Origin of the sequence: [Clostridium] polysaccharolyticum (assembly GCF_900111595.1) — a bacterium.
GTDB classification, from domain to species: Bacteria; Bacillota; Clostridia; order Lachnospirales; family Lachnospiraceae; genus Clostridium_AI; species Clostridium_AI polysaccharolyticum.
Window position 1 is genome coordinate 57,672 of record NZ_FOHN01000005.1, and the last position, 57,671, is coordinate 115,342.

The window sequence follows — 57,671 nt, forward strand, 5'->3', positions numbered from 1 at the left end:
CTAGAAGATCCGTCATGGCATAAGTTGCAAACTGAATATCTGCTTTACTTCCATTCACATTGAATCCAAGTCCATAAAGCTTTCTTTTTAACTGGATTGGAGCAGAATCCGAAAGTGATGACACACCTATTGTTTTCCCTTTCAGATCTTCCAAGCTTTTCGTTTCCGAACCGTTTTTTGTGTAAAATTTCGTACATCCCCTATGTAACCCTGTAACAAAAGAGATTCCAAGACCATTCGCAATAGGCTGCATTAATGTACCTGTCAGACCATAACCAGCATTAATTTCTCCGCTTGAAATCTGTTCTGTAATGGTATCTATGTTGGAAACCACTATTTCATATTTCTGGCCGATTGCTTTAAATTCTTCATCAAAGTAGCCATTTATAATTGCTATATGTACTGGTGCTAAACATAGGCTCTCCTTATTATTCAGTATTTTTACCACATTTTCATCTGTACTTGTTTTAGCACAACCTGTCATTATGGAAAATACAGCTATTATACTTATAACGAAACCTGCTATTTTCTTCTTCCACATTTCTTCTCTCTCCTTATTTATAGGTAATATTCTAATTCCTTCTTTTCACCTGCATAATTTAGTATTTCTAATATCTGTGTACGATATTTCAAAAAATCAGGATTGCCTCTTGCTCTAGGCCGCCCCAATTCAATATCAATAATCTGTTCAATCTTGGCTGGCCTAGGTGTCATTATCACAACCTGATCGGAAAAATAGACGGCTTCATCTACATCATGGGTAACCATTATCATGGTCATTTTATGCTCTTTCCAGATTCGCAGGATTTCATCCTGCATATTCATTCTGGTAAATGCATCTAAGGCACCTAAGGGTTCATCCAGCAAAAGCACTTTGGGATGCCCTACCAATGCTCTTGCCAAAGATGCCCTTTGATTCATTCCACCTGACAGCTGATGGGGATATGCACTTTCAAATCCTTTTAAACCAACCATTTCTATATATTTTTTTACTTCTTCTTTATTGGATTTATAAATCCCTCTTGCTTTTAACCCAAATGCAATATTCTTTTCTATGGAAAGCCAGGGATATAAATTCGCTTGCTGAAAAGCAAATCCTCTATCATGTCCAGGCTTAGTTACTGGTTTATTATCCAAAAAAATGGTTCCTTCATCTGCAAGATTAAGCCCCGCAATTGCTCTGAGTAATGTGGTCTTGCCACATCCAGACGGACCAATTAGGGAAATAAATGATCCTGGTTTTACATTCAAATTCACATTTTGTAATGCTGTCAATACAGATCCATCTGCATTTTCAAAATGTTTCCCTACATTTTGTATTCTTAACTCTCCTACCATTTAATCACTCCCTTTTGCCAGATCAAAATACTATCTTTTAACCAAAATAAAATCTTAATAATCAAGTTACATAAAACTGCTAGTATTATAAGTCCTGCGTAAACATTTGCATAAAGCATCATACTTTTTTGCCAGTTCAGATACCATCCAATTCCTGATTTACAGCCAAACATTTCTGCTGTAACCAAAGTTACAAAAGACCCTGTTGTTGCATAGAAAAATCCCAGAAATATACTTGGCATAGCCGCTGGAACACCAACACGAAATACTTTATACAACCGGCCAGAACCCAGAGTATCTGCCACTTCAAAATACGTCTGCTGCACATTCTGTATTCCACTGCTTGTCATAACGGTTATAGGAAACCATACAGATAACGCAATCATAAAAACTGCCGCCTGATAAGACGTACTAAACAGGGATAATACCAGTGGAGACCATGATGTTGCAGGTATTGGACCAATAATTTTCGTTACAGGATTGATCCAGTACGCTGCCTTTTTGTGGAACCCTAATAACAGTCCAGTAGCAAATCCCAATAATGCACCTATTGCATATCCAATTATCAGCAATTTACCCGAAGATAAGATACATTCCAGAATAAGAACCCGATCATTTACAAAAACACCAAATACTCTATCTAAAGAGGGAAAGAATAAAATAGGCAATAATGCGAGCTTACTGCACACAATATTTATACCGTTAAGAATCAGAACTCCACCCGCTATTAATGGTCCATCTTCCTCCAGTTTTTTTGAAATTGTTTTTTGAAATAAAGATGCAATATAAAGTGCAAAATATATTCCCAAAAATAGGTATAAGAAAAATACAAAATAAGATGCATCCGCTTTTGGCTGACTGGCCGAATCAGGAATGATGCGATCTACTAAAACAGCTGCTACTCCAGAAACTATACAGCTCAATTTCTTAACTTGCTTCTTTATCATAGAATTATTACCTCCTAACAAATGTCACTACTGATCAGTGACCTAATCTTAACACACCAGTTCTGCCCTGTGAACTATAACAAAGTGATTAACGGCAATCAAAATCTGTTATTAATTTCTCTTACTAATCACAGGCAATTAATTTATCTTATAACAAAATGCACCGAATTTGCTATGCTCCATTTCTTATAACGCAAAAATGGAACCGCTTACGGTTCCACTTCCTTGTACTTATTTAATTCCTCAATATAACGCTCCCCTATTTCACTTAAATTGTGATTTTTCCGAACGATATACCCTATTGTTAATGGATCTTCTTCTTTTAGTTTGACACAGACAAATCCATCCGTTAAAGCTACACTGTCCGTCATAATTCCTGTACCAATCGAATATCCATTTAATCCTGCCATTATTTCTGCTGATGTTGCCCTGTCATTTGACTTTATCAGTTTTTGAAAATCATAATCGCCTAATGCTTCCTCTGATAAATAAAACTCATTCTGGCTGTTCTGATCAAAAGAAACACAAGGATACTCTGATAATTCTTCTAATGAAACCTCCTTAAGGTGTGCCAACGGATGTTCTTTCCATACATATGCATATGTATCCTTTTTCATTAATGGATAAAACTGAAGCTGATACTCCCTGAATAACTTTTTAAGCACCTTCTCATTATTTCCCGAATACGAAATAATACCAATTTCACTTTTCAAATCACGGACATTTCCTAACACTTCATCTGTTTTTGTTTCATGAACTGCGTAGGTATATTTGGAATAAGGGAACTTCTTCAAGGTCTCTATAAATGCATGCACTGCAAATACATAATGCTGCATGGAAACCGAAAAATGTTTTCTCTCCCTGTCTAAGCCAATATACCGGTCCTCAATAATAACATATTGACTTACTGCCTGTTTCGCATAAGCCAGAAATTCCATTCCATCCTGTGTTAATTTGATTCCTTTATTCGTTCGCTGGAATATCTGAATTCCTAGTTCTTCCTCCAGTTCCCGTACAGTAGTCGAAAGCGCAGGCTGTGAAACGTACAATTTGCTGGCTGCCTCTCTCATAGATGAAGAACTTGCAATAGCAATTACGTATTTTAGCTGTAATATTGTCACTAATATCCTCCTTATTCTGCAATTCTATCTGTTATGTGAACTCGTATTCTATCCAATGCTTCTTTTACTATGCTTCGTGGACAGGCAACATTTATTCTCTGAAATCCTTTTCCTGCATCCCCAAAAATCCTGCCACTGTCAAGCCACACTTTTGCATCATATATAATCTTTCTATCTAATATATTAGCATCCAGTCCTGCTTCTCGAAAATCTAACCAGACTAGATAGGTTCCTTCTGTCTCAATCATTTTTACATTTCTTAAATACCTGTCTACATAATCTTTTACGAAATCTATGTTAGATTTAATGTATGAAATCATTGCTTGATACCATACTTCACCATCCTGATATGCCGCCTCGCAAGCCACTAATCCAAGAGCACTAAGCTGACTGATTCCTGCTGCATCCACTTGCTTACGGAATTTTCGTTTTAAATTCCAATTAGGAATAAAAATATTTGAAATTAACATACTTGCAAGATTAAATGTTTTACTTGGGGATGTACAAATAATCGAAATATCTTCATATTCCTTTTTTAAAGAAGCAAATACATAATGTTCTCTATTATACACAAAATCATTATGTATTTCATCACTCACAACAATTACACCATATTTTAAGCATATGTCACCAATTCGAATAAGTTCTTCTTTAGACCATACTCTTCCAACAGGGTTATGAGGACTGCACAAAAGGAATAGTTTAATCTGATTTTCTCGAATTTTATTTTCGAAATCATCAAAGTCCATATGATATCGATTATCCTCTCCTAGATATAAATCATTGCTGATAATGACCCTTCCATTATCTTCAATCACTTCAGAAAACGGATAATATACAGGCTGCTGAATTAATACCTTGTCTCCTTCTTTCGTGTACGCCTTTACAGCCATTGCAAGTGCAAAAACTACACCAGGTGTTTTTATCAGCCAGCTTTCTTGTGTATCCCAATTGTGATGTTTTTTCATCCAGTCTGCTACGATTTCATAATAATCTGTCTGCACTTCACTATATCCAAATATTCCATCTTTGGAACGTTTCACTAAGGCATCCTCGATATAGGACGATGTTTTAAAATCCATATCTGCAACCCATAAAGGCAATACATCTTCTGGCATTCCTCTTCTCAATGTAAAATCATATTTCAAGGAATCTGTGTTTCGTCTTTCTATTATTTCATCAAAATCCAGATTTCTCTCCGCCATAAAATCCCCCTTTTCTTTATTAAAATACTTCATTCACCTGAGCGAATATAGATTTCAGCTCTGCAATCAAATCCCCACTATCTTCAATACCAATGGACAGTCTTAAAGTCGAATTCGTTATACCATTTCGAATCCTTACTTCCTCTGGAACATCTGCATGTGTCTGTGTTGCAGGATATGTAATTAACGTTTCCACTCCTCCTAAGCTTTCTGCATACTTAATCATTCTTACTTTTTCCAGTATTGCTAATGCGTGCTCCTCTGTATCCACATGAATGGTAACCATAGAACCAAAGCCCCTGGCCTGCTTTTTCATAATTTCATGGCCTGGATGTTCTTTTAACCCAGGATAAATCACATCCTTAATGATACTCTGTTCTTTTAACCATTCCACAATTTCCATTGCATTTTTCTGTGACTGTTCCATTCGAATTCCCAGTGTTTTTACGCCTCTTAGAATAAGCCAGCTGTCAAATGGAGAAAGCCCTGCTCCTGTAGTTTTTAACAGAAATCTCAATCGATCACGTATATCTTCTCTGTTTGTAATAATAAAACCAGCTAATGTATCATTATGGCCACCTAAATACTTTGTGCCACTATGGATTACAATATCCGCTCCTAGTTTCAGCGGATTCTGAAAATACGGAGACATAAATGTATTATCCACTATTAATAGCAGATCCTTGCTTTTTGCTATCTTTGCTATTTTTTCAATATCCAGTACATTCATCATCGGATTAGTTGGAGTCTCAACAAAGACAGCTCTTGTATTTTCCTTTATATATTTTTGAATATCATTTTGCAAACAGTTCACATAGGTAAAATCAATCCCATTTTTCTTAGAAACATGATCGAAAAGACGAATACTCCCTCCATATAGATCTGCTTCTACTATCAAATGGTCTCCTGGCTGAAACAGCTCCATAAAAAGAGTGATTGCAGCCATTCCAGAAGAAAATGCAAGTGCATCAATTCCACCTTCCAGACTCGCTATCACTTTTTCCAGATGCTCTCGTGTAGGATTCTGCAATCTGCTATAATCATAACCAGTGCTCTTTCCAGCTCCTGGATGTGCATAGGTAGCTGTCTGATATATTGGGTAGCTTACTGCACCATAATGTTCTGTTTTTCCTTCTGCACTCTCTAAGTGTAGACATCGTGTGTTAATCCCACGCTCCATCAGCGAATCCTCCTTATTAAAAATTATATTTCCTGTAATTATATCAGATATCACTTCAACCGGATAATACAAGATATCTTTAACACGTTATAATCCAGAATTATAATGGGCGTCTTATAATAACAGAAAAAAGATACGATAATGCCTTACAACTGATTACACACCTAAAAACAGATACATTAAAAACACTTTATAACTATAGTACATCTGGTCTTATCAATTACAAAAGCGAAAGCATGAACCTTCCACACTTTCGCTTTTCTTACTGCTTAATCTACTCTCCTATTCCCTATATCTGAATCACAGTAAGTTCTGGTTTGTTAAATACTCGAAATTTTATATTATGGACACCAAGTCCCTTGGACAAAATCATATTTGCATTCTTACCTCGGAATAATCCAAAATCGTACTTGGGAAACAGGTGCAAATCAGGTGAAAGTACACCACCTGCTATTGGAAGAATCATAATTCCACCATGAACATGACCTGACAATACCAGATCTACATCAAGACCGTCATATTGAGGAAAATATTTTGGATTATGAGCCAATAGCACTCGGTATGATTCCTTTGATTTTCTTTCTGGTACCATTTTCTTTAATTCATCAGCCTCAAGGGCTGGCTTCTGCCAAAATTTCTTATAGAAGAAAAGTTCCAAATCCAGACCTATAATCTCTATCTCTCTGTCCTTTAAGAACAGGCTGCTGGACTGATTTATTAAATACGTAACCCCTAGCCTATTAAGTTCTTCCCGATATTTAGAAAATGCTTCTTTACTTTCTTCCCAGTAATCCATTACTTTCTTTTCATGATTCCCGTTGGCATAGTAAACAGGAGAAATCCTTACTAGCTCCTTGATCAGAGAAAGCGAAACGGACATGTCTGGATTGGGAGCTTTCACAAACATATCCCCACCAATCAGGATTAAATCTGGCTTCTGTTTTTTTATAGCTTCTAACAAGGAGGAATTATCCTTTCCATATAGCCTGCTATGAAGATCTGTTAAAAATACAATCTTCACTGGAGGATTTTTTTTTCCTGTTCTCATATCGTAAGAAATGATTTGAAATCTTTTGTTACAATAAATCGAATCCAAAATAACCAAAAAAAGCAATCCTGTACATATGAAAATGCCAATCAGAATGATTCTCATACTTTTCCTTTTTTTCCTTTCTTTACCTGATTCTTTTTTATTCCAAGCCATTTATTTCATGCTATATATCCAATTTCAACTGGACTTCTTCCTCAGCCTCCTGCTTAAAATCAGCCATTTTTTCTGTATTTACCATTGGAAGGTCTTCTATAGACTGTATTCCAAAATTTCTTAAAAATTCTTCCGTAGTACCAAATAAAATAGGTCTTCCTGGTGCATCCAGCCTTCCTGCTTCACACACTAAATTATATTCTACAAGCTTATTTACTGCATGATCACTCTTTACTCCACGTATAGATTCAATCTCTATCTTTGTGATTGGCTGCTTATATGCGATAATAGACAATGTTTCTAACAGCACATCTGTAAGCAGATGTTTCTTAGGAACATGTGTTACTTTAATGATCGTATCATACATTTCCGGTTTGGTACAAAGCTGAAAGGATCCATCTAATTCAATAATCTGAATTCCCCGGTCTTCCCTATCATACATATCCATCATATTGTGAATGATTTTCCGGACAGTTTCCGTATCATGTCCTACTGCCTTAGCGATCCGTTCACATTCTACCGAATGGCCAAGAGAAAATAAAATTGCTTCTATTTTGGCTTCTAACTGCTTAATTTCCACTTTCCTGACTCCTATCCACGTATGTAATTTGTATATCATCAAATAATTCTTCTTGTAAAATACGCAAACTACCTACTTTAATTAACTCTAATACGCCTAAAAAAGTCACGATCATTTCCATCTTCGTATTCTGTGCTTCTAACAGGCTACGGAAACTGAAAGTACGGTGTGCTTTTCCATACGCATCGATCACTTTCATTTTATCTTCTAAACTGAATTCTTCTTTTTTAATATCACCAAATCTGCTGCGGATGGGATCGAGCTTATCTACCGAACGCTTCATAATGGAATCAAAAACCGTATGAAGTTTTGCTAATGTCAAATCAGCCAAAAGCTGTCCTAAATCCACTTCATCTTTTACATTTTCACATTCTTTTGGAATAGTCGGCTTCTTATACACCACTCTTGCCGCATCCAGTTCCTTGTCCTTTAACTCAATGGACATATATTTGTAAAGCTTATACTCTAATAGCCGTTCCACCAGTTCCTTACGAGGATCTTCCTCTTCTGCTTCTTCTTTTTCCGGATCCTTTGGCAATAGCATGCGGGATTTAATATTCAACAAAGTTGCTGCCATCACTAAAAACTCGCTCATGACATCTAGATCACGCTGATTCATGGCATCAATATACTCCATATATTGTTCCGTTATGGTTATGATAGGTATATCGTATATATTAACCTTGTTCTTGTCTATCAGATGCAGCAATAAGTCTAACGGTCCCTCAAAGGCCTCTAACTTCACTGGTATCCCCATAGTCTTATAAACCTCGATTTCCTTTCTTTGGATTTCATAAAATACTTATTGTTTTCATACAATTGTTTTCATACAAACGCATTACTACTTATTTTACTAATTTTTAATGGATAAGGCAAGTTCTTATTTTAGAGAACACGGCTTTGAATTAACATATAAGCCACCGTTATACCTGCTCTGTGATCTCTCCTCACGATAGAATCGGAATTAATACAATGTCCAACTCTTGACATGGATTGTATCATTTCATGGTCTTTCAGTTTCTTTCGGAAAACCTTACTTATATATTGAAAACCTCTATCACTGTAAAAAATTAGTTTTCCATCTGAATTAGCTGCAATAAATTCACTGGTATAATTTGCATTTCTGGGACCACAACATAAAAAATCCCCCTTAAGTAGATTTTGGTTATTTGCCTTGTCTGCTTAAAGGGAATCATATCACAATGTGCTTTCCAATTTCAAGATCTGCCTACTGGTATTTGAATAATTTACGATCAGGTCATGGGCTATCTTTTCAAGCATTTTAGTTTTAAAAGCTTCATCACATGGAGCAACATTATAATGACCTGTTATTTTTCGATTCTTAATCCTGCATCCTGCACAACAGTAATGCTTAATATCGCAATCCGAACATTTTTCCATTTTATCTACTGTGTGGTCGTAAAAATACTTTTTCCAAGTCTCTAGCAGACCCTTCTGGAAAGATTCATCAAAGAAATTACCCATATTAATATCGCTTTTCTTAATAGCACATGGGTAAATATCGCCGTTTGAATCAAGTGCGAGAGTTTGCCCAAAACTACAAGTTTTTGAAACTCTTCTTTGAAAGCCTTTGTTAAAACAGAAATGATTTCGCAACACTTGTTCTTGGTATCTTTCCCATATTCGTCTTCCAGAAAAATTAATTTTTCTCTGAAGATAAACTATTTTTTTGAAATTCTCATTATTTTTTTCATATTGCATGTTTTGAGTGCCACGGCCCTCTTCTTCAATATTAGAAAATCGAATGCTTTTAATTCTTTTCTCTGGATCAATTGTTTCTAGCAGATCACATAAGTTATCATGTAAATCATCAATATTGAATTTAAATAAGCAGATGGATATTGCTAATTCTTCGATTTTTTTATCTGTGTGCACTAAATATTTCAGGCCACGTATAATTCTGGCAAAAGCATTATCTCCACGCACTCTGTTTACTATTTCAGCACTAGCCCCATCTATACTAATCTGCACTTCACTAAACAGTTCACTTATATGGTTGGCAACTTCCTGAGACTGTATTAGTGTTCCATTACTATAAAGGGTTAATGTTTTGTCTGGATACGTTGATTTTATGTAATCGGCTAATTGAAAAAAGCAAGGAGAAGCCATTGGTTCACCGCCACTAAAACTATAGTTTATTACGTGGGGAGCAAAGAAATCTACCACTTTTTTCAACTGTTCATAGCTTATTTCGTCGTATCTTTGATTATCTGCATCATTGTAACAATGAATACAACGGAGATTACATGTTTTTGTTAAGTAAATATGCAATCCCTTTTCAATATTTTCAAAAGAAGGACTATAAATCTGTGTCTTAGGGGAAAACTGTTCGATATTCATCTGACCAATTAATCTTACAAAGGATTTATACACTTCTTCCTTAGAATGTTTTCCTTCAAAATATTCCGAAGCTTTAAAAAACGCATGGTCTACATTACTATCCTGCATTAATATCTGCATAATATAATCACTTATTTCATCTGTTAATACAATGGAACTGATTTCTTTCGCCACATATAAAGTTCCATTGGCTGTTTCATACCTGTTTACACTTTCGGGCAAATCTATGTTATCTGGAATATCAATTGTCGTTTTTACTTTGTTTTCTTCCATTTTTAACTCATACACCTCATTTCTTCTTGAGCAAAGCTATGTTTTTTAATAAGCAACGGCAGGGTTACGTTTTAACATAGCCCCGCCGCCAGAAACTAGCAATAACACAAGAACCATTTACCTGCTCTTACATCATCTTGGCAAAAATTGCTAAGCCAGTCTTTCATTTCAACTCTTTCTTCGCAATTCCCGCTAAATACTTCATCGACTGAAATCTTGCTTTGAAATTCTTTCATACTTTTTACCTCCATCATTTACACAAAGCTTTCATACACTTTTACATTATTTGTACAACAAATAAATAATGATCTTTATTTATGTACATACATATTATACCATATTAGATTTATTTTTCAATATTAGGAAATAAAATCCATTTAAAAATTTGTAATAAATTCATTTTCGTTCTTATAGCTTATGAATCACCCAAAACAGCACTGGCAAAAAAATTGGCATGTAAATCTCTGCATCACGGAACTGGCTGCAAATTCCAGCTCACATTCTCGCTGCTGTACTACAATCACATTCATGGAACCTTTAATTACAGCAAAAAAGCTATTGCAACCAGCTCGAAGCCAGTTTTGCAATAGCCTGCAATTCTTTTCTCCCCTACGTTTTTAATAAGCAAACCGGTAAATATCATCTATTCGTTTCTCATCAATCGTGTATATATCTTTTTCATCATAAGCAGAAACCCCACATTTAATGAGGCAGCCATTCCCTACCATATCCTGAAAGAGCTGTTCCTGTTCTTCATTTAGTAATTCTGGTTTCTTGCAGGAACTGCACTTCATCTTCCATGTAACCATAAATATTTTATCTAACTTGCACATAAAAACCCCTCCTTTTTAGTAAATTTTATCACTAGTGTACAATGGTGTCAATTTTATTTTCCTTATCTTGTTGTATATTTTCTAATATATCCATGTATTTAAATAAGTATTACTTTTAATTCTAATTTTTTTGTCTGTTTACTTTGTTGAAAAAAGCTGCCGTAGTCCAATCAGGACAACACGGCAGCATCTACACGTTTAATACTTAATCTCTTCCCGTCTCAATTTCTGCAGTATAACTTCTGAACCTTCTCCATAGCAATCCGAAACCACACTGTATACTTCTTAGGATTTACCTTCATGTCTCTTTCCAGTTCATCCAAAGGCACCCACTTATAGTCACAGACTTCCTCTGGATTTGGGGTTGCAGCTCCCTCATAGCACCCCATAATCACATGGTCAAACTCATGTTCCACCAGGCCGTCCTCAAATTCTGTCTGATAAAGGAAAGAAAAACTCTCTTTCAGATTACAGTCAAATCCCATTTCTGCAATCAGTCTTTTATGTGCCGACTCTAACAGTTCTTCTCCTGGCTGTGGGTGACTACAGCAGGTATTGGTCCATAAACCACCCGAATGATATTTTTCCAATGCTCTCTGATGAATCATAAGCTCCTCCTTCTGATTCCATACAAAGATTGAAAATGCACGGTGAAGAATTCCCTTTTCATGTGCTTCCATCTTTTCCATCACACCTAGTCCATTGTCTTGTTCATCCACACAGATTACAAGTTTATTCATTGATAACCTCCTCATACAGAAATGAAACTGTTTCGCTCCCCTTACAACTTTTTTTGTAAAACAGTTCCATTTTTTTAACATAAATACAAGATTATTGTACCATAGGAAATGCTATATTACAATAAAATTACTCTGTATAAAGAAAGAACTTCTTTGCTGCCTTCTCTAAAAAATCAATGAATTTTGCCTCTTTAATGTCTTCTGCTGCTACAATTGGAACACTTCCAATTTTCTCGCCTTCATAATAGTAAATCATTTCACCAATCTGGTTTCCCTTCTTTACAGGTGCACAGATTGACTTGGAGAGTTTCGCTTTCTTCGTAATCTTATCTCCTGTTCTTCCTTTCAGAAGCAGGTAATTAAACGGTGACATTACTGCAGGCTGAATTTTATCTTTCTTTCCACGAACAACTTTAACAGGTTTTATCACCACACCTTTGTTATCGTCTTTATACCTGCTGCAGTTAGCAAAACCATAATCCAGCATAGCCGCTGCTTCTGCAAAACGCTGTTTTGGTTCTGGTGCTGCCATAACAACTGCAATCAGATCCATCTCATTCCGTTTGGCTGATGCAGACAGGCAATATTTTGCTTTACTGGTAGAACCAGTTTTCAAGCCCGTGATTCCAGTGTATGTACGAACCAGTTTATTGGTATTGGTAAGACCAAATTCCGTTTTTCCTTTCTTGGTCACATGAATAATAGAATCCATCCATGTGGTAGAATACTTGGAAATATCTGGATGTTTCATAATCAGTTCACGAGACATGAGAGCTATGTCATAAGCACTTGAATAATGAGATCCTTCTGCAATGTTGTCATCAAGACCACAGCAATTCATAAACTTAGTATTTTTCATGTTAAGTTCTGCAGCTTTCTGATTCATCATATTGACGAACTCTGCTTCAGAACCAGCAATATATTCTGCCATGGCAACACAGGCATCATTGGCACTGGCAATAGAAATACACTTAATCATGTCATCCACTGTCTGGGTTTCGTCTGGTTCTAGGTAAACCTGAGAACCACCCATTGATGCAGCATGCTCACTAACTGAAACCTTATCCTCTAACGTAATTTTACCTGAGTCTAAAGCCTCGAAAATCAATATAAGTGTCATGATTTTCGTAATACTGGCTGGAAACCTCTGCTCATCCTTATTCTTTTCATACAAAATAGAACCAGTGGAGCCTTCTATCAAAACTGCCGAGGCGGAGCCGATATTTAAATCTGGATTGGTTTTAGAATCACCACTTGCATCATTTGCAGAATCCTGTGTGTCTTTTGATTTTGCTTTCGTATCGGCTGCATCCTCTGAAGGTGCAGAAGTCGTACTCTGTGCAAACAGCGTCCCGTACGCCGTGTCACTGAAAAACAGGACAATACACAAGAGTAAGGCAAATAGTTTCTTCATAGCTTTCACCAAGCATTTTATTAGTACTATTTTAGTATGGCATCCTAAAAAATATGCTCGTTTTTTCTTGTTTTCTTGATTATCTCACAAAAACTTTACAGCGAACTTTTATGCCGCCAACAGATGCTACAACATAGGCTTTTCCTTTTTCCTTCCCTTTTACCCAGCCATACCGGCTGACAGTAACCACTTTCCGATTGGTACTTTTCCAGCGGACTCCAGACTGCCTGCCCTTTAGCCTCAGTTTCCGAATACTTCCATTCCGTAAGATCAGCTTCTTTTTATTCAATTTCACAACATATATCCGGTACTTATATATTTCCTGATTCTGTTTTATGGAAATTATGGTTTTACCTGGCCGAAATGCAGTAATAACACCCATATCCATCACATCTGCAACTTTCATATCTGAACTTTCATATCTGGCACTTTTGTTTATTTTGAATAAATGAATCTGATATCGTTCCCCTGGCATCATATAAACAGTTTTGGTATTGGCCCGTTTCGTGTATGGGTCAAATATTCTCCAGCTATAAAATATGGCTGTATGAGGTAAAATCAATGTAGTGATTAATAAAAACAATGCCAAGTAGTACAGCACATTCACCACAACAAGACACCCATTTTTTTTCATGGCAGCCTCATATTTTATTCTCATTCTATTCTATGTTGAAAGACCATGATCCATCACAATTTTATCCTGCACTTTCAATAGATACTGCATATTTTTTTAATTATATAACATAAACCGCCAGAAGTTTTCGTTTCTGGCGGTCTTTTATCAAACTATTATTTATCTTTTCTTGATACATACGTACTTGCTAACGATATGGCAACAAGTAAAAACAGTCCTGCTTTTACTGGAATTGCACTAACAGCCATAAGGCCTAATACTACCAGTGCGGCTCCAAATAAAACAGATGTAATAAGAATCCGTCTCTTATATTTTTTCTGTTTTTCTCGATCTTTTTCCGAAATTTTTAGGTAGGCTTCCCTTTTTGCCTCCTTTTTATCCTCTTTTATCTGCTTTTTTTCCTCTTTTGACATTTTTACAAGAGTTAATTCTTCCTTTTCCATTCCCACTTACGCTTGTACCTCCTAGTTTATTTCTTTTCTATGCCTTGCAATAAAATGTTTTCTTTGTCTTATCCAGCCAGATTCATATCCAATAAACACCATTTCTGCCATCAGCGGTAGCACGCCTATATAAACGCCTTTTAAACCAATCTCTTTCCATGCAAAATAGGAAAGAGCAACTCCTACATGATAAAAAAGAAGCACACCCGCATAAAATCTGCCTCTTTTGGCATCTTCACTGGTTCCCCCAAACAAATATTTTGTAAATGAAATCGTCATTTGTCTCGTATTATTGGTTGAAAATATTGTAGAACTGACATATCCACAAATATCAGCAAACACATTCCATTGAAACGCCATTGCAAAAAAGACTGGATACAGTGCTATAACAGAATTCATATGCTCTGGCAAAACTGCAAGAATGCAAACTGCCAGAAAATCCACTAGAACACTAACAAACTTTATATTCCATTTTGTGTACATTGGGATAAGCACTGTAAACATCGTGCCACATAGATAAAGTCCCATAGCAATCAGCCTTAATAAAATCTGCCTTGTATCTCTTCCTAATATATCCAAAGTCAGATGAATCAGGTTCGATGTCTGTGCATTTCCTAAAAAGTCACTCCTGTTCAAAACTGCATACGCTCCCAAAAATCCACCAAAAGCAGACATTGTATAATGCATGCATTGATAAATTTTTCTGTTATCCTCCATGTAAAGCCCTCCTAATTTCGAGTTAATCATACCACAGAAATCTTAATTAAGAAATAGACATTCCATAATCTTAGAAATTTTTTTATTTCGCACATCAGCACTTTAATCCTTTGAAGCATTAAATTTTTTTTTGATATATTGCAAATCTTATTGACTATTGTTGAAAAAAAGTTTAGAATGTGAAAAAATAAAGAACAAAGGAGAGAAAAACATGAGTTTACATTACCTAAAAGCGGCAATGACTCCAGAAGAGATAATAAAGAAGTACCCATTGCCAACTGAACATGCGAAACTAAAACTGGAAAGAGATAAGGAGATCGCTGACGTCTTTACAGGTAAATCTGATAAATTCCTTATGATAATCGGTCCTTGCTCGGCTGATAACGAAGACTCCGTTTGTGACTACATAAATCGACTTGCCAAAGTCCAAGAAAAAATCAAAGACAAAGTTATCATTATTCCAAGAATTTATACAAACAAGCCAAGAACTACTGGTGAAGGATATAAAGGAATGGTACATCAGCCAGATCCTGAAAAGGCACCTGATATCTGTGAAGGTGTTATTGCAATCCGTAAAATGCATTTACGTGCTATCAGCGAAACCCATTTATTTGCAGCTGACGAAATGCTGTATCCTTCCAACTGGTCTTATTTATCCGATATTTTATCCTATGTTGCCGTTGGTGCACGTTCTGTAGAGAACCAGCTTCATCGTCTTGTAGCCAGTGGCATTGAAATTCCATGTGGAATGAAAAATCCAACCAGCGGGGATTTCTCTGTTATGATGAATTCCTGTATTGCTGCCCAAGGAAGCCATACATTCTTATATCGTAACTGGGAAGTAAAATCCGACGGAAACCCTCTTACACATACTATTTTAAGAGGCGCAGTTGATAAGCATGGCGTAAACCTTTCCAATTACCACTATGAAGATTTAATAAAACTGCTTCAAATGTATGATAAGTTAGATTTAAAAAATCCTGCTTGTATCATTGATTCTAACCATTCTAATTCGGGTAAAAAATATGAGCAGCAGCCTCGTATCATCGAAGAAGTTATGCATAACAGAAGTATCAGCAAAGATATTCATAATCTTGTAAAAGGTTTCATGGTAGAAAGTTATATTGAACCAGGCAGCCAGAAAATTTCCGACCATATTTACGGAAAATCCATTACAGACCCATGTCTTGGATGGAATGAAACAGAAAAATTATTATACCGTGTAGCGGAATTAGCATAATGCAATTGATTGCCAAAACAGCCCTAAGGCTTATACAAGCTTTAGGGCTGTTTTTAACCATGCAAGAAATACTGGATTTAAAAAACTCTCCATAAAACAGCCAATAACCGTTAAAGAAAGCAATACAAAAAACGCTGGCAACTGTTTTACAAATAATCGGTAACGCTTTGTATAAACTCCGTTACTGCTTGTTTCATGCATTTTATAAGACAAGATAACTGTTTGTACAAATACCACAAGATAGATCAGCATATGAGGCATTCCAAGACCTAAACCACATAATGTTCCCTTCCACCCATACAATACGGAAAGTGCGCATACCACAAATCCTGCAGTGAAACCTCTATACCACAGAAACAGTGTATTATAAGGAATCGCCAGTACTGTTATGCTAAACAGCCAGATAAGCAAGTAGTCTTTTATCCGTGACTGCATGACAAATAGCAAAAGCTGGAATCTATTAACTTCTCTTAAATCCAGATACACTAAAATATCTATGTATTGTGAATTAGAACTGTATGTAGCCTTTGTAAGGTTTGCAATGACAATTCCAAGCAAGAAAGATGCTATAATCTCAAGCATTATTTTTTGAAGTAATCCTATTTTATTTTTTGCTTTATTCCAAAAAAACATGACGGCCTCCCACATTGTTACTTTATAACATATGTGTCAGCCGTCACGTTTATGAAACAAACTTATCCAGCTTATAGACTTATAATCCCATTTTATTCTTATAAGCCAATATACCCGCTACTGTCTTGCTGTCTTCTATCTTCCCCTGCTCTATCATCTTAACAAGTTCTTCTATTGCATAACGTTCTACGTGGACAAACTCATCCTCGTCCAGATTCTGCCTGGATGACACCAGAGAATCCGTATAATAGATATATATTTTTTCATTACAGAAACCAACAGAAGTATAAACATCCAGCAAATGATGGGCTTCTAAAGGACGGTATCCTGTTTCTTCCTCTAACTCTCTCATAGCACAGGTTTTCGTATCCTCGCCTGGATTAATACCACCTGCTGGAAGTTCCAGAGATTCCTTCTGAATCGCAGTACGATACTGCCTTACCATTAAAACTTTCCCATTTTCATCAAGGGCGACCATGGAAGAAGCTCCTTTATGCTCTACTATATCATAAGTTACAGTATCACCTGCTGGCGTAAGAATATCATCCTGATAAACATCAATAATTCTTCCTTTGTGTACCAAATTGCGTTTTACTCGTTTCATTTCTTCCATGAATCCTACCTCTTCTTTATTTCTTAAATCCTGCTGTTTTTTCATAACAAGCATCTGTTGCTTTCATAATGGCGTTACGGAATCCGTATTCTTCCAGAGCCTCTACTGCTGCAATAGTAGTGCCTCCTGGGGAACATACATTATCTTTCAATTTTCCTGGATGTTCTCCAGTTTCAAGCACCATCTTTGCAGATCCCAAAACAGTCTGGGCCGCAAATGCATATGCTTTGTCTCTTGGAATGCCATATTTCACAGCACTATCTGCCAAAGCTTCAATAAACATATATACATAAGCTGGTGAACTTCCACTTGCACATACTACCGCATTCATAAGCTTTTCATCAATTACTTCACATTTACCAAAAGAACCAAAGAACTCTATTACCGTATTCTTTTCTTCTTCAGACATTGTTTCACTGCCAAAACATAATCCTGCCATTCCTTCATTTACTAGGGCTGGCGTATTAGGCATTGCACGGCTTACTTTCACGTTTCCACCAAGCTGCTCTGCCACATCCCCTGTAGTAATGCCAGGTGCAATAGAAATCATAACATGATCCTTTGTAATATAATCTTTGATTTCCTTTAATACCAAAGGATACACTTGTGGTTTAATTGCCAAAACCACGTATTTACAGCTTTTTACCAGCTCAATATTGCCTGCGATACAGGATACTCCTGTCTCAGCAGCAACCTGCTGATTACGAGCTTCATCCACACTTGTAAAAGCCAGCTCTTCTTTTGTATATTTTGTTAAGGCACCTTTCATCATTGCATATCCCATATTACCGATGCCAATAAAACCTAATACTGCCATATGATTACTTCCCTTCTACTTTCATTCCTCTCGATTACTGTAACTTTGTTAAAAAGTCTTCAATACGGTTTAAACCTTTTTCAATCTGTTCAATTGAAATTGCATATGACAAACGAATGTATTCTGGTGCACCGAAATCAGGGCAAGGAATTACAGCAACATTAAACTCTTCAATTAGGATTTTTGCCATATTTGTGCTTGTAGCTACCTTCTCACCATTATATTCTTTTTCTAGTACATCCCTTACATCGATAAATACGTAAAATGCTCCTTTTGGCTCTAATGCACTTACATGTGGCATTTTGCTTACACGTTCATACATGTATTTACGTCTCTTATCAAATTCTACACACATTGCCTTCATTGCATCCTGAGGACCTGTTAAAGCTTCTAATGCAGCTTTCTGTGCAATACTGTTCGCATTGGAAGTCTGATGGCTTTGTACACTGCTCATTAATTTTGCAATCTCAGCACTTGAGCCAGTATAACCAATTCTCCATCCAGTCATTGCATAACTCTTGGATACACCACTGCATGTAATTGTTCTCTTATAGATTTCATCATTTAATGACGCAATACTAATATGTTCTGCCCCGTCATAAGTTAAGTACTCATACATTTCATCTGCAATCACGTAAATATCTTTTTTCACTACGACATCAGCAATTGCTTCTAATTCTTTGCGAGTATAAAGCATACCTGTTGGATTACTTGGGCTGTTTAATACAATTGCCTTTGTTTTTTCTGTGCAGGCAGCTTCGATCTGTTCTGCTGTTACTTTATACTGCTGTTCCTTTGTTGCTTTTACAAATACAGGAACACCATCTGCCAATTTTACGATCTCAGGATAGCTTAACCAAAATGGTACAGGAATAATCACTTCATCACCAGGATTTAGAATTACACTAAATATATTAGTTAAAGAATGTTTTCCTCCATTGCTGATTACAATCTGGTTTGGCTCATATTTTAAATGATTAAATTTTGCAAATTTATCACAAACAGCCTGTTTCAGCTCTACAATACCTGGAACAGGTGTATATTTTGTAAATCCAGTCTGAATTGCATCACATGCAACATCACAAATATTTTTTGGAGTATTAAAATCAGGTTCCCCTGCACCAAACCCTACTACATCAATCCCCTTTGCCTTTAGTTCTTTTGCTTTAGCTGTAATCTCAAGTGTAGATGAAGGTTTCACCGCTTGAGCTTTTCTTGATAACGTTAAAGCCATTCTTAGCACCACCTTAATTATTTTATCTGTCTATATTAATTTTATTGATATTTTAATATATATAATATTATATTGCAAGAAATAATTTAAGTTCTTTCGTATTTTTCAATTTTTTTTTCGTTTTTAGCAAGAAAACCGTCATTTTCAAAGCTAATTTCTTGTTAAAATGAAAGTTTTCCATTCAAATCCATCATTTTATATGTATAGAAAATGAGTCGTGGCGGAAATTTACAACACATAGTTCTATTGTAATACCACCAAAAACATTTCCTTCTTATAGAATATGAAATCTTTTGAAATATTCTCCTAAAGATTCCATGCAAAAAATATTTCCTCCCACTGAAAAAGCAGCACAAATGCCTGTCAAAAATAAAACTTTATATATTTTTTTCAAAAACATAATATTGATAAATGGGGTTATTATAGAATATATATAGAATATAAAAACCCAGTAATTCCTACTCAGAAAGAATAGGAATTAACCGAGTTATAACTTTATTTCATACAAGTTATTTAGCGTAATCAATTACTCTAGACTCACGAATAACATTCACTTTAATTTGTCCTGGATATTCTAACTCTGCTTCAATCTGCTTAGAAACGTCACGCGCAAGCAAAATCATTTCTTCGTCATTTACCTGTTCTGGCACAACCATCACGCGCACTTCACGGCCTGCTTGAATAGCAAATGATTTATCCACCCCTTTAAAGCCATTAGTGATATCTTCCAACTGTTTTAATCTGTTAGTATAAGTTTCAAGTGTTTCTCGCCTTGCACCAGGCCTTGCTGCAGAAATAGTATCTGCTGCCTGGACAATACAAGCAATTAATGTTTCTGGTTCCACATCACCATGATGAGATTCTACTGCATTAATAATAATTGGTGACTCTTTGTATTTCCTGCATAAGTCAACACCAATCTGAATATGAGAACCTTCCATATCATGATCCACTGATTTACCAATATCATGTAACAAACCAGCTCTCTTAGCTAATCTTACATCAACACCAATTTCACCTGCTATAAGTCCGGATAAATGGGCAACTTCAATGGAATGCTTTAATGCGTTCTGTCCATAGCTTGTCCTGAATTTCATTCTTCCAAGTAATTTAATAAGCTCTGGATGAATGCCATGCACACCAACTTCCAGTGTAGCTGCTTCACCTTCTTCACGAATCATGACATCCACTTCTTTTTGAGCTTTTTCTACCATTTCCTCAATACGAGCTGGATGAATACGACCATCGACAATAAGTTTCTCTAAAGCAATACGAGCAACTTCCCTTCTGATTGGGTCAAATGCTGACAAAATGACTGCTTCTGGGGTATCATCTATGATTAAATCGACACCTGTCAAGGTCTCAAGAGTCCTTATGTTACGCCCCTCTCTACCAATGATTCTACCTTTCATTTCATCGTTCGGAAGTTGAACTACTGATATTGTAGTCTCAGCCACATGATCTGCTGCACATTTCTGAATAGCAGTAACCACATACTCCTTAGCTTTCTTATCCGCTTCTTCTTTGGCTCTGTTTTCTAATTCTTTAATCAACATCGCCGTTTCATGCTTTACTTCGTCTTCAACAGTTTTTAAAAGATAATCTTTTGCTTGTTCGGAGGTAAGTCCAGATATTTTTTCTAACTCCTGTAATCGTTTTGTGTGTAATTCTTCAACTTCTGAACGAACTCTGTCAACTTCTGCTTCCTTAGAAGATAATTTGTACTCTTTCTTCTCTAATGCATCTGTCTTACGATCTAAAGTCTCTTCCTTAGTCATTACACGCTTTTCGTAACGCTGTAATTCTGCTCTTCGTTCCTTAATCTCTTTGTCCAGCTCATTTTTGGTTCGAAGGGACTCTTCCTTCGCTTCCAGCAAAGCTTCACGCTTCTTAGTTTCAGCTGTTTTCAGGGCTTCATCTATAATCTCCCTAGCTTTTTCTTCCGCACTGCCAACCTTGCTCTCCACAAACTTGATCCGGTAAGAGATTGCTGCTTTCCATGTAATAAAGACAGCTATTACAATAAGAACTAGCGCAATTACAACTACTTTTAGTGTATCATCCACAGGAGCACCTCCTTATTAAGTTTTCATTGTACATAAATACAACATATAAATTTTATACTTTTTTGTTTGTATTGTCAAGCATTGATACCGTACATTTATGCAAAACGTCAATATAATTGCCAATATATGGATTCCAATTACTGTTCCTATAAGTTTTCTGACTAAATTTATTCTGGGTAATGGAATATTTCTTTTCGAATATCTGATTGGGAGAACCCCTTCCGGTAAAGCTGCATACAAAGCTTTTCTATCTCTTTTGGGCTCATTTTTCCAATATCGGCTCCTTTTTTCTTAATAAGATATCGAAGTTCTTCCTTTTCATCATGGTATTCCTCTAGATAATAGCCAATCTTTTCCCTGTCAAACCCTTTTCTTTTCAATTCCTGTTTTAAATAAATACGGCTTTTTCCTTTTCCATGATATCGAATATACGTTTCTAAGTGATTATCCTCATTTATATAATGATAAGAATGTAAAAATGCCATAGTTTCATCAATAATAAACTCCGGAAAACATTCTCTTTTCAGCTTATCCCGTAATTCTTTTTCCGTCTTGTCTGAGCGTATGAGAAGTTCCATAGCTTTCTTCTTCGCCCGTTTTCCAACATAGTCTTTCATAAGTTCCAAATAAGCATCCTCGGTTATCTCCTTGTCCGCCTCTAAATCAAACTTTCGAATCTCCGGACGGCAGCAGATGCATTCAATTCCATTGTCAAATAAAATCCTGCTTTTCTTTGTATTGATTATTTCTGTACGGATAATATACATATTTACCTCTAAAAACGGCCGACTAAAAGCCTTTGCTGCATTATTCAGACTGCCAGCACATATAAAACCATGAACCTGCTGACACCTCTTAAAATCCAAACAAAAGACTTTACGTCGGCTTCTTTATTTTCCTGCTTCCATTTATAACAGACTATTTTCCTTCTTTGCTGTCTTCAGCTTCCTCCTCTTGTGGAAGTTCTCCAGAACCAGGAGCTAAATTATACTTTTCACGCACTTTCTGCTCTACTTCTAAGAACACCAATGGATTCTCTTTCAGATATTGTTTGGCATTTTCACGTCCCTGGCCAATCTTAGCATCGTTATATGCATACCATGCACCGCTTTTAATAATAATGTTTTCATTGGCTGCCAGATCCAGAATATCTCCTTCTCTGGAAATGCCTTTGCCAAACATAATATCAAATTCTGCTTCCCTAAATGGAGGAGCCACTTTATTCTTAACTACTTTAACTCTAGTACGGTTGCCAACAACTTCTCCACCTTGTTTTAATGCTTCAATTCTTCTTACATCCATACGGATTGAGGAATAGAATTTAAGTGCACGGCCACCAGTTGTTGTCTCTGGGTTACCGAACATGACACCAACCTTTTCACGTAACTGGTTAATGAAAATAACAATACAGTTAGACTTGCTTACAATAGCCGTCAGTTTTCTAAGAGCCTGTGACATCAGACGTGCCTGAAGGCCTACATGGGAGTCTCCCATGTCACCATCAATTTCGGCCTTAGGAACAAGAGCTGCAACAGAGTCTACAATAATAATGTCTACGGCACCGGAACGTACCATCATTTCTGTAATCTCAAGAGCCTGTTCCCCATTATCTGGCTGGGAAATATATAAATTATCAATATCGACTCCAATGTTCTTTGCATATGCAGGATCCAAGGCATGTTCCGCATCAATAAATCCAGCAATGCCGCCATTCTTCTGTGTCTCTGCAACCATATGAAGCGCTACAGTAGTTTTCCCGCTTGATTCAGGTCCATAAATCTCTACGATACGTCCCTTTGGCACTCCGCCAAGGCCTAATGCAATATCCAGGCTGATAGAGCCAGTTGGAATAGTCTCTATGTTCATATGTGCACTTGTGTCGCCTAATTTCATAACGGAACCTTTTCCGTATTGTTTCTCTATCTGTGACAAAGCGGATTCTAGCGCTTTAACCTTATTCTCGTCCTTAATCATAATCTTCTCCTTCATATCCGAACTAATGTTCTTGTTAGTAATAATAGTAATATACTTTCCTTTGCTTGTCAACTGGTTTTTCTTTCTTAAAACAAAGGAAATACTGGCTGATTTTCATGCTTAAATTCCACATAAACTGGCAGATTTGTGGCTTACATGCATAATTGCAGTCTTTTATGGTGGGAAATAAATGAAAAAATGAATTGTTTTAGATTTAATAGATATGTACAGTCGTAGTATAGCACGCATATCTACATTTGTAAACGAAAGTTCTTTTCCTTTTTCTTCTCTTTTTCGACATCTCTTTTTCATTCAAAACCAGATCAGCAAACCCCAGATTTCAACTATCTGGGGTTTTTTAATACGTTATCTGCTAATATAAATCTGTTGGAGCTGTCAGCTTAGGCTCATATCCCTTTCCTTTCAAAGCTTCCACAATTTCTTTCTTATGCTCATGTCCGAATGCTTCCATCGTAATTTTCAGTTCCACTGCCGCATTACGGTTAATGCTGACAAACTGATTATGTTCTAAACGGATTACATTTCCTTTGTGTTCTGCGATGATATTAGCCACATTTACAAGTTCCCCTGGCCTGTCCGGCAATAGAACAGACATGGTAAAAATACGTCCTCTTTCAATCAATCCATGCTGTACTACAGAAGAAATCGTGATAACATCCATATTTCCACCACTTAAAATAGATACCACTTTTTTATTTTCACAGTTTAAGTGCTTCAGCGCTGCAACGGTTAATAATCCAGAATTCTCTACCACCATTTTATGATTTTCCATCATATCTAAAAAGCTTACGATAAGTTCACTATCTTCCACTGTAATAATATCATCCAGATTCTTTCTTACATAAGGGAAAATCTTGCTTCCAGGTGTTTTTACTGCTGTACCGTCTGCTATGGTTTCTACTTTTGGCAAGGACACTACTTCCTCTGCTTTAAAGGATTCCTGCATACAGTTAGCTCCTGCCGGCTCCACACCTATTACTTTAATATTGGGATTTAAAAGCTTCGCTAATGTAGAAACACCCGCTGCAAGTCCGCCTCCCCCAATTGGTACTAAAATAATATCAACTGTTGGCAGATCCTTAAATATTTCCATAGCAATAGTTCCTTGCCCTGTTGCAACTGCCTCATCGTCAAATGGATGAATAAATGTATATCCCTGTTCCTCGGCTAGTTTTAGCGCATAAGCACAGGCATCATCATAAACATCCCCATACAAAACTACTTCCGCACCATAACCCTTTGTACGGTTTACTTTGATCAGAGGAGTTGTAGTTGGCATAACAATCACAGCTTTTACTCCATATATTTTCGCTGCATAAGCAACACCTTGTGCATGATTCCCAGCAGATGCTGTAATTAACCCTTTCTGTCTTTCTTCATCGGATAATGTGCTTATTTTATAATAGGCTCCTCTTACTTTATAAGCACCTGTATACTGCATATTTTCAGGTTTTAAGTAAACCTTATTTCCACTTACTTGTGAAAAATACTCACTATAAATTAATTCGGTTCGAAGAGTGACCTGTTTTACAATTTCACTTGCCTCTTCAAATTTATCTAAAGCTAACATGCCTTTTTCCTCCTGATTTCTATTCCATTGTCCTTTTGATTTTATTCCTGCATACATGTAATTTCAGGAGAAAATTCTTCCTCCTGGAATTCCTTTTAATGTTCTTCTTTACTAAATAATGCATTCACAAACTGATCTGCATCGAATTTCTGCAAGTCATCAATCTGCTCCCCGATTCCAATGTATTTTACTGGTATTCCAAGTTCGGATTGAATTGCGATTGCAATACCTCCTTTTGCTGTTCCATCCAGCTTTGTAAGAACAATACCTGTAATATCAGCTACTTCACTAAACTGTTTTGCCTGCTGCAATGCATTCTGCCCAGTTGTTCCATCTAAAACAACTAAAGTTTCACGATACGCATCGGGATATTCCCTTTCGATTACTTTGTTGATTTTCTTTAACTCTTCCATAAGATTTTTCTTATTATGAAGTCTTCCAGCTGTGTCACAAAGAAGCACATCTACATTTCTGGCTTTTGCCGCTGTTACCGCATCAAATACGACTGCGGCAGGATCGGAACCTTCCTGCTGTGCAATAATATCCACTTTTGCACGGTTTGCCCATTCTGTAAGCTGCTCAATTGCTGCCGCACGGAAAGTATCTGCTGCTGCTACCATAACTTTCTTTCCTTGATCCTTTAGCTGTCCAGCCAGTTTTCCAACGGATGTAGTCTTTCCTACACCATTTACACCAATTAGTAAAACAACAGATTTCCTGTCCTCGAACTCATAAGCATTTTCGGAAAGTGACATCTGTTCTTTCATACTTTCAATTAAAAGTTCCTTACAAGCAGATGGTTCTTTGATTTTCTGTTCTTTTACTTTCACTCTAAGATTTTCGATTACATTGGTTGTGGTTGTAATCCCCAAATCTGCCATAATAAGAATTTCTTCCAATTCTTCATAAAAATCCTCATCTATGCTGGAAAAACCACTAAAAATATTATCAATTCCTGCAACAATATTATTTCTAGTCTTCGTTAATCCTGATACCAGTTTTCTAAAAAAACCTTTTTTCTCTCCCATAAAATTCCTCCTAATTTGTGAAATAACGTATACCATTCTATTTGTCTAATTCATTTTCAATTAAATTAACAGATACTAATGTTGAAATTCCTTTTTCCTGCATAGTAATACCATATAACACATCCGCTGCATTCATAGTACCACGCCTATGGGTAATGACAATAAACTGGGTGTGGTCCGTTAAATTATGCAGATAATTCGCAAAACGAGATACATTGGAATCATCTAAGGCAGCCTCTATTTCGTCCAGCAGACAGAATGGAGATGGTTTCAGATTCTGTATTGCAAACAACAAGGCAATAGCAGTTAATGCTTTCTCACCACCAGATAACTGCATCATGTTCTGCAGTTTCTTTCCAGGTGGCTGTGCAACAATCTTAATTCCTGCCTCTAAAATATCTGCATCTTCCATAAGCTCTAGGGAACCTTTTCCTCCACCAAACAGTTCTTTAAATGCTTTATCAAATTCAGCTTCAATCTCATGGAACTTTTCTTTAAACTGTTTACGCATTTCCTCGTCAAGTTCCTTAATAATCTCTGCCAAAGCTGCCTCCGATTCAACTAGATCCTGATGCTGGGTTTTCATGAGCTCATAACGCTCAGCCAGATTTTTATAATCCTCAATAGCATTTACATTAACTTCACCAAGCCCCCGAATCTTCGTCTTAACATCCATTATAGCATTTTTCAGCTGCTGAATACTAGCCTCTGTACCAGTCTTTAAGGAAAATGCACTGTTAAATGTCAGTTCATATTCTTCCCACATATAATTTTTCAGATTATCCATCTGTTCATGGAAACGGTCTGTCTGGGAAGAAAGCCTTGCATGTTCCTTTTCTAACAGTACCATTCTCTCTGATAACTGGTCTCGCTTCGAAAAAATTTCTTTATGTGTCTGGCTAATTTCCAGCCTTTCCTTTTCAAGATGCTCAATTTCCCCAGCAAGTTTTAAAGCTTCTTCTTCTTTTCTTTGTATCTTTTGTTTTACTGTTTCAATTTCTTCCTTCTTGCGGGCAATCTGTTCTTTAGAATTAGTCTCTGTTTCTTTCAGAGAAGCCTGTTCTTCTTTCAAAGACTCTATTTCTCTCTTAATCCGGTGAATTGTCTCACGGCAGAACCCGGTCTTCTGCTCCATAGTAGAAACATCCATTTGAAAAGATGACACTCTGTCCCGTAATGCCGCATCCTGTTTTCGCAGTTCCTCTAACTTTGCCTGTAAGCCTGCTGTTTTTTCTTCGTAGTCCTGCTTCAGACTTTCGGAAGCTTCTACTTTCTGCTGGATTTCACCCATAGCACTTTCCCAGCTTTCTTTCTGTTCACCCAGTTCCATGTTTTCTTTCTGAATGCTCTGATATTCATGAAACAGATCCTTTTTGCTTGCAGCCGCCTGTTCCAGACGAAGTCTGGCTGTGTTCTGTGCCAGTCCTAATTGGTGCAGCCGCTCTGTATTTTTCACATATTTTTGCTGGCGTTCTTCTTTTTCCTGCCTTAAACCTGCAATTTTTTCTTCCATTGCCTGCTGTTTCTTTTGGTTAGATGCAAGAACTGCCTCAATCTCCTCAATCTCACGCCTGCGGCTTAATAAGCTGCTGGCATTTTTAAAAGCACCACCAGACATTGCACCGCCAGGGTTTACCAAATCCCCCTCTAAAGTTACGATTCGAAGGGCATTATGATATTTTTTACTAACTCGGATGGCATCATCAATGTAATTTGCAACAACTACCCTTCCAAGCAAATGCGTTACAATTTTCTGATATCTGCTATCTGCTGTTACCAGTTCACTAGCTAGTCCAATAATTCCATCCTCACGAAGTGCATTAGGATAATTAAAGTTGCTCTGTGCAGACATAAGGGTCAATGGCAAAAATGTCGCACGTCCATATTTACTGGTCTTCAGAAACTGAATCAGCTGTTTTGCTATATGCTCGTCCTCAGTAACAATATTCTGAATACTGCCGCCTAATGCAATCTCAATGGCTGTTTCATATTCTTTTTTCACCTTTACAATATCTGCAACAACTCCAACTATTCCCTTTATATTTCCTTTTTGTTCCATTACACGTTTGATGCTTTGCCCATATCCATCATAACGTTCTGTCATGTTTTTCAAAGAAGACAGCCTTGCCCGCTCCATATTCACAGTCTGGCTAATGTCTCGCAGCTTGGTTTTTGCTGCCAGAATTTTATTATCATAATCGATCATTTTAGCTTGAATATCATCATTTACATTCTGATAGCCAAGGATCTGATCGTTCATTTTATTCAGGGCCTCTGTCTCTTTTTCAATGGTTTCATCGAAAATTGACTCATTGCTTTTCACTTTCAGCAAACGCTGGTTTAACTCCATACGCTTTAAATTACACTGAGAAAGCATCGTTTCAAAATGCTGAAGCTTCGACTTTGCCGCCGCCTCTTCATTGACTAACTTAAAAAGCTTCTTTTTATACTCTTCTGCCAGTCTGGATGTCTCATCCATTTTCTTGCTGTTTTCCAGTAATGTAAACTGTTCCGAAGAAAAACTTTCTTTCTTTTCAACTACCGCATGCTGGATCTCCTGAAGTTTTTCCGCATTTTTTTCTTTTTCTTTCTCTTTTTCTGAGATCTGTCCAGCAAGTTTTTCTTTTCGTTCCTTATAATAATTTTCGCTTTGGACAATGGCATTAATCTGTTCTTTTAAAACCTGAATCTCGCCTTCTAACTGGCCTCTTTCAATTTTACCATTACTTAAGCTGCTTTTTTTCTCTTCTAGCTTTTCCGTGCGGAACTGAATATCTTTTTCTAATTCCTCATACTCGCCACGCATAATTTCTAAAGATTTTTTGGCATCTTCCAAATCATCAGAAGCAATCTTGTCTTTTTCTTCTACTTCCTTAATGGAATCTTTCAAATGATTGTATTCTTTAAAAAACAAATCCACATCCAGCACTTTCAGCTCATCCCGATAACGCAAATACTCTTTTGCGGTTTCTGCCTGCCTTCCTAATGGTTCTGCCTGTTTTTCAATTTCCACAATAATATCGTTGATACGGCATAAATTGGCACGCTCTGCTTCCAGATTTTTCTCTGTAAGGCTTTTACGTCTCTTGTATTTTACAATTCCAGCCGCTTCATCAAATAATTCCCGGCGGTCTTCTGGACGCCCACTTAGAATTTGATCAATTTGTCCCTGACCTATAATTGAATATCCTTCTTTTCCGATGCCTGTATCCATAAACAATTCCTGGACATCTTTTAAACGGCATGCCGTTCCATTCATTAAATATTCACTCTCTCCAGAACGGAAAACTCTTCGTGCCACTGTAATTTCCTCATAGGAACTAGGAAGCTTATGATCGGAATTATCTAAAGTGATGGCCACATAGGCAAATCCTAATGGTCTTCTGGCCTCAGTCCCTGCAAAAATGATATCTTCCATTTTGGAACCACGAAGCTGTTTTGCACTTTGTTCCCCCAGAACCCATCGCACCGCATCAGAAACATTGCTTTTTCCACTTCCGTTTGGTCCGACAATAGCCGTAATTCCATCGTTAAACTCAAATACCATCTTATTGGCAAATGACTTGAATCCATGTATTTCGATACTCTTTAAATACATTCTACTCCTCTTTCTGCTTTATTTTCAAAATAGCCTGATACGCCGCTTCATGTTCCGCACCTTTTTTGGTTCTTCCACTTCCAGTACCTACTTCTTTTTCCCCTATATAAACTGCCACCGTAAACAATTTGTCATGATCTGGGCCTTCTTCATGAAGCAGTTCATAATGTAAAGGCTCTTTGTATTCACTTTGTACAACTTCCTGTAAAATAGTCTTACTATCATAAAAGAGCTGTTTGCTTTCTATATCGGATAATACCAGTCTCTCTACAAACTCTTTTGCATTAGTAAAACCACCATCTAGATAAATTGCACCAATCACAGACTCTAAGGCATCTGACAAAATGGAATCCCTCTCACGTCCACCTGTATTCCTTTCTCCTTTTCCTAATAAAAGAAACTGTCCAAGTTCAATTTTTCTCGCACAATACGCCAAAGACTGTTCACAAACAAGACTAGCTCTAAGTTTGGTCATCTCTCCCTCATCCATTTGCTTATAATTTAAGAAAATGAATTCACTAGAAATCACTTCTAACACAGCATCTCCTAAAAACTCCAGCCGCTCATTATTGGCAAGCTTGCTCATTCTCTTTTCATTCGAATATGAACTGTGGGAAATAGCCTGTTTTAATAAATTTCTGTTTTTAAAACGGTATTGAATTTTGTCTTCTAATTTTTCTAATATCTGATTATCCATCCTGTTTCCTTCCTTTTCTAGCCATATAATAAGGCTGTCCTAGCATCTATCCGGACAGCCATCCTGTTTTTGACGTAGAGAATAATACATTTCAACTCTTACGATCAGTTTAATGCATTTTTAATCTGTTCTACTGCATCACTAACTGTAATAATCTTTTCTGCATCTTCATTGGCAATTTCGATATCAAATTCTTCTTCAATACCCATGATAATCTGGAATACATCTAAAGAATCCGCTCCTAAATCATCTACAAAAGTAGTGTCCATCGTAATTTCTTCTTCGTCTGCATTTAATACTTCACTAATAATTTTTTTTAACTTTTCAAATTCCATCATATTCACCTTTCTTATTTTTGTGATTCCACGTTTTCAATCATATCGCGAATCGTTTCATTTATTTTCTGTTCTGAAAAAGTTACGCATTGAATAATTGAGTTTTTAATCTCTGTACTGTTTGAATTGCCATGCGCTTTTACAACCAGACCTTTTAAACCAAGCAATGGTGCCCCGCCATAATCAGAAGCCTTAAATTTCTGGAAGGTATTCTTTAACACTGGCTTAATGAAAGCTCCACCAATTTTACCTCTTGCAGTTTCCATCAAACTTTCCTTGATTTTACCCACTAAAGCATTGGCCAAACCTTCGTACAGTTTCAGAATAACATTGCCAACAAAAGCTTCACAGACAATAACATCTGCCTGGCCATTCGGAATCTCCCTAGCCTCAATGCTTCCGATAAAATTAATGTCTTTGCAATTCTTTAGTAATGGGAAAGTTTCTTTCACAAGAGCATTTCCTTTTTCTTCTTCAGCACCAATGTTTACAATGGCAACACGCGGATTTTGTATTCCAACGATTTTTTCCATGTATGCAGAACCCATTTTTGCAAACTGCACTAAATGGGAAGCTCTTGCATCAACATTTGCACCACAATCGATCAGAAGGGAAACTCCATCCATTGTTGGGATAACGGGAGCTAAAGGTGGCCTCTCGACACCTTTGATTCTGCCAACAATCACCTGTCCTCCAACAAGGATTGCACCTGTAGATCCTGCTGAAACAAATGCATCAGCCCCACCGCTTTTTACAAGATTCATTCCTGCTACGATGGAAGAATTCTTTTTGCTGCGGATTGCCATAACTGGCGCCTCGTCATTGGTAATAACTTCTTCTGCTGATACAATTTCAATTTGCTCTTTGTTATATTGGTATTTGCTTAGCTCATTTTCTATACTAACTTTTTTTCCAACAAGGAAAACTTTAATATTATCTTTTTCCTGAACTGCTTCAATTGCACCTTTTACAATTTCTTTTGGAGCATTATCTCCACCCATAGCGTCTAATGCAACTCGTATTCTTTCACTCATACTTTTGCCTCCATATCGCTTACCTAATCTATAATATACTAAATATCAAATTATAAATCAACAACTAATTCTCATAAGTTTAAAAGATTTTAGACAGCTTCTTCCTTACATAACAAAATGCAATAGCACATTCTAATTTAAATGCACTATTGCATCCTAATTTAAGCTTTCCTATAAAAGAATGACCGGAAAGAATCATATCCTAATTTGCTAGGCTGTAAAATCTGCTCCGTACTTCCAACAAATAGCATGCCATCTGTTTTTAAGGAATTGGCAAATTTCAGATATATATCGTTTTTTGCTTCCTCTGTAAAATAAATCAGAACATTACGGCATACAATCAAATGGCAGCCCTGAGGATACTCATCTTTTAACAAATTATGTTTTTTAAACTCTACACGGGATTTTATCTTATCAGAAATTTGATATGTCCTATCATTTATCTTTGTGAAATATTTAGATTGAAATTCAAGTGGCAAAGTCTTTAAGCTTTTCGCATTGTACAATCCCAGCTGGGCTTTTTCCAAAACCTGATTGTCAATATCAGTAGCAATAATCTTAATACTGGTTAAAGGCATAATTTTTGATAATAACATTACTAAGGAATAAGGCTCATCTCCAGTAGAACATGCCGCACTCCATATCTTTAACTGTTTACCATGTTTTTCAAATAAGAAAGGAAGGATTTCTTTTTCAAGAAGTTCCCACTGCTCTGGATTACGATAAAATTCAGAAACATTAATCGTGAGATAATTGACAAATTCGTCAAACATCTCACGTTCTTTCTTTAACTGCGAAACATAAGCTTCATAGGAAGCAATTTTATGTTTCGCAATTAATGCATCTATACGACGCTTCATCTGCCGTTCCTTGTAACAGTTTAAATCAATGTTAGTCATATCAAAAATATGTTTTTTGAAAACTTCATAATCATAAACCATTAGCAAACCTCTTTTTTATACTATTCTTCAACAGTTTCTTCTGCATCGTCAGTTAATAAAGCTTTTACACTTAAACTGATCTTCTTCTCTTCTACATTTAAGTCAACAACTTTCGCTGTAATTTCCTGTCCCACTTTTAATACATCTGAAGGTTTTTCAATGTGTTCTTTTGCAATCTGGGATACATGTAATAATGCATCAACACCTGGCTCTAACTCAACGAAAGCACCAAAGTCTGTCATACGGGCAACAGTACCTGTTAATTCTTTGCCAACTGCAAACTTCTCTTCTGCATCAATCCAAGGATTTGCTTCAGGGAATTTTAAGCTTAATGCAATTTTTTCACCTTGAATATCTTTGATTAATACTTCAATGGAATCTCCTACTGTTAATACTTTCTTAGGATTTTCAACTCTTCCCCAAGACATTTCGGAGATATGAAGCAAACCATCAGCACCGCCTAAATCAATGAATGCACCAAAGTCTGTTACATTTTTGATTGTACCAGTTACTTTCATGCCAGCAGAAATTCTGTCGAATAATTCTTTCTGCATTTCTTTCTTTTTCGCAACGATAAGTGCCTTACGGTCACCAATGATTCTTCTTCTCTTAGGATTGAATTCTGTAATGATGAATTCAATTTCCTGGCCTTTGTATTTGGAAAGGTCTTTTTCATAGCTGTCAGATACAAGACTTGCTGGAATGAAGATTCTTGTTTCTTCGATAACAACACTTAAACCGCCATCCAATACTGCAGATACAGGTGCTGTTAAAACTTCTTTGTTTTCAAATGCTTCTTCTAATCTCTTGTTACCTTTTTGAGCAGCCAGTCTCTTATATGTTAATTGAACTAAACCTTCTCCGTCATTTTTCTTTAATACCATAGCCTGCATTGTTTCACCAACATGAACAAGGTCTGAAAGAACAACGTTAGGTGTATTCGTATATTCACTCTTAGTAATAATACCATCTGACTTGTAACCTATATTTAAGATGATCTCATCATCCTTAACATCGATAACAGTACCCTCGACTACCTCTCCTGTATGAATTGTTTTTAAAGATTCCTCCAATAATTGTTCAAAGCTCACTTCTGACATGCCTTTTGAACCTCCTTAATTATTTTATTTGGGGTTGAAGCCCCTGCTGTAATACCTACTCTTTCAAAAGACTTAAGTTCTGCCAAATTCAAGTCTTCAGCAGTCTGTATATAGTAAGTATTTTTACATTCATTTTTACATATTTCGTATAGCTTTTGGGTATTAGAACTATGTTCCCCACCGATTACTATCATAGCATCAGAGTTTCTGGCCAGTTCACGGGACTCGTTCTGCCTTATCTCTGTTGCATTACAGATTGTATTTAATGCAAGTATATCATACCTCTTTTTTGAAATAATTTCAACTAATTCTTCAAATTTCTTGTAATTAAATGTCGTTTGAGATACAATACATACTTTAGTACCTTCAGGAAGTGATACCTTCTCTGCATCTTCCTTTGTTTCTATAATATAAACATCATTTTCGCTCCAGCCCTTAATTCCTTGAACCTCTGGATGTCTGGAACTGCCGATTATGATAATGACACGGCCTGCCTGGCTTTCCTTGCTTACAACCCTATGAATTTTTTTTACATATGGGCAAGTTGCATCTACAACATTACACCCTTTTGACTCCATGGCATCCTGCACGGACTTGCCAATGCCATGGGAACGAATTATAACAGTTCCTGGCATTCCTTCTGTAAAATCATCTACATTTTGTATCACATTCACTCCATGCTCTTTTAAGTCACGTACCACTTCTTCATTGTGAATAATTGGTCCATAAGTATAAACAGCATTTTCACCTTTTATTTCTTCGTATACACGATTAACAGCACGTTCTACACCAAAACAGAATCCTGCACTTTTTGCTGTTCTAATTTCCACAAAAGCTACCATCCTTACCTACATTATTATATAATGAAATTATCTTTTCGACAACTTCATCTTTTGACATTTCTGAAGAATCTACTAAAATTGCGTCATCTGCCTGCCTTAATGGAGCAAATTCACGATTCATGTCCTGTTTATCACGTGCAATAATATCCTCTTCAATCTGTAAAAGGTCGCATTTTTCACCTTTTAATATCAATTCCTGATAACGCCTGTCTGCACGTACTTTCGAACTGGCTGTCAGATAAATCTTCATATCTGCATTGGGAAGAACAAAAGTACCAATATCTCGACCATCCATTATTACATTCGATGTTTTTGCAAGCTCTCTTTGCAATTCTACAAGCTGACTGCGTACTGCCTTCAGTTTTGCAACTGCTGAAGCCATTTTTCCAGCCTCTTCTGTACGGATATACCCATTCACATTTTCATTATTTAAGATAACCTGCTGTTCCCCATCTTCATACTGAATGGAAACTGATGCTTCTTTGCAGCGTTCTTCGATTACTGCTTCATCCGTTATTCCTAGTCTTAAAAAATACAAACCAATGGCACGATACATTGCTCCTGTATCTACATAAATAAAATTCAGTTTTTTTGCTATGGTTTTGGCAATAGTACTTTTACCTGCACCTGCAGGCCCATCAATTGCAATGCTGTAACTCATGTAAAATCCTCCTAGTTCCTGTCTATTAATATACAGATATACCAGCTGTATAACCTGTTGACCACGCAATCTGCAGATTAAATCCTCCTGTTAAGGCATCCAGATCTAATACTTCACCAGCAAAGAAAACACCTGGTACTAGTTTTGATTCCATAGTTGATGGATTGACTTCCTTAACAGAAATACCGCCTTTGGTAATAATCGCTTCGTTATATCCTCGGAACCCGGTTATCTCCATTGATAAATTCTTAATCAGAGAAACAAGAACTTTCCGTTCTTCTTTCGTAATAGTATTTACCTTTTTATCTGGATCTATGTTTGATAAACGGATGATTACCGGGATCATTTTTTTCGGCAGCAATTCATCTAATGCGTTTTTATACTGCTTGTTTCTGTTTTTTTCAAAATCCCTTATTATTCTATCATCTAACTGTTCTTCTGACAATGCTGGTTTCAAATCTATTGCCAGAGAAAGTGGTTTTCCTTGTGTTACATATTTTGTAATAAAGCTGCTTGCGCTTAAAATCAATGGCCCACTGACACCAAAATGGGTAAACAGCATTTCACCAAAGTTCTGATAAACCTGTTTTTTGCCACTTGTAATGGTTACTTCTACATTTTTTAAAGAAAGCCCCATCATCTCTTTGCAAAATGATTCTGCAATTACAAGAGGAACCAGTGATGGATGGATATCCGTTACCTTATGTCCCATACTTTTTGCAAATCGGTAACCATCACCTGTTGAACCTGTCACTTGATAAGAATAGCCTCCTGTTGTAATAATCAAACAGGAACTAGGGATGACTTTCTTCTCTCCCTTTACTTTAATCCCCTGGTAAACGCCATCTTCTACAACAACCTCTGTAACTTCTTTCTGAAAATGCATTTTTACACCAAGACGATTCATTTCTCCCTGCAATGCACGTATTACATCATTAGATTTATCAGACAAAGGAAATACTCTGTCTCCTCGCTCTACTTTTGTCCGGACTCCCAGCCCCTCTAACAGCTCAATGATATCTGCATTAGTGAAGTTATAAAATGCACTATATAAAAACTTACGGTTTGTTACCACATTATCAAACAAGGTTTCCATATCTGCTGCATTGGTAATGTTACAGCGCCCTTTTCCCGTAATAAAAAGCTTTTTTCCTAACTTGTCATTTTTCTCATAAAGTTCAACGTTATGTCCATTTCTTGCTGCGAATATACTCGCAAGCATTCCCGCTGGCCCGCCGCCAACTACAATAATCTTGCTCATTCTATGTCAATCTGCCTTTCTTAGGTATCCTCTTCTTCTAAATTGTAAATGTGATATTCTTTCCATATGTCTTCCAATGACGAAAACGTCGCCAGCACATTTTCCTGCTTCTTTAAAAAGATCGCCACAATCAATGCATTAATCACGCTCATTGGGGCAACTAATGAATCCACAACGGAAACCAGGTCACAATTGGCAACCAGGCTGCAGTCTGAATACTGGGTAAGCGGAGACTTATAACTGTCTGTAATCGTAACGATAGTCGCTTTTTTCTTCTTTGCGTACTCCAAGGCACGCAATGTACTTAAGGAATAACGTGGAAAACTAATGGCAATCAGAACATCTTTATCGTCCATATGAATGATTTTTTCAAACATTTCACCCATGCTGTTCGTTTCAATCAGTTTCACTCTTGGATAAACTACATTTAAATTAAATGCAAGCATACTAGCAAGTGGTGCACTGCTTCTAACACCAATAATATAAATCGTCTGGGCATGAAGAATGGTATCCACTGCCCTGTCAAAAACATCAGGGTCAATACTCTCCATAGTCAGACGAATTTTTTCTGCATCACTTTGCAATACAGTCTTTAATACATCTTTCTGATGAATTCTGTCATTGGTTAATTCCAGTTTCTGAACCGTATTTAACTTATTCTTCACAACTTCTTCTAATGCTTTATGAAATTGCGGATACCCTTCATAACCAAGTGACACTGCAAAACGAAAAACCGTAGACTCACTGACCCCTACAGTTTCGCCTAATTTAGCGGCAGACAGAAACACAGCTTTCTCGTAATTTTTTAAAATAAACTCTGCCAGACGCTTCTGCCCTTTGCTAAATTTCTGAAAATCCGTATTTATTTTTGAAATAATATCGTATCCCACTGAAAACACCTTCTGCCTCTACTTCCAGTCAAATGCTTCATTCAGGTCAAATGAAATATGACTTGACTTATAAGCAGCTCCTTCTATTTGAAAAATAACGGCCTTACTTGTTTCTACATCATCTAAAATACTTTGAGAGATACATTCCAGAATCAAGTATTCTACATCTTCCTCCACTCCTTTTTCTGGTGCAGAGTCCTTTTTAAAGCTGACAAATACATTTCCTTTATCGTCTTCTAATACTTTATCAATTTCAATTACCAGATCCTGATTCGTAAATTCCTCTGCTACCTTTTCCACAACAAGGGAAGCACTAATATCCGTTTTCTGGTTGATGAGTAAATCCGTCTCCTCAATCTCATCTCCTGCATCGTTAATACAATAAATATGCAGTTTCTTGCTCTTCGACAGGGTATCCTTAATTTCCGGAACGGATTCCAGCCCATCTTTTACATTTGATTTTTGCAAAGAATCTGAATCATTCTTCTGATGCTCCTTTGTTTCTTTTCCCCCTGAAGCTGCTGAACTCTCGGATAAAATCTGAACTTCACTATCAGGCTGGTTTCCACATGATGTACAAACCATGCAGTTTATTGCCACAATTGCAGTTACTAATAGGATTCTTCCATACTTTCTCACAATATTCACCTCTTTTTATATGGTTTTACCATAGTGAATATCTATGTCAATTGTATGGCATATCCAGATTTCATCTATTCATACTGTTCCATTATGCATCTGCGCAATAAGTCCAATGCGCAAGTTGCTGACTGTTCTCTTATCATTAACCTGGTACCTTGAAAATGATGCTCCTCTACAATAACTTTCCCTTTTGCATAACAGGAAACATATACCAGTCCTACTGGTTTTTCTTCTGTGCCGCCATCAGGTCCTGCGATTCCAGTTACTGCTACTGAAACATCACAGTCATTGACAAGTGCAGCTCCACGTGCCATTTCTTTTGCACACTTTTCACTATATTCTGTATATTTTTTTAGCGTGCTTTTGCTTACATCCAGATATTTTCGTTTTGCACGATTGGAATACGTTACAAAACTTTCTTTTAATACACTAGATGCTCCTGGAACATTGACTATCATGGAAGCAATCATTCCTCCTGTACAGGATTCAGCAGTTACCATAGTCAGCTCATGCTTACGAAGCAGATTTACAACACTTTCTTCCAGATTAACCGTCTCATCTGTGGTATAAATACCATTGCCAAACCGTTTTTTCAGTTCTTTCACAACTGGTTTCACTAATTTTTTAGCTTCTGTTTCATCTTTTCCCTTGGCGGTAACCCGGATATGGACTTCACTGGTCTTTGCGTAGGTTGCAATAGCAGGATTAGACTGTTCTCGAATCAGATCTTTTATCTGTTCTTCCACTTTGCTTTCTCCAACACCACAGATTTTTACCATCTTAGTATATAAAACGGAATCCTGCCTAGCACTAAGATAAGGAATCACTTTATTCTCAAACATAGGATAAAGTTCCCGTGGTGGTCCTGGAAGTAAAATTACCGTTGTTTTTCCCTCTTCTAAAATAAAACCCGGTGCTGTGCCATTTTCATTATGCAAAATAATTGCACCTTCTAATACTTTAGCCTGTTTCCAATTATTTTCTGGAATTTTTTTCTTTCCCATACGTTCAAATAACTGGGAGATTTCCTCTTTCACTTTGGGATCTTCTACAAGTTTTCTTTGAAAAACACCTGCTACTGCTTCTTTTGTCATATCATCTTGCGTAGGTCCTAACCCTCCTGTTAAAAAGATCAGCGATGCTCTTTCCCTTGCAGTCATAACGGCTTGCTTTACACGTTTTTCGTTATCTCCTATCACTGTATGATAATAAACGCCAATTCCAAGTTTAGAGCATTCCCTTGCCAGATATGCCCCATTGGTATTCACAACATTTCCCATTAAAAGTTCCGTTCCAACATTGATAATTTCCGCCTCCATGAACTATTTGCTCCCTTCTGAAAGAACGTTTTTGTTTTTCACAATGTAGTCAATTAATGATACTATCGTTAAAATAACCGATATGTATATAAATATCTGCTCGGCTACATAAAATCCTTTCTGATCCAGATGCAATATCAGAAGAATAGACATGATCATCTGGGAAACTGTTTTAAATTTTCCCCAGTAACTTGCAGCAATTACAACGCCGTTGTCAGAAGCAATCAGACGGAATCCGCTGATAATGAACTCGCGGCTTATAATTACAATAACAATCCAGGCTGGAAGCTTAATAGAATCCATTGCCACAAAGCAGATTAATGCAGAAGACACCAGAAGTTTATCTGCTAAGGGATCCATAAACTTTCCAAAATTGGTAACCAGATGATGCTTCCTGGCTAAATATCCATCAAACCAGTCCGTAAGACTTGCCAGAATAAAAATTGCACACGCAATAAATTTTCCATTTGGCATGGACGTGCTTAAAAGAAAATAGATAAAAAATGGAATCATACACACTCTTAGCATAGTAAGCTTATTAGGCAAATTCATATACATCCTCTTTTCTAGATTTTTCTTAATATATTATTCCAGCAGCCCCAAAAGCATAACCAGATGGTTTCCTGGCGTACAGACAGAACTGCTGGATATTATCAAAAATTACTCCCAGATAACTTCTCCAATCAAGTCATATTCTTTTGCATCTGTTACGAATACATCTACGAATTGACCTGAAATAAGTTCAGAAGAAGAATTTACAAAGATATAACCATCTACATTTGGTGCATCTTTATAAGTTCTGCCGATAAATACATTTTCTTCTGGTAGTTTACCCTCAATCAGGACTTTTAATTTGGCAGATATTGCATTTTGCGCATGTTCAAATGCAATTTCCTGCTGTACTTCCATTAACTCATTACGGCGCCGTTCTTTTACTTCTTCGTCAATGTGATCTTTTAGTAAAGCTGCCGGCGTATTTTCCTCTGGTGAATATGTGAACACTCCAAGGCGGTCAAATTTCATATCTTCTACAAATCGAATCAGTTCTTCATGTTCTTCCTCTGTCTCTCCAGGGAAACCTGTAATCAATGTAGTTCTTAAAGTAATGTCAGGAATATTATTTCTTAATTTTGTTACTATATCAATAAGTTCCTGTTTGTTTGTACGGCGGCCCATACGTTTTAAAATCCTGTCTGCTCCATGCTGAATAGGAATATCTAAATAGTTGCAGACTTTATCTTCTGTTTTGATTGCTTCGATTAGCTCATCTGTAATTTCTTCTGGATAGCAGTATAAAATGCGGATCCACTGTAAACCACTGATTCTGCAAAGCTCTTTCAATAGAGTTGGAAGCATTTTCCTGCCATAGAGATCCACTCCATATAGGGTTGTCTCCTGTGCAACTAACATAAGTTCCACTACTCCGCTTTCCACAAGCTGTTTTGCTTCTTCTATTAAATCTTCCATTGGAACACTTCTATAGCTTCCACGGATTTTAGGAATAATACAATAGGTACAGTTTTTGTCACAGCCTTCTGCAATTTTCAAATAGGAATAATATCCACCCGTCGTATTGACACGTTTTTTATGTTTTGTATCTGGCAGATAGGATAAGTCCTTAAAATATTCCGATTTTGTGCCACTTAATGCATTTTCAATAGCCGAAACAATGTCTTCATATCCAGTAGTTCCGATAATGGCATCTATTTCCGGAATTTCCTTTTCAATCTCTTTGCGGTAACGCTGTGCAAGACATCCAGCAGCAATTAATGCCTTAAGCTTTCCTGTCTTCTTAAGCTCTGCCATTTCTAAAATAGTGTTAATGCTTTCTTCTTTTGCATCATTTACAAAACAGCATGTATTGACAACGATGACATCTGCTTCCTTTTCATCATCTGTTAATTCAAATGCTCTTTCCCGAATAAGGCCTAACATAACTTCACTATCTACTAAATTTTTATCACAGCCTAAAGAAATAAATAATATTTTCAATATTTTATCCTCTCCATGTTTCTTTTTTAGTCGTTAAGTTTCATTTTAACAGTTTTTATCTAAAAAGGAAACAGTAAAATTTTGTCCACTGTACTTTTCAGATTATGAATTTGACATTTTCTTCATATTTTTATATGATAGGCTTAATGAAATAAAGGAGGCGCTTTATGAAAAAATCAATTAAAATGAAGATTTCACTAATCTCCATTGCTGTTACACTGATACTTGGTGGAATCTATTACTATTTAGCCCTGCCCGCTATAAATATCCATTCTGAGGGATTCTGGGGCTTTATTATTTTACTTTTTATCATCCTTACCATTACATCTGCGGTTATGCAGCGAAAGAAATTCCATGAGGTACAGCATGCTGATAAAAAGCTTCATCTGTTAAAGATACTAAAACAAAGCAAACTGACCTACGGCCTGTCTATTCTGACCGCCTGTCTGATTGCAGTATTCCTTATTGGTTCTATTCTTTCTTCTCCAATTGTAAATGCAAAGCAATACCAGAAGCTTATCCATATTTCTGACGGAGATTTTAAAGAAGACATAAAACAGATTTCTTATAATGAAATTCCTTTATTAGATCGTGACAGTGCATCTTTGCTAGGCTCAAGGAAAATGGGAAGCATGGTGGAATACGTTTCTCAGTTTGAGGTAAGTGAACATTATTCACAGATTAATTACAACAACCGTCCTGTAAGAGTAACCCCTCTGCGTTACGGAAACCTGTTCAAATGGTTAAGCAATCGCCGTTCTGGCATACCTGCTTATATGAAAATTGATATGGCAACCCAGAAAGTAGAATGTGTAAAATTAAGCAAAGGAATCAAATATACCGATGCGGAACATTTTGGCCGTTATATTTACCGGTACTTGCGCTTGCGTTTCCCTACTTATATTTTTGATCATATTAATTTTGAAATTGATGAAGACGGTATTCCATATTGGATTTGTCCTGCTATCAGTTACAAAATCGGACTATTCGGTGGCAGAACCATTAAAAATACTGTTATCGTCAATGCTGTTACTGGAGAATACAAAAACTACAAAGTGGAAGATGTACCTACTTGGGTAGACCGTGTATACTCTTCCGAATTACTGATTTCTTATTACGATTACTATGGTTCTTTAAAACATGGATATTTAAATACACTTTTTAGCCAGAAAGACTGTCTTCAGACAACAGAAGGATATAATTATATTGCACTAAATGATGATGTATGGATGTACACGGGAGTAACCAGTGTAGGTGGTGATGAATCTTTAGTAGGATTTATCCTATGTAACCAGCGAACAGCCGAAACAAAATATTATTCGGTTTCTGGTGCCAAAGAATACTCAGCAATGCAATCAGCTGAAGGCAAAGTACAGAATCTCGGTTACAATGCCACTTTCCCTCTTCTATTAAATGTAGCCAATGAACCAACTTATATCTTAACTTTAAAAGACAGTGCTGGGCTGGTTAAAAAATATGCTATGATCAATATTGAACAGTATACTGTTGTAGCTACTGGAGATACCATTACTGAATGTGAGAATAATTATATTACACAGCTTAAGAATTCCAATTTAGTGAATAAGGATTCTGAGGTTTCAGGGAATGCATCTGGTGTCATTTCCAAGATTGCACAAGTTGTAATTGATGGAAACACTCACTATTATGTAATGTTAGAAGGCTACAAAGAAATCTTTGATTTTAACGTATCGGAAAAAATCAGAATTATCCAGTATGATATTGGTGATTCCATTGCATTCCAGTACATTCAAGGTGGCGATGTATGTAAAGTTACCGAATTAAATTCCTAATTATCTGTAAATCAAATAAAAGGACTGTCGCACTAAAAGCAATATGCTCCCTTCTAGGCAGATAAGTGAACTAATAAAAAGTCACTTAATTCTTAGAAGGGAGCATTTTCTATGTCTGAAAATGTATAAAAATCCAGCAGGATACTCCTGCTGGATAGAAACTTTAATCTTTATCTGCTTATCCCGCCATATTATTATTTACTATATTTCCAATAACGGAATTTACTGTATTTCCTGTCACTGTTCCAGTTACATTACTATTATTCTGTCCTATATTAGCTAACAGACTATTCAGATTATTATTCGTATTCTGATTATTGCAAGTACAGCCACGATTACCAAATAAGCTGTTTAATAATAAACTGATTCCTTGTGCCAGATTACCTCCACAGCTATTGATTCCTTGATTGCTGCCACAGGAACAGCCTCCCATGTTATTATTAAAACCACAGCCACTTCCTATAAAGAATCCAAAGAACCAATTTCCATGACAACAGCAAGAACAGCCGGAACAGCAAGAACAGCCAGAATTCTGACTTGGATTAGTACCTGGTACCACACTTGGTGATGGGCTTGGTTCTGTGCTTGGTACCACGCTTGGTGATGGGCTTGGTTCTGTACTTGGTACCACGCTTGGTGATGGGCTTGGCTGTGTACTTGGTACCACGCTTGGTGATGGGCTTGGCTGTGTACTTGGTACCACGCTTGGTGATGGGCTTGGCTTTACACTTGGTTTCACACTTGGTTTTACACTTGCAGAAGGATCCAGAGCATCTTTAATAAAGATAATTCCCTCTTCATCCTTTGTTACATTTGCATTCGCTTCAAATTCCATAGTGTATTTTCCTGTTTCGGATAAAGAAATTGTAACTTCTAATGGTTTGTTAACCAAATATCCCTCTGGTGCTTCTGTCTCAGTAAGTACATACTCTCCTGCATCAATACCAGCAAATGTTACCTTTCCATTTTCATCAGAAACTGCATTCCTATCTGCTACTTTGCCATCTTTTCTTGCAAGAGTAAACTGAGCCCCCTCTATTGCTTCTTTCTTTGGACCTGTTTTATAAAATTCTAAGCTAGCTGCAGATGTATTTTCTATGACACTCTGATAATATTTAACACCTTCAATTAATACCGTTCCTTCTGGATAAGCTGGCTGTGAAGTACTGGTATCTGCAAATGCAAGATAAACTGGTTCATTGTCCAGCTTGTATCCGTTTGGTGCATTAATCTCTTTTAGCTCATACAGCGTTCCCTTTTCTACATTAATGAATAAAACATCTCGATCCACTCTAGTTGTTCTCTTCTTCATGTATTTGGATGTATCTTCAACCCATTTTCCGTCAGCATACGTCATAGCAACTAATTCAAAATCTGCTCCACTTAATACAATTTCATTCTCGCCACTTTGATTCTTACTGCTACTTACCTTTGATACAAAAAGAGCATTTAATGGAGAGGCAGAAATAAACTGGTATAAATCAAAGTCTTCCATTTCAGCAGGCTGTACAAGCCCTGTTTTTACATATTGTACTTTACCATTGTTAATAATCGCCTGGTTTACTGCATCCTCTGCTTTCAGATTACCTGAAATTGCAGTATTAAAACTGATGCAAAGAGGAGTGTCTCCATATTCTTCTGGAATTGTAAATGCAAAACCACAAGTTCCTCTTAATGTAATGTTAGACTTTACATTTTCCGTTATGTTCTCTAAAAGCTTTGTTTCACCTAAAGATGTCGTTTCTGCTGTGTAGATTTTAAATGAATCTTCTTCTAAGTCGAACTGGCTAATTAAATTATCTGTTACTGTATAGCCCGTCAAATCTACTCCGTCTCCATTGACATTGATATTCCATGTAATATTTCCCTGGTTTTTATTATATTTACCTTCTTTCACAATTGCCTTCGGCCTAAGGGTAATATCATTTACTTTTCTTATTTTTAAGTTTTCTCCATTATATTGAGCATAAAGATTTACTTCAGACAATGTTGAAGTTTCTTTATTCTGAAGAACTTCACGTCGGTATTCTTCAGAATATTTTACATAGAAGTTATATTCAAATGCATAATTTACTGGTTCTTTAAATGTAACATTAACAGTATTTTTTTCAACATAAATATCTTTTTTGTCTAGTTTTTTCTCTCCTTCTAATTCCTTCCAAGTAACAACTTGTCCATTTGGCAACTCTAAAGAGATTCCATCTGCTGATTCTACGGCCGCTTTAGGAGACCCATTAATTGTAAAATTAATACCATCAGTACTTCTTATATCATAAAGCTTTTTGCCTTCACTGTCATAAACAGTCATTCCTGCCATCATATCAAAAGTTGAACCATCTGGAAGTATTTCTTCTGCTCTTACATTTTCTAAATATCTTTGATCTTTATTTAATGTAGAGGTCCATCTAGTTAAATGATTTTTAAAATCATAAGATGTGTAAGAAGTTTTTCCACTTAAATTTTGGAAGCCCAAAAGCATACCATGCTTTTCCAATAAATCATTGGTCAGTTTTTCACTGTCTTTTGATTCATTTCCACATGATTTTCCATTAACTTCACCATAAGTACTGATTTTATTTTCAAATTCTTTTGTTACTGCACTTAAGTAGAATGCCTTATCTGTAATTACAGTTTTTACTGGTATTACATAGCTTTCTGTACTATCTAAATGTTCCATCATAATCTTTAAGGTTACTACAGCATCATTTGAAGGATCTTCTTCTATAATATAATATGGTTTACCATCTTCTTTATTGTTGAAACCTGATATTTCTACAGTTTCATTTAAACCTCCATTCTTATGTTCCGCTGTTAAAGTACCTGTCCCATTTATAATTTCTTCTGGGAAACTCATTGTATTCCGATTTAATTTATCCTGAATACAAACATTGTCAAAAGTACCTCCATGACTATTTACATCTACATTCCATGTAATTGTATGCACAGAAGCATCGTAAGAAGCAAAACTTTTCTCTGCTATAATAGTATTTGCCTGAATATCCCTGTTTATTTCAGCTTTAAAATCAAACGGAATATCTCCATTTCCCAACTGAATCACATCCCAAACCAGCTGAACGGTATTGGTAAAACTTTGTTCAGAAGAATCCGTATATTCTTCCTTGGATACTCCCTCTGGTAATACTGCGTCTGTATAATATGTAATGGATACTGCATTTCCAACATATTGATTACATGGAATTACAAGTACGCTTCTTTCTTCACCGGTAGACTCCTGGTAAGTATAGCAGACACTTCTTTTTTTCGTTGTACTTCCTGGTACTGCTGTAAGTCCGTCCAGATTATCTTCTGTTAATGATTCATAAGCTATATTGGACTGTACAATAACTGGTTTTACATTGACAACCTCTCCTGCATGATTATCTGTTTCAATATCAACACCATATTCCGTATCATAAGCATGAGAAGATGCATTAATTGTATCAACTAAATAAGCATTTGCTTTTTGATTAAAATAGGTATTTGCTTCAACCTCCCATTTAAATCTAGTTCCATATAAATCTTCCTGAGTTCCTTTTTTGTTTAAGTAATGCAGTTCCATATGGGTCACAGTTGAATTCGAAAACTTTAATATTTCACCTGTTTTAGCATTTGCAATATATGCTCCATTGTTAAACAGCTTACTAATGGAATTGCTTTGCATAAGCTCTTTATACTTTATCTTTCCAAGATACAGCCTTAATTTTAACTTGCTGCTTGTAATTTCATTCTTTTTTGTACTTTCATATTGTGGGAATTTATATTCAAACTTCGCATGATCTGCTGTATATTCACTCTTATCAAGAACTCTTCCGTCTAAAGAAGCAGATTCCACATATAACCCTTCTGGTAATACATCTACAATCGATCTGCTATTTAGATATCCATTATGTACACTTGCATTGATTACATAATCAATATATGGTTTATTCACAGTTCCTGGTGCGGACAATGTAATTTCAAATTCTGGCTCAATTTCTACAAGCCCATCTTCTACTTCTACTACTCTGCCCGTTACTTTTTTATTCGTTTCATCCCAAACAGGAATGACTGTTTCTTTCGCAGTTAATTCTTTTTCTAATAAGTATTCTAAACGGAAACTCATTTCAACGTCGCTTCGGTTATATAAAAGCTTCTCAAAACTGCATTTTAAAACAACATCTCCATTTGCATTTCTTGAAAGGTCACAAGCTCCAATCTTTTCACCCGTTCCATTGATATACAGATCCGTATGTGCATTTTCCTCATTGAATGAAAAATAGCTCTTATCATAAACAACCACAACTTCCAGCTTTGGAAGCACATCGTCACTTAAGCTTTGATAATATTCATCGAAAAATGCTTTTACTTTTTCATCGTACTGCTCTTGTGTACATCCTTCACGAGAAGGAATGTTTTCACACGCTAATTCACCGTTTTCAATTTTGTTTTGTACTTGATTGCAATAATTGCCTAAATAATCATTGTTCATATTCATTTGATAACGAATACTTACTTTTCCATTACTTAATGGATTCATTTTCATTGTTAATTTAGTAAACAAATTGTTGCTGTCTAATCCTTTTTCTTTCAAATTCAATTCACTTGCTGCTGCAGAATTTGTATCGTCACTAGCAAACACAATACTGCCATTAAATGTTTGAATGACAAGGAACATACAAATCAGCATTGCCAATACTCTTCTTTTCATACGTTAACATCCTTTCTTTTTAATCCCTTTTTTCCTTTTTTTAATCAATATATCAGCACTTTAACCCCTAACTATCCTATGTAACAGCTTTCCCCAACAGCCTCCTTTCTGACATAGAATAAAATTATCTTTTAGAAAATAAGTATCTCTGTTTTCTGGAATTAAGTCCCCACAAAACGATAAACCTTATGTATCCCCATGTATAAAGTTTATTCATTTCAACTTATTTTCTAATCGCTTTATCTTACTTACCCTACATATAAGTCATTATACAACAGCACCTTAACATACACAATATGCCTGTTCGTGCTATTTTGCATATCATTTTTCTGTATTTTTCCACATTTGCAACAGATATTTAAATTTCCGTATTTTCAAAATCAAGCAGGAGGCTAATTCTGAGTAATTATTGGACTTTCATCCATTAGCGACGTGCGTTGCCAGACATACACGAAAAAAAGATAAACTACGAAATCCATAGCATATCTTTTTCTCATTTCTTCTAATTCTTTCTTATCATTTTATACAATTCCAAGGACGCTCCTGCGCTTCCTCCGTACATAAAATAGTAATCTATCTGATCCGTATCTTCTGCACTGATATAAGTTCCATACATCGGAATGCCACAGCACATGACGCCACGCTCTGCCGCAATAGCCAGTCCATATCCCTTGTCCGATACAAGGAAAGGCATCCGTAATTTTCTCTTGCCATAAGAAATATACCTCGCCTTCATATTCATTGGCATCAGTTCCTCACTGGCAAGACCTCTTGCCCAAAGCTTCTCTTTGGCTGGCCACTGGAAGAAATTCCATACCTGTACTTCCTCAATCTGTCTGGCATCTTTTTCCCTTTCCGCTAAAAGAAGTTTTCCCTCTCGGGTAAAAAATTTAAGAATTCCTTTTTTCTTCTCAATCTGGATCAGCAGTTTTTCTGTGCCGATCCCTATGGCGTCTTTCGTTTCCTTACACGCCCACTTTGGCTTAGGCTGAGGAGTAATCCACTTTGCATCATCCACTTCTTTAAATTCCCCCATCTGGCCTTTTCGAAAACGAATCCGAATCACCCGGTCTGAAACTGGCGTAATCCGAAGCATCCCGTAACTGCTTGCAATTTCCGCATAATCCTTATTCCTATTTAGGAAACGTACCGAAGTATCAATTTTTCCGTGTCCTGCTGGCCGCAGCCTGCTGTTATCTGGAACATCACCAAACTGATATGGAGAATCATTGATTTTATCATCTTTGGAACGTTTTCTCCTCACTGGCGTAATTACAGGTTCTTTCTTTTGCTGTCCCTGTACTGCTATTCTTTTCGGACCTGTTCGCCGTTCTTCTCCTGCAAGGATATCACCTTCCTTCTGTACATATTTGCCCACTTTAGAGATACTTTGAACGATTACCGTTCTAGGTACTTTCTTCTTTTCTGATATCTCCTCGCTTTGCTTCTCGGAAAGAACATTCATCTTTTTTTCCTCAGAAACCTGTGTACCTATCAAATCTGTCAAATCACCAGTATGCAGGACTGCCAGCTCATGAAGGGCTCTTGTGGCAGCCACATAAAGAAGCTTAACATGTTCATCATTTGCTGGATACATTTCCTTAGATGGATTCCATAAGAGGACAGCATCAAATTCCAGACCTTTTGTATATTCTACTGGAAGAACCATAACCCCACTTGTAAACTCAGCAGTTTCTAAATTACTGTCTGCAAGAGTAATTTTTTCTTGTAATTGCCACTGCACTGCCTTTGCTTCTTCTTCATCACGGCAGACAACTGCAATTGTCTCATGTTCTTCTTTCTGCCAGTTTTTAATGGTTTCCAAAACATGTTCTAGCAATTGTTTCTTATCCTTACATGCTGTAATTGCCACTTCATTTCCATGACGTATTATAGGCTCCACTGGATATATGGCAAAGGTTCCATGACGCAAAATGCCCGTAGCAAATCTGGAAATTTCAATGGTATTTCGATAGCTTTTCTTAAGCAGTCCAAAGGTATCAAACTTGTTTTTCAGAACCAGATTCTTAAGCTCCTCCCAGTCATTTAACCCGTATCCGTAGTGAATGTTCTGAGACACATCTCCCATAATGGTATAAGTACAGTCTCTTAAACAGTAGACCAGCGATGCATACGCCATCATTCCAAAATCTTGTGCTTCATCAATGACCACATGGCTTGCCTCCCGAACCAGTTCCGTTTCTTTTATCCGCTTATACAGATACGCAAGGGCTGCCAAATCATACACATCCAATTCATTACCAGGCAGTTCTACATTTTCCCCTTTCTCATTCTGTCTCTTTAAAAATGTTTCGTACATTTCAAATATAGAACCTTTCCACTTTTTCTTGCCAAAGTAGGTTTTGTAGAACCGGCGCATCTCTTTTTTGTCTTCGGGAGTATAAGAAATATCTTTACAGCATATTTCATTTTCCAGCCTTGCCATGATACGCTCATTGAGCTGCAGTATTTTATTCTGCATAGAGACCTGGACATTTTCTTTGATATAAGTTTCTATTTCTTCTTTTGTAAGCAGTACACGCTTGGTATGTTCCGTAATTACATCTTCATGAGGAATCTGTTCCCACTCATAGTCAGCCGCAAACTTCTCCAAATCATGAAACCAGCGGTATGTTCCTTTTACAACAGCGTTTTCTTCGCCTTTTCTTACGCTTTTTATGGAAAATGTTTTCCCATCCCAGTCTTCGTACATAAGTCTTGTAAACAGCTGTTCCATTGTCATCTGGAAAATTCCATACACATCCAAATCCGGCAGTACGCTAGTGATATAATTTAACAGAATACGATTGCTTCCTACAATATAGAAATCTTTTGGAAGAAATTCATTTTCGTAATTATAAAGTATATAAGAAATACGGTGCATGGCTACTGTCGTTTTTCCAGAACCTGCACTTCCCTGGACTACAATATTGTTACGTGGTGATTTTCGTATAATTATATTCTGTTCTTTTTGAATGGTTGCAATAATTTCGCCTAATACTGCTTTTTTGCTCTTAGCTAAATAACGGGTCAGCAAATCGTCATTTGCTACCACTTCTGAATCATAGTAATCCATTAGCCTGTCATCTGCTATTTCATAAGTACGTTTTCTTGTCAGTTCAATATCATAGGTTCCTATATTCCTTACACTATAGCTGCAAGGTCCTAGGGAATTTTCGTAATATACAGCAGCTACAGGTGCCCGCCAGTCGATAACGGAACGCTTGATGGCACTTTCCTTTATCCCGACTCTTCCGATATACAGCGCCTCTTGCTTCTGGCTTTTCTCATCCGTAAAATCAATCCGTCCAAAATACGGTTTCTTTCTGGCCTTCTGGCATCGAAGCAGGTCTTCCTGTGCACTGCTTAAACTTGCCTTTGTATTATTCCAGAAAACCATTGCCTCTTTATCTTTCTCACTATAGGTTTCTAATAATTCATGAAGTTCTCCTGCCAGGTTCTCTACTTCCTGCTTGGCTTGTTCTAGATTGCTCTGTGCAGTATGAATAACCTTTTCTAGCATTTCCTCTTCCGCTTCTCTGGTAATGCCAGGTAACTCTGAGTTTTGTTCCATCATTTCTCCCTTCCCTGTTTTTTATACTATTGTAATCGGGTAGGAGGTAGCGAACACTTCTGCATACTCTTTCTGTTCCGCAGATACCATTTGCAGATAGTCTTCTATATGAAGTTGTCTGTCCTTAAATCCATCTTTGGTTACATTCATTTACTAACACCTCCTAAAGTTCAGTCCTTCCCATTATGTTTGCAACCACAATGGTACTATGACCTCTGCTGACTTCTTGCCATTCGTTGTTACTCACGGATTTCATACTCTGTTTCCATCCGCTGACGAGACTTCCCTTGGTCCCACACGTTTCTTTCTCTCCATATATCTGCCACATTTACCGCAGTTAATTCCGAGTAGTTATTGGACTTTAGTTTATTTTGCAACCTTATCCTTAACTGTAGCCTGATGTGGTTTCTGTTCGTCAGACCAGAGATCTGCCTCCACCTTCCTTCAGATTCCACCTCACGATAGACACCCTTGTCTTTGGCTATATCCTTCCCACTACTAGGGGCGAATTAGAGACTTTCACCCATTAGAAACGTGCGCCGCAAGGCGTACACAAAAAAACCGAACCTCATTCCATAATATGAGATTCAGTCCTTTTTTGTCCTGACAATTACCAATTATCTTGCTGTTTAATCCTTTTCTTTGTATTGACTATGTTACAATACTAACACAAATTAAACAATTTAACAATATATCATATAATAATTGTATATTTTTTATTATTTTTATATAATAATATATATTATGGTTATAATTGTATGTTGCAATTTCAAAAAGTGTAGCCACTCTCCTATACCGAATAAACTACACTTTTCATTTTCTATTCTATCATCATGTATTTTTTACTAAACATCATGACCGTTCTATCATTCTTACGCTTCTTCTTTAGGAAGATTAATCTGAATATGAACATCGTCTAACTGTTTTTGTTCAACAGCAGCAGGTGCTCCCATCATAATATCCTGAGCCTGTTTATTCATTGGGAATGGAATTACCTCACGAATGCTGTCTTCTCCTGCAAGTAACATAACCATTCTGTCAACCCCTGGAGCAATGCCTGCGTGTGGAGGTGCTCCATAGCAGAATGCGTTGTACATAGCCGGGAATTTTGCTTTCACATCTTCTTCCCCTAAACCAACAATGTTGAAGGCTTTTACCATGATTTCAGGATCATGGTTACGAACAGCACCTGAAGATAACTCTACACCATTACATACTAAATCGTACTGGTATGCAAGGATATCAAGCGGTTCCATTGTCTCAAGAGCTTTCATGGCTCCCTGTGGCATAGAGAATGGGTTGTGGCAGAATTCAATTTCTCCAGACTCTTCACCGATTTCATACATTGGGAAATCAACGATCCAGCAGAATTCATAACACTCTTTATCGAAATGTCCCTCTGCTTTCATACCTAACATTCTTCTTAAAACACCAGAGGTTTTCTGTGCGGCACGTTTATCCCCTGCAGTTACACCAACAAAATCACCTGCCTGTAATCCTAATGCAGCATCCACTTCCTCTTTAATTGGTGTGAGGAACTTAGAGATACCGCCAACATAGTTACCGTTTTCATCTACTCTGAACCAGTAAGCTTTATTGCCCGTTTCCATTTCAACATCAGCACACATTTTATCAATTTCTTTTCTAGTTGCAGTAAAGCCATCTGTTTTAACAGCTTTGATACTATTGCCTGCAAAAGGACCAAACTCTGTTTTTCCAAATACTTCTGTTACATCATTTACAATTAAGTCAATTCTTAAGTCTGGCTTATCTGTTCCGTATTTTTCTAAAGACTCTAAATAAGGAATTCTTGTAAATGGTGTACCAGAAGCACGGTCATATGTTCCGTATTTTTCAAATACTGGAGGAAGAACGGTTTCAATAATCTGGAATACGTCTTCCTGGGAAGCAAATGCCATTTCCATATCCAACTGATAGAATTCCCCTGGAGAACGGTCAGCTCTTGCATCTTCATCACGAAAACATGGTGCAATCTGGAAGTAACGGTCAAATCCAGATGCCATTAAAATCTGTTTGAACTGCTGTGGAGCCTGTGGCAAAGCATAGAATTTACCAGGATGATTTCTTGCTGGCACTAAGTAATCTCTTGCTCCTTCTGGAGAAGAACATGTTAAAATAGGAGTTGTAACTTCAATGAAATCCAAATCATTCATTCTCTGCCTTAACTCAGCCACAATACGGCTTCTTAACAAAATCTTATCTTTTACTTCAGGATTTCTTAAATCCAAATAACGATATTTCAATCTGAAGTTTTCGTCTGCACTTTTAGACTGTCTAACTTCAAATGGAAGTGCATTATAAATGCATTTTCCTAATACTTCAACTCTAGATGGTACTACTTCAATTTCACCAGTAGCCATAGAGTCCGTCTTATTGGAACGTTCTCTAACAATACCTTCTACTAATAAAGTAGATTCCTTGTTCACGCCAGCAATGGCTTCCATCATTTCTTCAGTCTCAAATACGATCTGCGTTACTCCATAAAAATCACGTAATAGCAAAAATCCTAAATTCTTGCTGACTTGTCTCATATTGTCATACCAGCCAACTAATGTAACTGTCTTGCCTGCATCCGATACTCTTAGCTGGTCACATGTATGCGTTCTTGATTGCATCATATCACTTACCTCTTCACTTGTATTTTGGCTCTTTTCGCCAAAGTCTCTTGTTATTTTAACACTGGAAAAGGTGTATTGCAAGATGATTTTGTGAATGTAACTGCCTACTTCCAATCTTATTCACCTAACTAATTTCAGATATGTAAAATGTTTCCGGCACAAAACTTAACAGACAAAGAGTTTTTTGCAAAATGGATATTAAATTAATACAACGGATATTGTTAAATATTTAAGATCTGAAAGAGGGAGACTGTATTTCTAGCCTCCCCCTTCTTCTATAATAATCCTACTCAATCAGAATATAATGATCTTCTTTCTTCTCAATTGCCTCTTTCTTAGGAATTCTTAATGCAAGAACGCCATTATCAAATTTCGCCTGAATGTCCTCTTTCGTCACCTGGTCGCCTACATAATAGCTTCTGCTGCATTTGCCAGTAAAACGTTCTCTGCGGATAAACTGTTCTTCCTTATTTTCTTTAGTCTCCTCTTTGGCTGCTTCAATTGTCAAATAGCCATCTTTTAGTTCCGCCTTTACTTCTTCTTTTGCATAACCCGGAAGTTCAATTTCCAGCTGATAAAAATCTCCACAGTCAGTAATATCGGTACTCATCTGGTTTACAGCTTTTTTATATTCAAATGGAACTGAAAACACGGAATCAAATACATCGTCCATAAAGTTATCGTGAAAAATACTTGGCATATACATATGTCATTCCTCCTTAAATGATTCATATTATTTATTAGGTTTTATTAAAAATGTTCTAATTAGCTGATTGTAATTACATCTGGCTTCATTTGCTCCGAAGTTTTTTTCGGGATGTGCAAGTGCAGCACTCCATGTCGGCAGGTTGCCTTTACATCTTCCTGTCTAAGGGATGATCCAACGTAAAAGGTTCTTCTGTAGGTTCCTTCATAACGTTCTTTTCTAATGTATTTCTTAACAATACCCTTTGCAGATCCGTCATAAGATTCCTCCTTGTGGGATGCTTCAATAATTAGGTAACCATCCTTTATACAGGCTTTAATATCTTCTTTCTGAAATCCTGGCAAGTCAACATCCAGCAGATACATAGAGTCTGTTTCCTTTAAGTCACTTCGCATAATGTAATGCTTCGTCATGGACAGCATATCTTGAAATGGAAATCCTGCCCTTAATAAATTTGATTTTGTGAAACCTGATCTTTTTAATTCTGGCATCATTCTAAATCATTCCTCCTATCTGAAATTTATTTAACTGATACCAGCAAAGCAAGTGATTCGTGGTGAGTCATCTGCTTTTGTTGTTCTCTTTGTTATATATGTAATATAACACGTTTTGTTAGCACTGTCAATAGGTGAGTGCTAATTTTTTTTGGTACACATAACTCAAATTTTCTAGGTATAAATAACTCAATTTCTAGGCTTTTCCATCTTCATTAATAGTTGTATAATGCTAATAATTCATTATGAAAACGAAACAGCCAATAAGTTAAGGAGGATTAACAAATGAAAACAATTTCCATTCTAGGGGACTCCTATTCCACTTATTCTGGATGGATACCTGAAGATTATCATTTCTGGTATGCAGATGAGGGAAATGAGTGTGAAAATAACATGACAAGTGTGGAACAGACCTGGTGGAGGCTGTTATGCAAAGAACTACAATTAGAATTAATATCCAATTGCAGTTTTAGTGGCAGTACTGTATGCAATACAGGCTATGAGCAGACCGATGCATCCACCACTTCTTTTATACATAGAATGAAACGGGAACTGGGTGAAACCCGTGGCTTAGAGAACCAGCCAGATGTGCTTCTGGTTTTTGGTGGCACCAATGATTTCTGGGCAGGAGTTCCTGTTGGAACAGAGCAGTACAGTAATTGGGACGAGGCATCTTTAAAAACATTTGCCCCTGCCCTTGCTTACTGCTTTGACTACCTTCGCAAATGGAACCCCGATTCCCAGATCTTTAGCATTGTAAATGATGAAATTACTGGGCCATGCCGTGAAATATTAGACAAAACAGCAAACCATTATGGTATCCAGCAGATTCTGCTACATGATATTGAAAAAGAAAACGGCCACCCTAATGCTGATGGCATGATGAAGATAAAAAATCAGGTAAAAGAAATACTGGAAAAGATATAACAAATTTATCCTTCCACTAGGCACCACTAACCATTTTTTTAGTGGTGCCACTAGAAATTAAGGAGATACCTTATAAAAAGAGGTATGTAGTGTACCAAACTACATACCTCTTTTTATATTATCTGGAAGTGTTCATCCTTCTGATATACTGAAAAATATTTCCCTGCTAGTGCAATCAATGAAATATTCTCCATAATACTTTCATCTACTGCATTTCCCGTATATTGTTAGATATCTGCTCTAGATTTTCCTGGATATGATATAGTGCCTGCTCTACTGTATTCATATTTGCTTGTGTATTCTGTATTTTAGCTGCATTCTGGCTGGAGAAAGATTCAAGCAGCTTGAATTTGGAGCGTACCGTGTTTCCACTTTCACTTAATAAAATAATCTCTTCTGCTACTTCTTTCATAAATGTTCCAAGGTGCAGGGTTGACTGAATCAGTTCTGTAATGTCTTTTATTGCTGTTTCTATGTCAGTCTTACTGTCCTGAATAATTCTTATCTGCTCCCCGCTTCCTTCTTCGGTTTTCTGTATGCCTCGCAGAATCTCACACACAATATCATTAATGTCATTCGCAGCTTTGCCTGATTCTCCTGCAAGTTTCTGTATTTCCGATGCAACCACAGCAAATCCTTTTCCGTGCTCACCTGCCCTTGCAGCCTCAATACTTGCATTCAGCGCTAATAAATCTGTCTGGGAAGTAATCTCACTTATCAGATTGGTAATATCATTGATTTTTTGTGACTGGCTATGTAACAGCTCAATCTGCTGATTATTCTCTCTCACTTTTCCTTCGAGTTTTCCCGTAACTTTTTTAATATTATCAAGAGAACCTACGCTTTTTTCTGCCTTATCCCCCATTGTTTCCGTTTCTACTGATAAAGTATCTGCCATCTGGTTTACATGCTCTAATTTACCAATCATTTCATCCATAATACTGCTTGTATTGTATACTTCCTTGTTTTCTGCCTGAATGCACTGACTGTTTTCTGACATATCTTCATGAACCTGGTTAATTGCCTGGGAAATCTGCCCCATATCTTGCTTGTGAACCTCTTGCAATGCCTCCATTGCCTGCACATTTTCTTTAATACTGGATATTGTTTTCATGTAACGTTTAATAACAAGTTCTAAATTTTCATAGATTCTTATGAAATCCTTGTTCTTCGTCTTCTCAATCTTTACAAGATCATCTCCTGCTGCTATAGACTCAAGCACACCATTTACATTGCGTAATGGATTTAGATTTTTAGACACTACAGAGAATAGCATAGCAATCATAACTCCAGAGATAAGTATCAGCACTAACATAGCTACCCTTTCCATGTAAT

Annotated in this window: 50 protein-coding genes (2 of these 50 cut by a window edge); 3 read left to right on the plus strand and 47 right to left on the minus strand. The window is 36.7% G+C overall.

Annotated elements, in window-relative coordinates; translation table 11 throughout:
• The 17 genes from BMY85_RS04555 to BMY85_RS04630 all read right to left on the minus strand — a co-directional run.
• Positions 1 to 541, minus strand: partial view of an ABC transporter substrate-binding protein gene (locus BMY85_RS04555; RefSeq protein WP_092476930.1) — the 5' portion only. The gene continues 521 nt to the left of window position 1, outside the view; the window shows 541 of its 1,062 coding nt (coding positions 1-541); the start codon lies at positions 539 to 541; the stop codon falls past the left edge of the window.
• 17 nt (positions 542 to 558) lie between these two features.
• On the minus strand, positions 559 to 1,338 hold the full coding sequence (locus tag BMY85_RS04560; protein ID WP_092476933.1) for an ABC transporter ATP-binding protein: 780 nt from the start codon (positions 1,336 to 1,338) through the stop codon (positions 559 to 561).
• Positions 1,332 to 2,285 (minus strand): ABC transporter permease, encoded by a 954-nt coding sequence (locus tag BMY85_RS04565; protein WP_092476935.1) that lies wholly within the window; start codon positions 2,283 to 2,285, stop codon positions 1,332 to 1,334. Before BMY85_RS04565 ends, BMY85_RS04560 begins: the two co-directional genes overlap by 7 nt.
• A 209-nt stretch (positions 2,286 to 2,494) precedes the next feature.
• Positions 2,495 to 3,406, minus strand: a complete 912-nt coding sequence (locus BMY85_RS04570; RefSeq protein WP_092476937.1) for a LysR family transcriptional regulator — start codon at positions 3,404 to 3,406, stop codon at positions 2,495 to 2,497.
• An 11-nt stretch (positions 3,407 to 3,417) separates the two neighbouring features.
• The gene (locus tag BMY85_RS04575) at positions 3,418 to 4,611 is read right to left on the minus strand and encodes a MalY/PatB family protein (RefSeq protein ID WP_092477147.1); all 1,194 of its coding nucleotides are present in this window, start codon (positions 4,609 to 4,611) and stop codon (positions 3,418 to 3,420) included.
• A gap of 19 nt (positions 4,612 to 4,630) precedes the next feature.
• Positions 4,631 to 5,791, minus strand: coding sequence for a trans-sulfuration enzyme family protein (locus tag BMY85_RS04580; protein WP_092476940.1), 1,161 nt, complete (start codon positions 5,789 to 5,791; stop codon positions 4,631 to 4,633).
• A 289-nt stretch (positions 5,792 to 6,080) separates the two neighbouring features.
• Complete coding sequence (locus BMY85_RS04585) at positions 6,081 to 6,944, minus strand: metallophosphoesterase (RefSeq protein WP_177180634.1); 864 nt, start codon at positions 6,942 to 6,944, stop codon at positions 6,081 to 6,083.
• A 61-nt stretch (positions 6,945 to 7,005) separates the two neighbouring features.
• A complete protein-coding gene (scpB, locus tag BMY85_RS04590; protein ID WP_092476945.1) occupies positions 7,006 to 7,575 on the minus strand; it encodes an SMC-Scp complex subunit ScpB in 570 nt (189 codons plus the stop codon).
• Complete coding sequence (locus tag BMY85_RS04595; protein ID WP_092476947.1) at positions 7,565 to 8,332, minus strand: segregation and condensation protein A; 768 nt, start codon at positions 8,330 to 8,332, stop codon at positions 7,565 to 7,567. Before BMY85_RS04595 ends, scpB begins: the two co-directional genes overlap by 11 nt.
• Before the next feature lie 440 nt (positions 8,333 to 8,772).
• Positions 8,773 to 10,224 (minus strand): radical SAM/SPASM domain-containing protein, encoded by a 1,452-nt coding sequence (locus BMY85_RS04600; RefSeq protein ID WP_092476950.1) that lies wholly within the window; start codon positions 10,222 to 10,224, stop codon positions 8,773 to 8,775.
• An 80-nt stretch (positions 10,225 to 10,304) separates the two neighbouring features.
• Positions 10,305 to 10,445, minus strand: coding sequence for a hypothetical protein (locus BMY85_RS15520; protein WP_177180635.1), 141 nt, complete (start codon positions 10,443 to 10,445; stop codon positions 10,305 to 10,307).
• Between the two features lie 381 nt (positions 10,446 to 10,826).
• Positions 10,827 to 11,042 (minus strand): hypothetical protein, encoded by a 216-nt coding sequence (locus BMY85_RS04605; protein WP_092476953.1) that lies wholly within the window; start codon positions 11,040 to 11,042, stop codon positions 10,827 to 10,829.
• A gap of 221 nt (positions 11,043 to 11,263) precedes the next feature.
• A complete protein-coding gene (gene idi, locus BMY85_RS04610) occupies positions 11,264 to 11,782 on the minus strand; it encodes an isopentenyl-diphosphate Delta-isomerase (protein WP_092476955.1) in 519 nt (172 codons plus the stop codon).
• 127 nt (positions 11,783 to 11,909) lie between these two features.
• Positions 11,910 to 13,196, minus strand: coding sequence for a D-alanyl-D-alanine carboxypeptidase family protein (locus tag BMY85_RS04615; RefSeq protein WP_092476957.1), 1,287 nt, complete (start codon positions 13,194 to 13,196; stop codon positions 11,910 to 11,912).
• 79 nt (positions 13,197 to 13,275) lie between these two features.
• Positions 13,276 to 13,830, minus strand: coding sequence for an Ig-like domain-containing protein (locus BMY85_RS04620; RefSeq protein ID WP_177180636.1), 555 nt, complete (start codon positions 13,828 to 13,830; stop codon positions 13,276 to 13,278).
• A 155-nt stretch (positions 13,831 to 13,985) separates the two neighbouring features.
• The gene (locus BMY85_RS04625; protein ID WP_092476961.1) at positions 13,986 to 14,279 is read right to left on the minus strand and encodes a hypothetical protein; all 294 of its coding nucleotides are present in this window, start codon (positions 14,277 to 14,279) and stop codon (positions 13,986 to 13,988) included.
• Between the two features lie 15 nt (positions 14,280 to 14,294).
• Positions 14,295 to 14,990, minus strand: a complete 696-nt coding sequence (locus BMY85_RS04630) for a YoaK family protein (protein WP_177180637.1) — start codon at positions 14,988 to 14,990, stop codon at positions 14,295 to 14,297.
• 211 nt (positions 14,991 to 15,201) lie between these two features.
• Between BMY85_RS04630 and BMY85_RS04635 the strand changes: the two genes are divergently transcribed.
• The gene (locus tag BMY85_RS04635; RefSeq protein WP_092476965.1) at positions 15,202 to 16,230 is read left to right on the plus strand and encodes a 3-deoxy-7-phosphoheptulonate synthase; all 1,029 of its coding nucleotides are present in this window, start codon (positions 15,202 to 15,204) and stop codon (positions 16,228 to 16,230) included.
• A gap of 30 nt (positions 16,231 to 16,260) precedes the next feature.
• On the opposite strand, the gene BMY85_RS04640 is transcribed toward BMY85_RS04635, so the two are convergent.
• The 23 genes from BMY85_RS04640 to rimO all read right to left on the minus strand — a co-directional run bounded on the left by BMY85_RS04640 (position 16,261) and on the right by rimO (position 41,498).
• Positions 16,261 to 16,863, minus strand: a complete 603-nt coding sequence (locus tag BMY85_RS04640) for a stage II sporulation protein M (RefSeq protein WP_177180638.1) — start codon at positions 16,861 to 16,863, stop codon at positions 16,261 to 16,263.
• Positions 16,864 to 16,942: 79 nt separating this feature from the next.
• Positions 16,943 to 17,476 carry an NUDIX hydrolase gene (locus BMY85_RS04645; protein ID WP_092477149.1) on the minus strand — a complete coding sequence of 178 codons (534 nt, stop codon included), beginning with the start codon at positions 17,474 to 17,476 and terminating at the stop codon, positions 16,943 to 16,945.
• A gap of 16 nt (positions 17,477 to 17,492) precedes the next feature.
• Positions 17,493 to 18,293, minus strand: coding sequence for a pyrroline-5-carboxylate reductase (gene proC / locus BMY85_RS04650; RefSeq protein WP_092476969.1), 801 nt, complete (start codon positions 18,291 to 18,293; stop codon positions 17,493 to 17,495).
• 34 nt (positions 18,294 to 18,327) lie between these two features.
• Positions 18,328 to 19,527, minus strand: a complete 1,200-nt coding sequence (locus BMY85_RS04655; RefSeq protein WP_092476971.1) for a pyridoxal phosphate-dependent aminotransferase — start codon at positions 19,525 to 19,527, stop codon at positions 18,328 to 18,330.
• A gap of 509 nt (positions 19,528 to 20,036) precedes the next feature.
• A complete protein-coding gene (gene rny / locus BMY85_RS04660) occupies positions 20,037 to 21,593 on the minus strand; it encodes a ribonuclease Y (RefSeq protein WP_092476973.1) in 1,557 nt (518 codons plus the stop codon).
• A gap of 167 nt (positions 21,594 to 21,760) precedes the next feature.
• Positions 21,761 to 22,459 (minus strand): regulatory protein RecX, encoded by a 699-nt coding sequence (locus BMY85_RS04665; RefSeq protein WP_092476975.1) that lies wholly within the window; start codon positions 22,457 to 22,459, stop codon positions 21,761 to 21,763.
• A gap of 52 nt (positions 22,460 to 22,511) precedes the next feature.
• Positions 22,512 to 23,567: a recombinase RecA gene (gene recA / locus BMY85_RS04670; RefSeq protein WP_092476977.1), complete on the minus strand. Its 1,056-nt coding sequence runs from the start codon at positions 23,565 to 23,567 to the stop codon at positions 22,512 to 22,514.
• Between the two features lie 373 nt (positions 23,568 to 23,940).
• Complete coding sequence (ilvA, locus tag BMY85_RS04675) at positions 23,941 to 25,158, minus strand: threonine ammonia-lyase (protein WP_092477151.1); 1,218 nt, start codon at positions 25,156 to 25,158, stop codon at positions 23,941 to 23,943.
• 95 nt (positions 25,159 to 25,253) lie between these two features.
• Positions 25,254 to 26,186 (minus strand): signal recognition particle-docking protein FtsY, encoded by a 933-nt coding sequence (gene ftsY / locus BMY85_RS04680; RefSeq protein ID WP_207646531.1) that lies wholly within the window; start codon positions 26,184 to 26,186, stop codon positions 25,254 to 25,256.
• A 37-nt stretch (positions 26,187 to 26,223) separates the two neighbouring features.
• Entirely contained in the window at positions 26,224 to 29,784 is a 3,561-nt protein-coding gene (gene smc, locus BMY85_RS04685) for a chromosome segregation protein SMC (protein WP_092476981.1), read from the minus strand.
• A 1-nt stretch (position 29,785) separates the two neighbouring features.
• On the minus strand, positions 29,786 to 30,481 hold the full coding sequence (gene rnc, locus BMY85_RS04690; RefSeq protein ID WP_092476983.1) for a ribonuclease III: 696 nt from the start codon (positions 30,479 to 30,481) through the stop codon (positions 29,786 to 29,788).
• 104 nt (positions 30,482 to 30,585) lie between these two features.
• Positions 30,586 to 30,816 (minus strand): acyl carrier protein, encoded by a 231-nt coding sequence (gene acpP / locus BMY85_RS04695; RefSeq protein ID WP_092476986.1) that lies wholly within the window; start codon positions 30,814 to 30,816, stop codon positions 30,586 to 30,588.
• A 14-nt stretch (positions 30,817 to 30,830) separates the two neighbouring features.
• Positions 30,831 to 31,850 carry a phosphate acyltransferase PlsX gene (gene plsX / locus BMY85_RS04700; protein ID WP_092476988.1) on the minus strand — a complete coding sequence of 340 codons (1,020 nt, stop codon included), beginning with the start codon at positions 31,848 to 31,850 and terminating at the stop codon, positions 30,831 to 30,833.
• A gap of 161 nt (positions 31,851 to 32,011) precedes the next feature.
• Positions 32,012 to 32,791 carry a CheR family methyltransferase gene (locus tag BMY85_RS04705; RefSeq protein ID WP_177180639.1) on the minus strand — a complete coding sequence of 260 codons (780 nt, stop codon included), beginning with the start codon at positions 32,789 to 32,791 and terminating at the stop codon, positions 32,012 to 32,014.
• A 20-nt stretch (positions 32,792 to 32,811) separates the two neighbouring features.
• On the minus strand, positions 32,812 to 33,891 hold the full coding sequence (gene rpsA, locus BMY85_RS04710; RefSeq protein ID WP_092476993.1) for a 30S ribosomal protein S1: 1,080 nt from the start codon (positions 33,889 to 33,891) through the stop codon (positions 32,812 to 32,814).
• Positions 33,879 to 34,721, minus strand: coding sequence for a 4-hydroxy-3-methylbut-2-enyl diphosphate reductase (gene ispH / locus BMY85_RS04715; protein WP_092476995.1), 843 nt, complete (start codon positions 34,719 to 34,721; stop codon positions 33,879 to 33,881). Before ispH ends, rpsA begins: the two co-directional genes overlap by 13 nt.
• Positions 34,711 to 35,394: a (d)CMP kinase gene (gene cmk / locus BMY85_RS04720; protein ID WP_092476997.1), complete on the minus strand. Its 684-nt coding sequence runs from the start codon at positions 35,392 to 35,394 to the stop codon at positions 34,711 to 34,713. Before cmk ends, ispH begins: the two co-directional genes overlap by 11 nt.
• Before the next feature lie 25 nt (positions 35,395 to 35,419).
• A complete protein-coding gene (locus BMY85_RS04725) occupies positions 35,420 to 36,655 on the minus strand; it encodes a BaiN/RdsA family NAD(P)/FAD-dependent oxidoreductase (protein ID WP_092476999.1) in 1,236 nt (411 codons plus the stop codon).
• A gap of 20 nt (positions 36,656 to 36,675) precedes the next feature.
• On the minus strand, positions 36,676 to 37,545 hold the full coding sequence (locus BMY85_RS04730) for a MurR/RpiR family transcriptional regulator (RefSeq protein WP_092477001.1): 870 nt from the start codon (positions 37,543 to 37,545) through the stop codon (positions 36,676 to 36,678).
• Between the two features lie 18 nt (positions 37,546 to 37,563).
• Entirely contained in the window at positions 37,564 to 38,184 is a 621-nt protein-coding gene (locus tag BMY85_RS04735; protein ID WP_092477003.1) for a hypothetical protein, read from the minus strand.
• A gap of 74 nt (positions 38,185 to 38,258) precedes the next feature.
• On the minus strand, positions 38,259 to 39,506 hold the full coding sequence (locus BMY85_RS04740; protein ID WP_092477005.1) for a competence/damage-inducible protein A: 1,248 nt from the start codon (positions 39,504 to 39,506) through the stop codon (positions 38,259 to 38,261).
• A 3-nt stretch (positions 39,507 to 39,509) separates the two neighbouring features.
• Complete coding sequence (pgsA, locus tag BMY85_RS04745) at positions 39,510 to 40,058, minus strand: CDP-diacylglycerol--glycerol-3-phosphate 3-phosphatidyltransferase (protein ID WP_092477007.1); 549 nt, start codon at positions 40,056 to 40,058, stop codon at positions 39,510 to 39,512.
• Positions 40,059 to 40,166: 108 nt separating this feature from the next.
• Entirely contained in the window at positions 40,167 to 41,498 is a 1,332-nt protein-coding gene (rimO, locus tag BMY85_RS04750) for a 30S ribosomal protein S12 methylthiotransferase RimO (protein ID WP_092477009.1), read from the minus strand.
• A gap of 167 nt (positions 41,499 to 41,665) precedes the next feature.
• Between rimO and BMY85_RS04755 the strand changes: the two genes are divergently transcribed.
• The gene (locus BMY85_RS04755; RefSeq protein ID WP_092477011.1) at positions 41,666 to 43,309 is read left to right on the plus strand and encodes a hypothetical protein; all 1,644 of its coding nucleotides are present in this window, start codon (positions 41,666 to 41,668) and stop codon (positions 43,307 to 43,309) included.
• 178 nt (positions 43,310 to 43,487) lie between these two features.
• On the opposite strand, the gene BMY85_RS04760 is transcribed toward BMY85_RS04755, so the two are convergent.
• The 6 genes from BMY85_RS04760 to BMY85_RS04785 form a co-directional block, all read right to left on the minus strand.
• Positions 43,488 to 47,996 carry a SpaA isopeptide-forming pilin-related protein gene (locus BMY85_RS04760; RefSeq protein WP_092477013.1) on the minus strand — a complete coding sequence of 1,503 codons (4,509 nt, stop codon included), beginning with the start codon at positions 47,994 to 47,996 and terminating at the stop codon, positions 43,488 to 43,490.
• Between the two features lie 502 nt (positions 47,997 to 48,498).
• The gene (locus tag BMY85_RS04765) at positions 48,499 to 51,573 is read right to left on the minus strand and encodes a 3'-5' exonuclease (RefSeq protein WP_330387207.1); all 3,075 of its coding nucleotides are present in this window, start codon (positions 51,571 to 51,573) and stop codon (positions 48,499 to 48,501) included.
• Positions 51,574 to 51,591: 18 nt separating this feature from the next.
• A complete protein-coding gene (locus BMY85_RS16025; RefSeq protein WP_278280379.1) occupies positions 51,592 to 51,720 on the minus strand; it encodes a hypothetical protein in 129 nt (42 codons plus the stop codon).
• A gap of 722 nt (positions 51,721 to 52,442) precedes the next feature.
• Positions 52,443 to 54,209 carry an aspartate--tRNA ligase gene (gene aspS / locus BMY85_RS04775; protein ID WP_092477157.1) on the minus strand — a complete coding sequence of 589 codons (1,767 nt, stop codon included), beginning with the start codon at positions 54,207 to 54,209 and terminating at the stop codon, positions 52,443 to 52,445.
• Positions 54,210 to 54,495: 286 nt separating this feature from the next.
• The gene (locus BMY85_RS04780; protein ID WP_092477015.1) at positions 54,496 to 54,915 is read right to left on the minus strand and encodes an Hsp20/alpha crystallin family protein; all 420 of its coding nucleotides are present in this window, start codon (positions 54,913 to 54,915) and stop codon (positions 54,496 to 54,498) included.
• 59 nt (positions 54,916 to 54,974) lie between these two features.
• Positions 54,975 to 55,409, minus strand: a complete 435-nt coding sequence (locus BMY85_RS04785; protein ID WP_092477017.1) for an Hsp20/alpha crystallin family protein — start codon at positions 55,407 to 55,409, stop codon at positions 54,975 to 54,977.
• 285 nt (positions 55,410 to 55,694) lie between these two features.
• On the opposite strand from BMY85_RS04785, the gene BMY85_RS04790 reads away from it, so the two are divergent.
• Positions 55,695 to 56,336 carry an SGNH/GDSL hydrolase family protein gene (locus tag BMY85_RS04790; protein WP_092477019.1) on the plus strand — a complete coding sequence of 214 codons (642 nt, stop codon included), beginning with the start codon at positions 55,695 to 55,697 and terminating at the stop codon, positions 56,334 to 56,336.
• A 205-nt stretch (positions 56,337 to 56,541) separates the two neighbouring features.
• Here BMY85_RS04790 and BMY85_RS04795 read toward each other — a convergent pair whose 3' ends face one another.
• Positions 56,542 to 57,671: the 3' portion of a methyl-accepting chemotaxis protein gene (locus tag BMY85_RS04795; protein WP_092477021.1), read on the minus strand. It continues 922 nt past the right edge of the window; the window shows 1,130 of its 2,052 coding nt (coding positions 923-2,052); the start codon falls outside the window, past its right edge — the gene reads right to left on this strand; the stop codon is at positions 56,542 to 56,544.

What these genes read in the sequence shown, in the direction of transcription:
- BMY85_RS16025 (WP_278280379.1), bottom strand. Translation starts at nt 51,720, where the DNA reads ATGAATGTAACCAAAGATGGATTTAAGGACAGACAACTTCATATAGAA.
- BMY85_RS04725 (WP_092476999.1), bottom strand. Translation starts at nt 36,655, where the DNA reads ATGAGCAAGATTATTGTAGTTGGCGGCGGGCCAGCGGGAATGCTTGCG.
- BMY85_RS04595 (WP_092476947.1), bottom strand. Translation starts at nt 8,332, where the DNA reads ATGGGGATACCAGTGAAGTTAGAGGCCTTTGAGGGACCGTTAGACTTA.
- BMY85_RS04615 (WP_092476957.1), bottom strand. Translation starts at nt 13,196, where the DNA reads ATGAAGAAACTATTTGCCTTACTCTTGTGTATTGTCCTGTTTTTCAGT.
- BMY85_RS04645 (WP_092477149.1), bottom strand. Translation starts at nt 17,476, where the DNA reads ATGGAAGAAATGAAACGAGTAAAACGCAATTTGGTACACAAAGGAAGA.
- BMY85_RS04620 (WP_177180636.1), bottom strand. Translation starts at nt 13,830, where the DNA reads ATGAAAAAAAATGGGTGTCTTGTTGTGGTGAATGTGCTGTACTACTTG.
- BMY85_RS04785 (WP_092477017.1), bottom strand. Translation starts at nt 55,409, where the DNA reads ATGATGCCAGAATTAAAAAGATCAGGTTTCACAAAATCAAATTTATTA.
- BMY85_RS04705 (WP_177180639.1), bottom strand. Translation starts at nt 32,791, where the DNA reads ATGGTTTATGATTATGAAGTTTTCAAAAAACATATTTTTGATATGACT.
- proC (WP_092476969.1), bottom strand. Translation starts at nt 18,293, where the DNA reads ATGGCAGTATTAGGTTTTATTGGCATCGGTAATATGGGATATGCAATG.
- cmk (WP_092476997.1), bottom strand. Translation starts at nt 35,394, where the DNA reads ATGAGTTACAGCATTGCAATTGATGGGCCTGCAGGTGCAGGTAAAAGT.
- ftsY (WP_207646531.1), bottom strand. Translation starts at nt 26,186, where the DNA reads ATGGGAGAGAAAAAAGGTTTTTTTAGAAAACTGGTATCAGGATTAACG.
- BMY85_RS04635 (WP_092476965.1), top strand. Translation starts at nt 15,202, where the DNA reads ATGAGTTTACATTACCTAAAAGCGGCAATGACTCCAGAAGAGATAATA.
- aspS (WP_092477157.1), bottom strand. Translation starts at nt 54,209, where the DNA reads ATGATGCAATCAAGAACGCATACATGTGACCAGCTAAGAGTATCGGAT.
- BMY85_RS04640 (WP_177180638.1), bottom strand. Translation starts at nt 16,863, where the DNA reads ATGTTTTTTTGGAATAAAGCAAAAAATAAAATAGGATTACTTCAAAAA.
- BMY85_RS04560 (WP_092476933.1), bottom strand. Translation starts at nt 1,338, where the DNA reads ATGGTAGGAGAGTTAAGAATACAAAATGTAGGGAAACATTTTGAAAAT.
- BMY85_RS04780 (WP_092477015.1), bottom strand. Translation starts at nt 54,915, where the DNA reads ATGTATATGCCAAGTATTTTTCACGATAACTTTATGGACGATGTATTT.
- plsX (WP_092476988.1), bottom strand. Translation starts at nt 31,850, where the DNA reads ATGAGTGAAAGAATACGAGTTGCATTAGACGCTATGGGTGGAGATAAT.
- BMY85_RS04565 (WP_092476935.1), bottom strand. Translation starts at nt 2,285, where the DNA reads ATGATAAAGAAGCAAGTTAAGAAATTGAGCTGTATAGTTTCTGGAGTA.
- BMY85_RS04765 (WP_330387207.1), bottom strand. Translation starts at nt 51,573, where the DNA reads ATGATGGAACAAAACTCAGAGTTACCTGGCATTACCAGAGAAGCGGAA.
- rnc (WP_092476983.1), bottom strand. Translation starts at nt 30,481, where the DNA reads ATGGATAATCAGATATTAGAAAAATTAGAAGACAAAATTCAATACCGT.
- pgsA (WP_092477007.1), bottom strand. Translation starts at nt 40,058, where the DNA reads ATGAATTTGCCTAATAAGCTTACTATGCTAAGAGTGTGTATGATTCCA.
- BMY85_RS04575 (WP_092477147.1), bottom strand. Translation starts at nt 4,611, where the DNA reads ATGGCGGAGAGAAATCTGGATTTTGATGAAATAATAGAAAGACGAAAC.
- BMY85_RS04655 (WP_092476971.1), bottom strand. Translation starts at nt 19,527, where the DNA reads ATGGCTTTAACGTTATCAAGAAAAGCTCAAGCGGTGAAACCTTCATCT.
- BMY85_RS04760 (WP_092477013.1), bottom strand. Translation starts at nt 47,996, where the DNA reads ATGAAAAGAAGAGTATTGGCAATGCTGATTTGTATGTTCCTTGTCATT.
- idi (WP_092476955.1), bottom strand. Translation starts at nt 11,782, where the DNA reads ATGAATAAACTTGTAATCTGTGTGGATGAACAAGACAATGGACTAGGT.
- acpP (WP_092476986.1), bottom strand. Translation starts at nt 30,816, where the DNA reads ATGGAATTTGAAAAGTTAAAAAAAATTATTAGTGAAGTATTAAATGCA.
- BMY85_RS04740 (WP_092477005.1), bottom strand. Translation starts at nt 39,506, where the DNA reads ATGGAGGCGGAAATTATCAATGTTGGAACGGAACTTTTAATGGGAAAT.
- BMY85_RS04605 (WP_092476953.1), bottom strand. Translation starts at nt 11,042, where the DNA reads ATGTGCAAGTTAGATAAAATATTTATGGTTACATGGAAGATGAAGTGC.
- BMY85_RS04790 (WP_092477019.1), top strand. Translation starts at nt 55,695, where the DNA reads ATGAAAACAATTTCCATTCTAGGGGACTCCTATTCCACTTATTCTGGA.
- BMY85_RS04580 (WP_092476940.1), bottom strand. Translation starts at nt 5,791, where the DNA reads ATGGAGCGTGGGATTAACACACGATGTCTACACTTAGAGAGTGCAGAA.
- recA (WP_092476977.1), bottom strand. Translation starts at nt 23,567, where the DNA reads ATGATTAAGGACGAGAATAAGGTTAAAGCGCTAGAATCCGCTTTGTCA.
- BMY85_RS15520 (WP_177180635.1), bottom strand. Translation starts at nt 10,445, where the DNA reads ATGAAAGAATTTCAAAGCAAGATTTCAGTCGATGAAGTATTTAGCGGG.
- smc (WP_092476981.1), bottom strand. Translation starts at nt 29,784, where the DNA reads ATGTATTTAAAGAGTATCGAAATACATGGATTCAAGTCATTTGCCAAT.
- BMY85_RS04755 (WP_092477011.1), top strand. Translation starts at nt 41,666, where the DNA reads ATGAAAAAATCAATTAAAATGAAGATTTCACTAATCTCCATTGCTGTT.
- ilvA (WP_092477151.1), bottom strand. Translation starts at nt 25,158, where the DNA reads ATGTTAGCTTTAGATAAATTTGAAGAGGCAAGTGAAATTGTAAAACAG.
- rpsA (WP_092476993.1), bottom strand. Translation starts at nt 33,891, where the DNA reads ATGTCAGAAGTGAGCTTTGAACAATTATTGGAGGAATCTTTAAAAACA.
- BMY85_RS04630 (WP_177180637.1), bottom strand. Translation starts at nt 14,990, where the DNA reads ATGGAGGATAACAGAAAAATTTATCAATGCATGCATTATACAATGTCT.
- BMY85_RS04585 (WP_177180634.1), bottom strand. Translation starts at nt 6,944, where the DNA reads ATGAGAATCATTCTGATTGGCATTTTCATATGTACAGGATTGCTTTTT.